The organism is Pseudomonas sp. StFLB209 (assembly GCF_000829415.1).
Taxonomy (GTDB): domain Bacteria; phylum Pseudomonadota; class Gammaproteobacteria; order Pseudomonadales; family Pseudomonadaceae; genus Aquipseudomonas.
In genome coordinates, this window is record NZ_AP014637.1 from 4,139,519 (window position 1) to 4,193,274 (window position 53,756).

The following is a 53,756-nucleotide window of genomic DNA, read 5'->3' on the forward strand; positions in this document are numbered from 1 at the left end:
GACGCTGCCTACCGTTCACCCCAAGGTTCTGCGTCCGGGCGATGCGGTGGCGCTGGTTTCGCCTTCAGGGCCTGTGGCCGCCGAGAAGATCGAGGCCGCCGCACGGGTACTCGAAAGCTGGGGGCTACGGCCCCGCATCTACCCCCATGCTTACGAGCGCCATTCGTTCTATGCCGGCACCGACGCGCAGCGCATCAGCGACCTCAATCACGCGCTTGGCGACCCGCACATTCGTGCAGTGATCTGCAATCGTGGCGGCTATGGCGTGCAACGAATTCTCAATGAGGTTGACCTTGAGGCGGTGCGCCGTGACCCCAAGTTGCTCAGTGGTTTCTCCGACATCACGGCAGTGCATGGGCTGCTCTGGGCGCAAGCGCGGCTGGCCAGTGTGCACGGGCCGGTGGCCAACCAGCTTGGTCACAATCCCCTGATGGCCAGCGGTCTGCGCCATGCGTTGATGAGCACCGAACCGGTTTTGCTGCAGGCTGATCCCAATGCAGGCACTGGCAGCGTACGCACCCGCGGTCGGGCGACCGGCACCTTGCTGGGCGGTAACCTGAGCATGCTCAGCACCTGTATCGGTACACCGTTCATGCCGGATATGGACGGTGCAATTCTGCTATTGGAAGATGTGGGTGAGGCCGCGTATCGGGTGGACCGGTTGTTGACTCATCTGGGTAATTGCGGTTTGCTGCAGCGGCTCAACGGCATTGCCTTGGGCGATTTCAGCGTGCCGGCGCATGCCGCGGGCAGCATTAGCCCCGCCGATGTGTTGCTCGAGCGTCTTGGCAGCCTGGGCATTGCTGTGCTGGGCGGTTTGCCGGTCGGCCACGGTGAGGTCAATCAGGCGGTGCCGCTGGGGACTCGGGCGGTGCTGGACGTCGAAGCCGGTACCTTGCTGGTCGAGTCTGCGAACGTGGCCTGACCTGCCCCCGCATAGGGCCGCAACGATCGTTGGCGGCCTTTGCTGATCCTGAAAGCGACCTTCGCATAGCTAATTGCCACCTCTGACCCATTCCCTGCTTGTGCGGCTGACCGCCCGGCGCGAATCTGCACGGATATCGCGGGCTTGCGTGGCATGACGAGCTTATATGGGGATGGGATGCTATGAGGTCGACCGGATTTACCCACTTGGGGATGGCCAAGAAGTTGGGGTTGGGCTTTGGCCTGGTGTTGCTGCTCACCGCCTTGGTGGCCGGTATCGGTGTCTGGTCGCTGCAGCGTATCACTCAGCATTTCGATGGCCTCAAACAGACCTCGGCGCTCAATACGGCGGTACTTGGCGTGCGTGTGCTGGAGCAGGATTACGCGCTGCGCAGCGATCCGAAGCTCATCGAGCAGTTGCATGCGCAGTTGCAGGCTCTTGATGAGCGTGCTGCGGCCCTCAAGATTCTCATGCCTGGCAATGCTGCGGTGGTGGAGCGCGTGCAACAAGCCCTGGTGGCCTATCGCAGTTCGTTCGATGCCTATGTAGATATCAACCAAAGCAAAGACCTGGCACTGGAAATGGCCAACTGGTCAGTCTCCAGTGTGTCCAACAGTCTGGAGTTATTGCAGTCAGGACTGACCGACGATGGCACCTGGACCCTGAAGGACTCTCAGGGCCAGGATGGCGCGCAATTTATCGAACAGGCCGGCAAGATCAGCCAGGTCGGGCGCCTGATGTTGCTCGCCATGGACGAGGCCAGGGTGCGCCTGGAAAAAAACCGCCGCACGGGAACAGGCGAAGAGGCCGCTACCGGCACGATCGAACAAGCGCAGCAGGCCAGTGCGCTGGCCGAGGAACTCAAGTCGGCGATCACCGATCCTGGCTACCAGGCAGTGATCAATGAGGTGGTCGGTCACATCGCCAATTTCAACGAAAAGCTCAAGGAGTACACCGAGCTGCTGGGCAAACAGGCTGGTGTGGCGACACAACTGGGCGAGAGTGCTCGTCAGGTGGTCGAGCTGGTGGGGCAAGCCTACGCTGCCGAAGACCAGTCAATGCAAGCTCAACTGCGCGCCGACACTCTGTTGATCATTGGCTCTTCCATTGCTGCATTGCTGGTAGGGCTGCTGGCTTCGTGGCTGATCACCCGGCTGATTGTCGCGCCACTGCGGCTGGTGATCGGTCAGGCGCAGCGCATCGCTGCCGGAGACCTCAGTGGCCGTGTTGAGGTGGACCGGCGTGATGAAATTGGCCAGTTGATGGCGGCCATGCAGCAGATGAGTAACGGCCTGAGCCAGATCGTCAGTGGCCTGCAGGCGGGCATCGAGAAGCTTGCCCACTCGGCCCATGAGCTGTCAGCAGTGACCGAGCAGACCAATCTGGAGGTCGGCAGTCAGAAGGAAGAAACCGAGCAGGTCGCCACGGCCATGAACCAGATGACCGCTACCGTGCATGATGTGGCGCGCAATGCCGAAGAGGCCGCGCTGGCCGCGCAGAGCGCTGATGAGAAAGTCAGCAGTGGCCAGGCTGTGGTGCGTCAGAGCATGCAGTGTATCGATGCGCTGTCACGCTCTTCGGCGTCTGCCTGTGAGGGGATCGAAAACCTCAGCGCGCAAGTGCAGAACATCGATCAGGTGCTGGGGGTGATCAAAAGTGTCGCTGAACAGACCAACCTGCTGGCGCTCAACGCCGCCATCGAGGCCGCGCGGGCCGGTGAACAGGGCCGGGGTTTTGCCGTGGTGGCAGATGAGGTGCGGGCGTTGGCACGGCGTACCCAGCAGTCCACCGAGGAAATCGAAAGCCTGGTGGCCAGCTTGCGTGGCGGTGCACGGGCTTCGGTGGAGCAGATCCAGAGCAGTGGTGAGCTGGTCAAGCGCGCGGTGGGTGAAGCGCAGCAGACCGAGCGTGCATTGAGCAGTATTGCCAGTGCGGTATCGACCATCCAGCAGATGAATCAGCAGATCGCCGCCGCCGCCGAACAGCAAAGCTCGGTGGCCGAGGAAATCAACCGCAGCGTCACCAGCATTCGCAGCAGCGCCGATCAATCGGCGCTGGCCATGCGCGGCAACGCCGCCTCAAGCGTAGAGTTGGCGGCGCTGGGCAATGAGCTCAAAGGCATGGTCGGGCATTTTCGTTTGTAGCGTCGGCGCTGTTGCGTTGCGGTAGCGTTTGCTCAGCCCTTGCGTACATTAAGAATCAGCAGGGTCAGGCCGCCGGCAACAATTCCCCAGAACGCCGAGCCGACCGAAAACAGGGTCAGGCCTGAAGCAGTGACCATAAAAGTGATCAAGGCCGCTTCGCGCTCGTTGGGCTCGCTCATGGCCACGGTCAGGCCGTTGATGATCGAGCCGAACAACGCCAGCGCAGCGATCGACAGCACCAGCTCTTTCGGGAAGGCCGCGAACAGCGCGGCCAGGGTCGCGCCATACAGGCCGGCAATGGCATAGAACACCCCGCACCAGATCGCAGCGGTATAGCGTTTGCTTTTGTCTTCGTGGGCATGCGGGCCGGTGCAAATGGCTGCGCTGATGGCCGCCAGGTTGATGCCGTGGCAGCCAAACGGTGCCGTCAGCAACGAGGCCAGGCCTGTGGTGGTGATCAGTGGCGAGGCGGGGGTGTGATAGCCATCGGCGCGCAGTACCGCAATCCCTGGCATATTCTGCGAGGCCATGGCGACCACGAATAGCGGAATGCCGATGCTGATGGTAGCGGCCAGCGAGAAGCTGGGTGTGGTCCACACGGGTACGGCCAGCTCCAGAACGAAGCCGCTGAAATTCAATAGCCCCAGCGCGGCGGCCAGCGCAATCCCCACCAGCAACGCTGCCAGTACGCTGTAGCGCGGCGAAACGCGTTTGACCAGCAGATAGGTAAAGAACATGCCCAGCACCAGGCCGGTGCGGTGTTGCGCGGCGACAAAAATATCACTGCCGATCTTGAACAGAATGCCGGCCAGCAGCGCAGCGGCCAGCGAGGCGGGCAAGCGCTTGACCAGCCGCTCGAAACTGCCGGTCAGGCCGCACAGGGTCACCATCACCGCGCAGGTGATAAAGGCGCCTATAGCTTCCGGGTAACTTACACCGCCCAGGCTGGTCACCAATAACGCCGCACCCGGTGTCGACCAGGCGACGGTAATCGGTGTTCGATAGCGCAACGACAGGCCGATGCTGCACACCGCCATGCCCATGAACAGCGCCCATAGCCATGAAGAAATCTGCCCGCCGGTCAGGCCCGCCGCCTGGCCGGCCTGAAACATCAGCACCAGTGAGCTGGTGCAGCCGGTCATCATCGCGATGAAGCCGGCGACTACCGAAGATAGCGAAGAGTCAGCCAATGGACGCAGAGGAGTCTGCAGGGCGGTCTCGGACATGCGGGAATTTCCTTAAAGCGCGCAGGTAACAGGGCGCACAGCCTAAACCCAAGCCCGGCAGCGTATTGCGATACAGCGACAGGCGTATTGGCCCGTACAGTTGGCCGCCTGTCGTCAGCCCAGCGGCCCGTCACCTGGATGCTGGGTCTTGCCCAGCGCCTGGTTGACGGTCAGCCAGCCTTCGACAGCCTCCAGGCCCACCTCGGCAAATACTCGCTGCAAGAGCCTGACCTGCTCGCGACGCAGGGCGGCCTCGAACTTCTGCCCCTCGGCACTGAGCCCCAGCAGACGCTTGCGTTTGTCCGTTTCGGGCGTGGTGGTGTGCACCATGTTCATGGCAATCAACTGACGCAAGGGCACATTCAGTGCCTGTTTGCTGACCCCGAGCACGGTCAGCAGCTCCTTGACGCTGAGTTCCGGGTAGCGAGCGATGAAGAACAGGATGCGCTGGTGAACGCGACTGAACCCGCGTTTGGCCAGCATTTCATCCGGTTTTGCGGTGAACGCCTGATAGCCGAAGAAAAAAGCTTCCATGGCCATTTGTTGATTGGTGCAGTTTTTAAGGTCAAGCATGTTGACGTATCTGCCAATAGCATCGTAAGTTTTGGTCAACAATTTTGACGTATTCCCTTCTACCCGGCTACAGGTGAAAGTGATGGCTTTTTCTGAAAGAGTTTCACGCCTCAAAGGTTCCTTGATTCGCGAGATCCTTGCCGCTGCCCAGCGTCCCGAGGTCATGTCGTTTGCCGGTGGTCTGCCTGCCGAGTCGATGCTGCCGGCCGTACAGTGGGCCGAGATGCCGGTAGGTCTGGGTCAATACGGCATGAGTGAGGGCGAGCCGGCGTTGCGCGAAGCGCTGGCGGCCGAAGCGCGGGCGTTGGGGCTTGACTGTCAGGCCAGCCAGGTACTGGTTGTCAGCGGCTCGCAGCAGACTCTGGATCTGGCCGCCAAGCTGTACATCGATCGAGGCACCGAGATTGTCGTTGAGGGCCCCACCTATCTGGCCGCCTTGCAGATCTTTCAGTTGTTCGGTGCTGCCTGCCTTAGCGTACCGGTAGAAGCCGAAGGGCCCGACCTGGCAGCGTTGCGCCAGAAGCTCGAACAGCATGCACCCGCGTTCGCCTACCTGATTCCGACGTTTCAGAATCCGTCCGGCGTGCGTTACAGCGAACAGCGTCGCGAGGCGGTAGCGGCGTTACTCGATGAGTTCGGTGTGACCCTGATCGAGGATGAACCCTATCGTGAACTGACCTTCGATGATGGCCGTGCCCGGCCCATCGTGGCGCGCTTGCGCAAGTCGAGCTGGATCTACACCGGTACTGTGTCCAAGACTCTGTTGCCCGGCCTGCGGGTCGGCTACCTGATTGCCAGTCCTGATCTGTTCCCGCACCTGCTGCGCTTGAAGCAGGCGGCCGATCTGCACACCAACCGCATTGGTCAGTGGCAGGCGCTGCAATGGATCGGCACCCAGCAATATCGCGATCATCTGGGTGTTTTGCGCGATTTTTACCGCGAGCGCCGTGATGCCTTTGACGCCGCCCTGCAGACCCATTTCACTGATCTGGCTGAGTGGAACACACCGCAAGGCGGGCTGTTCTTCTGGCTCACCCTGAAGCAGCCGCTGGACACTCGCACCTTGCTGGATGCGGCGTTGGCCCAGGATGTAGCTTTCATGCCGGGTGAGCCGTTTTTTGCCGACCCGCAGGCGAACCCTGGATACCTGCGATTGAATTTCAGCCATATTGACCCGTCACGTCTGGACGAGGGGCTACGGCGTCTGGCTGACGTGGTGCGTCAAGCTCTGGCCAAGGGGCTGGTCAAGTAAGTGTCGATCGTCTTCAAAAGTGCATTGATTTCATGGGGGAACGGCTGATGTACAAGATTCATGGCGATTACAACTCCGGCAATTGCTACAAACTCAAGCTGATGCTCAGCTTGCTGGGCCAGCCTTATCAGTGGGTGCCGGTGGATATCCTCAAGGGTGAAACACAGACTCCGGAGTTCCTGCACAAGAACCCCAACGGCAAGATTCCGGTACTGGAGTTCGAAGACGGCACCTGCCTGTGGGAGTCCAATGCGATTCTCAATTTCCTGGCCGATGGCAGCGCCTACCTGCCAAGCGATGCGCGTTTGCGCACCCAGGTGCTGCAATGGCAGTTTTTCGAGCAATACAGTCACGAGCCCAGTGTCGCGGTGGCGCGGTTTATCCAGTTTTATCTTGGCCTGCCTGCCGAGCGGGCTGAAGAGCATCGGCGCAAGCTCAAGGAAGGCTACCGTGCGCTCGCCGTGATGGAGCAACAACTGCAACGTACGCCGTTTCTGGTGGCTGAGCAGTTTTCTATTGCCGATATCACCCTCTACGCTTATACCCATGTCGCGCACCAGGGTGGTTTTGATCTGGCGCGGTATCCGGCCATTTCGAGCTGGCTCGAGCGGGTCCGGGCGCAACCTGGTTATGTCGGAATGCTGGACTGATCCGACGCTGGATCGCCTTGCCCGAGCGAGTGAAACCTAGACGCGCACGAATAGAAACTGCGTCGCTTTGCGTAAGATTTTTTACCTACTGATGAGGGGCTTTTCAGTAGGGCTTGCAGTGGCGCAGTTTCTGCAATACCCGCTCTCGCTCCGGAATCAATCGCAATGATTTTTCATGGCCCACTGCTGGCAAAGGTCGACAACACAATGGCTTTTTCCAGCAGGGGAGTAAGGGCTCATGCTCGACGTAATCCGGACCGCGGCGGTCATTGTTTTGCTGACGTTTGCTGTTCAGGCACGGGCCGACGACTGCGACGACAACCAGGCGGCGATGAATCGCTGTGCGGCGGTTGAGCTGGCAAGGCTTGACCGGCAACTGAACGAGACGTTCAAGAACCAGCTGGCCTGGTTGCAGGACGCCCGGAAAAAGCTCGAATTGCGCAGTGCACAGCGGCAGTGGATCGCCTTTCGTGATGCTGACTGTCTGTATCAGGTGGGCCAGTTGGCGGATGCCGGGACCCTTGGGCCGATGCTGCAAGCCCGTTGCCTGGCCGCGCATACCGAGGCAAGAGTCAGGCAGTTGCAGGCCTATACGGCCTGTCGCCAGCAGGGGTGCCCGCGTTGATTCAGTGCATTGAATGAAACACCGCGTCCGAGTTGATGTGCTCGGTGACATTGAGCCCGGCAGCCAGCAAATGCGCTTTGAGGTTGGCTGAGTTACTGACCACTGCCCAGGGTTGCTCGCTTGGCAGGTTTGGCTCGTCCAGGCTGCTCAGGGCCTCTAGCAGTTGTTCTGGGGTAATGTGCCAGGCCAGTATGCCGTCGTTTTTCCATCCTGCCTTATGAATGCCCAGCGCTTCGCATAGACGCTTTTTGCGCTCAGCGTCCTGTCGATCCTGCTGGCGGGAGCGCTCGATCAGCTCGACCGCTTGAGGGTCGGTGTACTTGCCCTCGCGCCAGATGATTTTACCGGTGCCCCATGCTTCGGGCGGGCAGTCCTTGCCGACAGGCGAGGGCAGAATGGTCGGGTTGATCTCCAGCGGATAGATGCGGCACACCAATGGGCGCTGTTCATAAATGGTACACAGGTTGTCGGCGCCCAGATTGGGGCAGCCGGCAACGATATCGGCTACCAGCAGGGTGATGACCTCTGCGTCCTGATCTCCAAAGCTGGCCGCAAACGCGCGCAAGGTCTGGTGCTGGTACTCTCCTGGCCTTCCTGACCACAGCGAGTCGCTGATGGTTTCGGTCATGAGTACCACATTGTCGCCGCGCGCTGCCCAGGCCTGCGCCTCATCGACCGTCAGTGGCACGTATTTGCCACGGCAGCATTTGCCACAGGCCGTGCAGTTGTACCTCAAGCCATCATCTGACATCGCAATCGATCTTCTGCCGGAGCGGTCGCTTTGGCTTGGGCATTAGATGAACACGCCGCGACCCGCTGATTTATCGAGGCAGGCAGCTTATCCGGCGGATTTGTATCCGTACCGTTAACATTTGTATCAAAATGAATACAACCGCCCCCGTGCCGTTCAGGACGGCCAGGGGGCTGTATTCAAGGCAGGAGGATTGAGCGCTTCAGACTGCGCCGAAGCGCTGATTGAGATAGTCGATGATGACTTTGGATTCGTACATCCAGGTCACTTTTTCGCCTTCCTGAATGCGCAGGCAGGGCACTTTGATCCGGCCACCTTCGTTGAGCAAAGCCTGGCGAGCGGTCTGGTCGTTCTTTGCGTCATGCAGTGCCACTGGCACATTGAGACGGTGCAGGGTGCGGCGGGTTTTTACGCAGAACGGGCAGGCATGGAACTGATACAGGCTCAGCTCTCGGGCGGCCTGCTCGACACTGGCCTGGGCCTGCGGGCTGCGCTTCTTGCGGGCCGGGCGGGTGATGAAGTCGCCGAAGACGATAAGTTGGCCAAGACCAACCCGCAGGGCTTTGATGATCACAGGCATACCTCTGAGTGTGGCGGAGCGGGCAGGGCACCAGGTGCCCTGCAGGGTTGGGGCTTACTTGATCAGGCTGAGAAACTCGCTGCGCGTGGCGGCGTTGTCGCGGAATTCACCGAGCATCACCGAGGTGATCATCGCCGAGTTCTGCTTCTCGACGCCGCGCATCATCATGCACATGTGCTTGGCTTCGATGACCACCGCAACGCCCAGGGCGCCGGTGACCTGCTGGATGGCTTCGGCAATCTGGCGGCTGAGGTTTTCCTGGATCTGCAGGCGGCGGGCATACATGTCGACAATGCGTGCGACCTTGGACAGGCCCAGTACCTTGCCGTTGGGGATATAGGCCACGTGAGCCTTGCCAATGAACGGCAGCAGGTGATGTTCGCACAGCGAATACAGCTCGATGTCCTTGACCATCACCATCTCGCTGGCATCGGAGCTGAACAGCGCATCGTTGGTGACTTCTTCGAGGGTCTGCTGATAGCCGCGGCACAGGTACTGCATGGCCTTGGCAGCGCGTTTTGGCGTATCGAGCAGGCCTTCGCGGGTGACGTCTTCACCCAGTTGACCCAAGATGTCGGTGTAATTCTGTTCCAGTGTCACGGGGCTGTGTTTCCGTATGGATAGCGATCAGGGCGCACATATTACCCGAGCCGGACGGTCAGGTGTATGGCCGCTGTGCAAATCGGTCAGGCACAATGTCCTCGTCTTACGTCCGTGTATCCGTTTGCTTACCATCGTGCGACTCGTTCGCTACCTACTTTTACCCCGCCATGCAGTCTCATGCGGCAGGTCATTCCTGACCCTGATTCGAGAGTATGAAACGCATGTTGAGTCGAGTAGTGAAAATTGCGATGGTCGTTGCCGTCTTGTCGGCCGTATCCGGTTGCTGGCCGTTCTGGGGGCCGGGGCCGGGTGGGCACGGGGGTGGCGGTGGTGGCCATCATCAGGGTGGGCCGGGCGGCCATGGCGGGCCGGGCGGCGGTGGGCCAGGTTTTGGCCCGCGCTGAGTCTGCCATGTGGGGGGCTGCGGCGCGACGTTACTCGTCGCGCCCTTCAAGCATGGTCCGCCGTAACATCACATAGACCGCGCCCGCTCCGCCATGCCGTGCCTGGCATGAGCAAAAGCCCAGCACCTGCGGGTGCTGACGCAGCCAGGTGTTGACGTGGCTTTTGATCATCGGCCGCTTGCCATCGAGGCGCACCGCCTTGCCGTGGGTGACACGCACGCAGCGGATTTCAAGCCTGGTGGCTTCGGCAAGAAACGCCCAGAGGGTTTCGCGAGCGACTTCCACGTTCATGCCATGCAGGTCCAGGCTGCCTTCGAAACTGATCTGGCCCAGTTTCAGCTTGCGCATCTGCCCTTCCTGAACCCCGTCACGGGCCCAGTGCAGAACGTCCTCCGGGCCTACATCAATAACGAACTGATCGGACAGGCCATCGACCTTGATCGACTCGTGGCTGGCGGTGGCCGACTCGCGCAAACGACTGAGCTGGCGGCGGTCAGCCTTTGCCTTGCCGGTGTCGGCATAAGCCTGCTCGATACGCTTGACGCCACGCATCTCGTTCTTGAACAGGGAAAAATCATCGTCTTGCATGCAGGGCCTCCCCTAAGCCATCCAGTTCAACGGGCCATGATGCGGGCTGTTTCATGGCAAACAGCCCGGGAAGCGTCAAATCAGGTCTTTGGTCAGTGCGAGGGTGGCGAAGTTGTCCGCCATGATCGCCATTTCGGTACGGTGCACGACATGCGCGCTGACCACGCCGTCTGGGGTCGGCAGGTCGCGGGTGGCACAGGCATCGTCGACCAGCGTGCAGCGATAGCCGTAGTCCTTGGTGGCACGTACGGTTGTACTGATGCTCGAATGGCTCATGAAACCGCACACGATCAGGTCCAGGCGGCCCAGGCTTTGCAGCAGATCATGCAGGCCGGTGCCATTGAAGGCATTGGGCAGGCGTTTTTCGACGACGTGTTCACCGGGCAGCGGCAGCAGTTCCGGGACCAGTTGGCCACGCTCGCCTTGCGGGTCGAACAGACCGCCCACAGTACCCAGATGGCGGATGTGCACGATCGGGCATTTGGCGGCACGTGCCTTTTCTACCAGCAGGCCGATGTTGGTCAGTGCCTCATGGACGCCGCTCAGCGCCAGCGGGCCGCTGAGGTACTCTTTCTGGGCATCGATGATAATCAGCGTGGCATTGCTCAGGCTGGCCTGGGCGTGAACCCGGCCGCTGAGTTGAAACATGGTCTTGGGAGAAGACATGGGGGCTCCTTCAAGTGGGGCTTGGGGACGCCTCTAAAAACTGCCCGCGTTGCCGGCCTTGCCAACACGTTTAGAGGTGCCCTTTTTGGCGCATTGTCCTCTCCCCGAGTCATTCTGTGAATCTTGACAATTGAGAACCGCGGTTTTAGCGGGCTGCAGGGCAGAAGATGGAGCAAAAGGTGATGGCTGTTTGCCTTGCTGGATGTTGCGCAATGGTAGACACTCCGTTGCTTTACGTCACTGCGGGTTTGCGAGTCCTGCTAGAATCGCCCGCCGTTTTCCTCCAAGGAGCTTGCCCATGATCACTTCCCGTTTGCGCACCATACGCGATCATATCCGCTGGGCCGTCAGCCGCTTTCACGAGGAAGACGTATTTTTCGGGCACGGCACCGACAATGCCTGGGACGAAGCACGGCAACTGGTGCTTGGTGCCCTGAGCCTGCCTTGGGAAATTGCCGACAGCTATCTGGATTGCCGCCTGGAAATCGACGAGATTTCCGAACTGCAGCGGCTTATTCGCCGCCGTATCGATGAGCGTGTGCCAACCCCTTATCTGTTGGGGGAGGCGTGGTTCTGCGGCATGTCGTTCATTGTCGATGACCGTGTGTTGATCCCGCGTTCTCCGATTGCCGAACTCATTGAGGACGGTTTTCAACCCTGGCTGGCCCAGGAGCCAGCGCGGATTCTGGACCTGTGCACCGGCTCGGGCTGTATCGGTATTGCCTGTGCCGACGTGTTCCAGGATGCAGAGGTGGTACTGGCCGATCTGTCCTATGCCGCACTGGAAGTGGCTAATCAGAATATCGAGCGCCATGGTGTGGATTCGCGGGTCTACACCGTGCAGGGCGATGGCTTCGATGGCCTGCCAGGGCAGCGCTTCGACCTGATCGTGTCCAATCCGCCGTATGTCGATGCCGAAGATTTCGCTGACATGCCGGATGAGTTCCAGCATGAGCCTGAACTGGCCCTGGCCTGCGGCAGCGATGGCTTGAACCTGGTGCGCCGCATGCTCGCCGAGGCGGCTGACCATTTGACCGAGAAAGGCTTGCTGATCGTTGAGGTAGGCAACAGCCAGGTGCATGTCCAGGCGCTGTATCCAGAGGTCGATTTCGCCTGGCTGGACTTCAAGCGCGGTGGTCACGGGGTGTTCATGCTCTCGGCCGAGCAGTGCCGCGAGCATCGCGCGCTGTTCGAGTCGCGTCTGTAAGACGCTACCGCCAAGGCCGGGCCAATTCCCGGCCTTGGCGGCTTAGCGATGCGTGGCGATCCAGATCAACAGCCCGGCCTGAAACACCGCAAAGGTCACCAGGCAGGCGATGGTAAAGCGCAAACCGGCATCATCGCGGCGGTACTTGTTGACCCGCTCTTCATGTTTGCGAATGGTCACATCCTGCTCTTGTAGCCGCTGCTCGGCTTTTTCAAGCATCTGCGCCGCATCGAGTATTTCAACGATCTGGACTTTTTCGTTGTTCCAGGTGCTGTGCAGGTTGCCGACCTGGACTTGCTTGACGCTGCCCTTCATGTGTTGCGCGTCAGCGTAGCCGACCTCGAAACCCTGGGTGCGCAGGAAGTGGTCGCGGCGCATCCGGGTGTCTTCATTCAAGCCGTCTTTGCTGGCCAGGTCAAAACTCTCGACCTTGTAGGTTGCCCAGCGCTTTTGCGCCCAATGGATGCCGGTTGCGATCAGAAAACGACCCAGGCCGCGGTTCCAGGGTTCGATCTGCAGGCCCGAGTCCGGCCCGAAGCGCACCACATGCTCAAGGTGGTCGACCCAGATATCCAGGTGGTTTTGTTCGCGCCGCACCCGTTGCCCCGGCAACTGGATATTCAGGCGCAACAGGCTCAATTCTTTGCTGTGCCGCTCAGCCTGCCCCATCTGGACGAAGCGCAGCGGGCGGCCGCCGGTCGCGCGATCGGTGGGCAAGGGCGCCAGGCGCAGCATCTGGAAATGTTCCGGGACGACATCGTCCCATGGCTTTGGCGGTGCGGCGTTTTCGCTTTCAGCGGTCTTTTCTACAGCGTCAATGGTATCGGTCATTCGTGGCGATCCTGTCCATGGCCTGTTGCGGCACACACTCTGCCAGTGCCTCGCTATCGGCTGGCAGCAGCAACACTTAAGCGCACAGCCTTCAAGGCTGCAGATTTTCGATGAACTGCAGGATCTGCCTGGTCAACTCGCTGGCCAGCGGCAAATCGGGGTTGCGATACGACTGCAGTTGTTGCTGCAGATCGTCAGGTACGATGCGCAGCACATGGTTCATGCCGTCGATCAACACCAGTTGCGCATCCGGCTTGGCTTGCTGCAGGCGTTGCGCGTCTTCGACCCCGACCTGAATATCGTTGCGTCCCTGCACGATCAGCGCCGGGACCTTGATCCGGGCGAAGGCCGCAGCCGGGTCTTGGCGTAACAGCGAGATCAGATACGGCTGGACGCTGGGCCTAAACACCACCATCAGTTCGGCCGGCACTTGCGCGTCGGTGCGGCCGGCCTTGAGGCTGTCGAGTAACTGTTGGCTGCGCTGCGCCAGCTCCGGTGGCAGTCGATCATTGAGTTGCTCGCGCAGGACCCGATCCACCGGCCGGCCCGTGCCGCCGATGGTAATCACCGCGCTGGCGCCGGCCGGTCCCGCGGCCAGCGAAGCCATGAGTGCGCCCTCGCTATGGCCGAGCAGTATCAGCGGGCCGAGCCGCGAATCGGCCTTGAGCAGTCGACTCCAGGCCACCACATCGGCGACGTAACGCTCAACGCTCAGATTGCGCTCATCAGGGGTGGCAGGCTTGCTGGCGGCCACACCGCGTTTATCGTAACGGACACTGGCAATGTTGTGTCTGGCCAGGGTGATTGCCAGTTGCTTGAGGCTGTCGTTACGTCCGCCTTCGGGGTTGTTGCCGTTACGATCGGTGGGGCCGGAGCCGGCAATCAATAGCACAACTGGCACCGGGCGGCTGGCGCGCGGCAGCATCAGGGTGCCATACAGCGTGCCGTTGCCGGTCTGCACACTGATCGGGCGCTGCATAACACTGGGTGTCGCGGCTTGGGCTGCGGTGCTGAGCAGCGCCACAGCCAGCAATAGCCATGCTGACAGGGCTTGAATCGTGGTTCGTTTCGGGTGCATCACAAAGCCATCATCAGGAAGGTAACGCTTGGACGCATGCGTTCGGCGAAGGTTCTAGTGTGTATACTGCGCACCTGCTTAAATCGAACTGGTTTTTCTCGGAGCCCCCGCATGTCCGGCAACACTTTCGGCAAGCTTTTCACTGTAACCACTGCCGGCGAAAGCCATGGCCCGGCGCTGGTCGCTATCGTCGATGGCTGCCCGCCTGGCGTTGAGTTGTCGCTCGATGATCTACAGCGCGACCTGGACCGGCGCAAGCCCGGCACCAGTCGGCACACCACCCAGCGCCAGGAAGACGACCAGGTCGAGATTCTCTCCGGCGTCTTCGAGGGCAAGACCACCGGTACCTCGATCGGTCTGCTGATTCGCAACACCGACCAGAAGTCCAAAGACTACTCGGCAATCAAGGACCTGTTCCGCCCGGCGCATGCTGACTACACCTATCACCACAAGTACGGGGTCCGCGATTACCGTGGCGGTGGCCGCAGCTCTGCGCGGGAAACCGCTATGCGCGTAGCGGCCGGTGCGATCGCCAAGAAGTACCTGGCCAGCCAGGGTATTACCGTACGCGGCTACATGAGCCAGTTGGGGCCGATCCCGATCGAGTTCAAAACCTGGGACAGCGTCGAGCAGAACGCCTTCTTCTCACCTGACCCGGACAAGGTTGCTGAGCTGGAAGCCTATATGGACCAGTTGCGCCGTGACCAGGACTCGGTCGGGGCGAAGATCACCGTGGTGGCCGAAGGTGTGATGCCGGGGCTTGGCGAGCCGATTTTCGACCGCCTGGACGCCGAACTGGCCCACGCGCTGATGAGCATCAACGCCGTCAAGGGCGTCGAAATCGGCGCCGGGTTCGCCTGTGTGGCTCAGCGTGGCAGCGAGCACCGCGACGAACTGACACCGGACGGATTCCTGTCCAACCAGGCGGGCGGCATTCTCGGCGGTATCTCTTCGGGCCAGCCCATCGTGGCTCATCTGGCGCTCAAACCGACCTCCAGTATCACCACGCCGGGCCGTTCCATTGACGTCGATGGCAATTCACTGGAGATGATCACCAAGGGCCGTCATGACCCCTGCGTCGGCATCCGTGCCACGCCGATTGCTGAAGCCATGATGGCCATCGTGCTGCTTGACCACCTGCTGCGCCATCGTGGGCAGAACGCCGATGTGCAAGTGACTACACCGGTGCTGGGCCAGCTGTGACGGAGCATGGCGGGCAGCTGCCTTATTGGCGGCTGTCCGGCTTTTACCTGTTCTATTTCGCCCTGCTGGGCTCTTCGGCGCCGTTTCTGGCCCTGTATTTCCATCATTTAGGCTTCTCCAGTGCGCGTATCGGTGAACTGGTCGCCATTCCGATGCTGATGCGTTGCATCGCGCCGAACCTGTGGGGTTGGTTGGGCGATTACAGTGGCCAGCGGCTGGCGATCGTGCGCTTCGGCGCGGTCTGCACGCTGCTGGCGTTCGCCTTGATTGTGTTTGATAAAAGCTATGCGTGGCTGGCGATGGTCATGGCTGTGCATGCCTTTTTCTGGCACGCGGTATTACCCCAGTTCGAAGTCATTACCCTGGCGCATTTGCACGACCAGCCCGGCCGCTACAGTCAGGTGCGGGTCTGGGGCTCGGTCGGCTTCCTGCTGGCAGTGGTGGCGGTGGGCTTTTTACTCGAACACTTCAGCCTTGACCTGTATCCGTACCTGTTGCTGGTGATCCTGGCCGGTATTGTCCTGGCCAGTTGGCAGGTTCCCAACGCCCGGCCTGTCGATGAACAGAGCAAGGTCGATGGCGACGGTTTTTTTCGTCAGTTGACCCGCCCGGGCGTCATTGCGTTTTACCTCAGTGTCGCCTTGATGCAGTTCAGCCATGGTCCGTACTACACCTTTTTGACCCTGCACCTTGAGTACCTGGGCTATGGACGCGGTGCAATCGGTTTGCTGTGGTCGCTGGGGGTGGTGGCTGAAGTGCTGATTTTCATGGTCATGAGCCGCATCCTGCAGCGTTTTTCCGTGCGTCAGGTATTGGTGGTCAGTTTCCTGCTTGCTGCACTACGCTGGATGATCCTCGGCCAATGGGCTGAATTGCCTGTCGTGCTGCTGTTTGCCCAACTGCTGCATGCCGCCACTTTTGGTAGTTTTCATGCCGCTGCCATTGATTTCGTACGCCGCAGTTTTGCCGGACGCCAGCAAGGCCAGGGTCAGGCGCTGTACGCCGCGCTGTCCGGAACCGGCGGGGCGCTGGGCGCGCTGTATGCCGGCTATAGCTGGAACAGCCTGGGGCCGGCCTGGACGTTCGCGATCGCCAGTCTGGCGGCGCTGCTGGCAAGCGCATTGATACTGTCTGGCAGGCGAGGGCGGGCGGTATGAGCCTTGCCGATCGGTTCTGCCGTTGTTTTTCGCAGGCGTCGTTGTGGCGCTGCATTTTCCGTTCAGGAGTTGCCTGATGAGCAGTCTGTTCGTCTATCACGTTTCCAGCCCCGAAGTCCCTTTGAAAGTGCTCAACCACCTGGAGGACATTGCACCGACGCTGGCCGAACAGGGCATCACCTTCGAGCGCTGGCCGGTCTCGGCTGCGGTGGCGGCGGGCGGTTCCAGCGAACAGGTGCTTGCCAGTTGCCAGGCGTCGCTTGAGCAACTTGCCCGGCAGCGCCAGGTCAGCGTGCAGCAGGTCATCAGCCTTGACCGGCCTGCAGAGGCGGGCGTTGGACTGCTGAGTGAGGAGCATCATCATGCGGGCGATGAAGTGCGCTGGTTCGTGGCCGGTCGCGGACTGCTTTATCTGCGCAAGGAAGAGTATGTCTACGCCGTGCTGTGTGAAAAGCACGACCTGATCAGCCTGCCCGCCGGGACGGCGCAGTGGTTCGATGTTGGTGAGCATCCTTATCTGGTGGCCATTCGTCTGTCTGCCAGCGCAGATGAGCTGCGTGCGGTTGTCAGCGGTGACGGGCTGGCCAGTCGCTTTCCACGCCTGGATGATTGATTACACAGCGGCCTCACTGGCGCGCTGTTGATGCTCATTATCTGTGTTGAGTGTCAGGTATATCCGTTCGGAAAGTAGGACGTTTTTCGTATAAAAGTCAGTAAATCCTGTTTGTTTTGCCTGAGGGTTTTAAACGGATTTATTCGTGTAAGTTGGTTCTGGATCACTCATCACCACGCGGGCTGCGGCGAGTTTCGCCATGGCTGCGACCGGCAAGGGCCAGGACAATCAAGACGACAATGGACTTACTGATACGACAGATGGTCAGCAGCATTTCCGAACGCGATGGTTTGTTGGCCATCGAAAACGCACTGCAGTGGCTCAGGCAAGAGTGCCGTTGCGAGCGGGCCATGTTCTACCAGTTCAAGGGCTCGCTGCTGCTGACGTTCGCGGCGTCCAATCTGGCGCCGGCCGAAGCCGACTTTTTCCGTGGCGAACGCCAGCTTGCAGAAGATCCGGTCATTCGTTGCTATCGCAACCAGTTGGGTTTTCTCGACTGGCGCGATGCGCTGCGCCAGTACCCGGCGTCTGCCGAGTACCTGCAGATGCTCCAGCGTTCGGGGCTGCTGCCGGCGCAGTCTTACGGGTATACCAGCCAGTGCAGCGCGACCTCCGGGGTGATTTCGGTCTGTACCCTGGGCGCTATGCAACGCAGCCTTAACAGTGACGACAAGTACCTGCTGAGCAGCCTGGTGCCGGTGCTGCACATGGTTGGGCGCGGAACCCGGATGCGTGGCCATAGTCTGACCGAGCGTGAGCTGGAAATTCTGCGCTGGGCACGAGAAGGCCGCACGACCGCAGAAATCGCCCTGATCCGCGAGGTCTCCGAGTCGACGGTGAAATATCACCTCAAGACCATCTACGGCAAGCTGGGAGTCGCCAACAGAGCGCAAGCGGTCGGCGAGGCGCTTTGCCGCGGCCTGATCTAGTTTTTGCCATGCAAAAAAACCGCGGCGTTGAGGCCGCGGTAAAAGCGAGGGTGTGGAAACGCAAAGCGAACAGCGCTGCACTCAGGCAGCAGGGTCCAATCAACGGCTGTGGTAGGTCGGCAGGTCGAAGCGATGCTGACTTTGCAGCATGGAGATGGCTGGCAGCTCACTGGCCTGGGCGGCCAGGTCACGACGGATGGCGCTGATTACCCATTCCAGCTGGACCGGGGTATGAAGCTGAGCATAGGACACACAACGGCGGGTCACTTTGCCTTCTTGATCGCGTAGGGTCAGCAGTACACCGCCATCAGGACGAGCCTGGGTGCTGACGTTGTAGTCGGAGAATACAGAAGCGAATTTTTCCTGGATGAAAGTCATGTCTGGCGGCTCCGTTGATCAGTATTAACAAACTTGACCAATGGATTGCAGTGTCTGTGCCAGTATTGAATTTAAATAAAGTGCTTATAAATCAACAGCTTATATTTTTCTGATTTTTCACTCTTCGTGCAAATTGCATGAATGGCCATCCTGGGCACTGCATTTTGCCAGTCGTAGTACCTTTGCAAGCGCGAATGGTTCCCTGCAAAACGTATTTTCTATCAGCGCCATAGAAGACACTGCTTTGACCCCAGGCGAACCCCCGGACAGACTGGCGGTCATTGTTTGCACAGTGTGTAAAGCCTGATTCTGCCAAGGAGTGATTCATGACCAATGCCCACCGCAACCCGCCGCAGTTGATGACCGACGATGAGGCTGCCGAGTTTGCCGAGCAGGTGTTCGATGTTGCTCGCCAAGGCAATGCCTACATGCTTGAGCGTCTGCTGGAAAAAGGCCTGCCGGTCAATCTGCGTAATCACAAAGGCGACACTTTGCTGATGTTGGCCTGTTACCACGGCCACCTGGCTGCCGTGCAGGTGCTGCTCAGGTTCAAGGCCGATCCGGAAATTCGTAATGACAACGGCCAGAGCCCGATTGCCGGGGCCGCCTTCAAGGGCGATCTGGCGGTTGTTCAGGCGCTGGTCGAGGCGGGGGCGCAAGTTGAAGGTGCCTCGGCCGACGGGCGTACCGCGTTGATGATGGCAGCGATGTTCAACCGCACCGCGATGGTTGATTACCTGATCGCCAACGGCGCTGACCCACAAGCCCGCGATGCCCGCGGTGTCACCCCGCTGGGGGCGGCCCAGGCCATGGGTGCGACAGACACCGCCGAGCAATTGGCTCGTATCTGAGCGCATTTGATAGAGGCGTGCCGGATTTCCCGCTATCCTGCGCGCCTCTTACGCTTGCCCAAGGATCTGCGCCAATGAACGCTGCACTCGTCGAACTCATCAGTAAAATCAGCTCCGGCTGCATGGGCGAGCAGGACATCCAGCGCATCGCCGATGAAGCGGCCCAGGCTTACGCCGATGCCGATGGCTTTCTGGCCGCCAATCCCGACATCAATTATGACGATACCTTTCCAATTGCGCTGGGAGAGTGGGTGGTGGTGGGCAGCCTGCCCGATACCGTGCTGTTCCAGGCCGATAACTACATGGACCTGTTCAGCCAGATCACTGCGTCCTTTGGTCCGGGCGTCGCTTTCAATATCAAGCCTAAACAACTGGCCAAAACCGAGCCACTGACGGCACTCAACCGTATTCAGGTGCAGTTGAGCAGCATGAACAAAGAGGCGGGTGGCTATGTACTGATGGACTTCAGCCAGCCACTGGACGATGAATTGCAGGCGGTGCTGGTGTATGGCTGTGACGAGCAGCGGGTGCTGGAACTGGCCGCCGAGCTGGGTATTCATGCCGCGCCCGCTCTGAAGGCGCTGCGCGGCGAGGCCTGATTCAGCCCAGTGCGGTATCGAGGAACATCATTACCGCAAAGCCGCCCATCAGGCCCAGTGTGGCAGAGGTCTGGTGGCCGTTGCGATGGGTTTCCGGAATCACTTCATGGGACACCACGAACAGCATCGCGCCAGCGGCCAGACCCAGGCTCAGCGGGTAGGCGATGGCGAAGCCGCTGGAGATGCCCAGGCCCACCACTGACCCCAGTGGTTCCATCAGACCGGAGCCGATCGCCACCAACATCGCCTTCAGCGCAGAAAGCCCGGTTGAGCGCAGCGCCAAGGCCACGGCCAGCCCCTCCGGAATGTCCTGAATGGCAATGGCGCTGGTCAGCGGCAAGCCGACATTCATGTCGCCGCCGGCAAAGCTCACGCCAATGGCCATGCCTTCGGGCAGGTTGTGCAGGGTAATTGCCAGAACGAACAGCCAGACCCGGTTGATGCGTTCTGCAGCCGGGCCTTGCCGGCCCACGCTCTCGTGCTCGTGCGGGGTAAACTTGTCCAGGCCCAGCATAAGCAGCACCCCGAGCCCCAGCCCGCAGACCACCGTGGTCGCTGCCAGAGGCCCGCTACCGGTGATTTCCCGGGCCGCTGCAAGGCCTGGCAGGATCAGCGAAAAAGAGCTGGCCGCCAGCATCATCCCGGCGGCAAAGCCGAGCATGATGTCTTGGGTGCGCTGGCTGATGTCGCGCAGTAACACCGCCGCGATAGCGCCCAATGCCGTGGCTGCGAAGCCGGCGCTGCCGCCGAGCAGGGCGTGCTCAAGGTTAATCTTGTTGGCGCCCTGAAAGGCGTTGTAAAGACTGGCGATGCCCAGGCCCAGGATCATCAGCAGGGCCAGGAAAAACCCCAGGCTCAGCAGCGGCGAAGACTGGAACTGAGCGATCCAGGTAGAGCGTAGCGAGCGCAATGGCGCAGATGTAGGCATGAAAACGGCACCTTAATAGGGAAGCAACGGCGGCTATCTGGATGTCCGAGCCTGCAGGTGGCAGGTTGGTTCAATGCAAACTTTTTCTCGCGCAGCGGTCTGCTGGCGTACAACCTGTACCAATAAATGCTTTGGAGCAATATCGGTGGGATCGACTTTCAACAGCCTGATCGGCTTGATTATTCTGGCCCTGGATATCTGGGCCATTCTGCAAGTACTTAAAAGTGGCAGCGAGGCGGGTATCAAGGTGTTGTGGATCCTGCTCATCGCACTGCTGCCAGTGCTGGGGTTGATCATCTGGGCCCTTGCCGGGCCGCGCGGCGACCTGCGTGTCTGAGCGATTATCAGGCCTGGCGCGGCTGGGTGTGGGCGGTCTGATCCGGCAGACCGCCTGTTTATCTTCACATTGTTCGTAACTGACTGTAAGCCCACACAATTTTCACATTGCGTGGCTCATGATGCGCGGCGATCATTGACCGCCGTCGCAGTGCGTCGGCAGCACACCATGGATGGGGCGGTGCGCACTTGAGCCTGATGAGCATTGCACCCCTCTGTGGTCTGTAACAATTCCAACCCTGAATCCTTCGGATCTCCCTTTATGGCCAAATCGGACGCCCAGAGTCGGCATGCCTTGTCCCGGCTGCCTGACCCAACGCTGAAACATCATCTGCTTTATACACTGCTTAGCGGGCTGACCCTGATGGTCATGTACACGCTGCTGCGCATTGCACTGCTGGTGTATAACCGCGAGATGATCGGCGATACGCCGATATCGACCTTCGTCGAGGCGTTGATCAATGGCATGCGCTTTGACTTGCGTCTGACCATCTATTTGCTGATTCCGCTGTTCTTCTCGGTGTTCAGCGTGCGGGCGATGCGTGCACGGGGCTTTTTCCGTTTCTGGCTGACCCTGGTCGGCAGTATCACGCTGTTCCTGGGCCTGATGGAAATGGACTTCTATCGCGAGTTCCACCAGCGCCTCAATGGTCTGGTGTTCCAGTACGTCAAAGAAGATCCGAAAACTGTACTGAGCATGCTCTGGTACGGCTTCCCTGTGGTTCGCTACCTGTTGGCCTGGGCGCTGGTCACCTGGCTGTTGAGCCTGGTATTCAAAGGTTTCGATCGTCTGGCCCGGCCTGCGCAGGGCGTGACTGCCAGCCGCGGTTTTTCTGGTGCCGTCGCCCCTTGGTACATGCGCGCCAGCGTGTTCGTGGTCATCCTGCTGGTGGCTGTGGTCGCCGCCCGTGGCACCTTGCGTCAAGGCCCGCCACTGCGCTGGGGCGATGCCTACACAACCGATTCGAACTTCGCCAACCAGTTGGGCCTTAATGGCACCCTGACCCTGATTGCAGCAGGCAAGAGCCGGTTCTCGGAGGACCGCGACAATATCTGGAAAGCCACCCTGCCACAGGATCAGGCCCAACAGACCGTGCGTGACATGCTGTTGACTGCCAACGACCAGTTGGTCGAGCCGGACATCGCTGCCGTGCGCCGTGACTTCAACCCGCCGGCGCAGAACACGCTGCCAATTCGCAACGTGGTGGTCATCCTGCTTGAGAGCTTCGCCGGTCACTCGGTGGGTGCCTTGGGCAGCCAGGCGAACATTACGCCGTACTTCGACAAGCTGGCCGAAGAGGGTCTGCTGTTCGATCACTTCTTCTCCAACGGCACGCATACCCATCAGGGCATGTTCGCGACCATGGCCTGTTTCCCGAACCTGCCGGGCTTCGAATACCTGATGCAAGAACCTGAAGGCAGCCACAAGTTGTCCGGCCTGCCGCAGTTGCTCAGTACCGGTCGCGATTACGACGACGTCTACGTCTATAACGGCGATTTCGCCTGGGACAACCAGTCGGGCTTTTTCAGCAATCAGGGCATGACCAACTTTGTCGGTCGCAATGACTTCGTCAACCCGGTGTTCTCCGATCCGACCTGGGGTGTGTCCGACCAGGACATGTTCGACCGTGGTGCTGAAGAGCTCAAAGCCCGTCAGGGCCAGGGCAAGCCGTTCTATGCCTTGCTGCAGAGTCTGTCCAACCATACGCCGTATGCCTTGCCCAAGGATTTGCCGGTCGAGCGGGTTACCGGCTACGGCTCGATGGACGAGCATCTGACGGCGATGCGTTACTCTGACTGGGCGCTGGGGCAGTTCTTCGAGAAGGCCAAGAAAGAGCCTTACTACAACGAGACCCTGTTCGTGGTGCTGGGCGACCATGGCTTTGGCAACAACCGCCAACTGACCGAAATGGACCTGGGCCGCTTCAACGTGCCGTTGTTGTTGATCGCACCGGGTATTCAGGACAAGTTCGGCAAGCGCAGCAGCATCGTCGGCACTCAAGTGGACGTGGTGCCGACCATCATGGGCCGTCTGGGTGGCAAGACCCGTCATCAATGCTGGGGGCGTGACCTGCTGAACCTGCCCGAGGGTGATCAGGGCTTTGGCGTGATCAAGCCGTCTGGCAGTGAGCAGGTGGTGGCCATTCTCAGTGGCAATCACATCCTGATCGAGCCGGTAGACATGCCTGCGAAGGTTCTCAAGTACACCTTGGGCACTACACCGTCGGCCGAAGTGATCGAAAATGCGGCGCAGACTGAAGAACTCAAGCAAAAACTTGAAAGCTTCCTGCAAACCGCGACCAAGAGCCTGCTGGACAACACCGCAGGCGTAGAGGCCAGCAAGAACTGAGCAGCATGAAAAAGGCCCCCTCCGGGGCCTTTTTTCTGCCGGTGTAAAAACCGCCGACATGCAGATTCCCGTTTGCTTGGGCGTCACCCAAGTGTCTGCCCGACCTTGCCGCCGTCTGGTAAAAAACACCCTGTATCAGGCTGAACAAACCGCCTCACGGACCGGTCAAGATCACGTAAGCCGATTGTCCGGCTGTTGCGGAGGTACTGATGAAACTGTGGGCCGTTTCGTATCTGGATAAGGATGGCGTGCAACAACGCCTGGAGATTGATTCGCAGCAGTGCCCTACACATGAGGAGGCTGCCCGTCTGCTGCGCCCGAAACTGTTCCCGGTAGCCGGTGAGCTCGATCTCAATGATCTGGAGGGGCGAGCGTCAGAGCCGACGGTGAAGACGCTCAGAGAGCAGAACAGCGTGCAGATCCTTTCGATTACAGAGCTTTCCTGAGCGACCATGCTCTGCCAACCGCTTGGCAGGTGCTCAGGCTAAGGCTACTCTGCAAACGGGGCCGCCAGAGGGCGTACGTAAAGTCGCTGAACAGCCACTTGAGTGCATCGTCTGACGGACTCTTCCCGGCGGGTGTCCGGCCCTTTGCAGGCCGACTTCACCCAGCTCCATGCTTGATCGCCAGGCTGGCGGCACGGCCGCACAGCCAGCGTTGAAACTCTATCTATCGTTGCATAGGAGGATGTTTCATGAGCACAGCCCACCCTGAAGACATCAGCACTCACGTGCTGCGTTGCATGAAAGAGGGCGGTTTTGATTTTGCCCGGATTCATCCCATTGAGTTCTACGCCATCTTTCCCGACGAAAAACGCGCTCGCCAGGCCGCGCAAAAATTTCGCGGCGAATCGCTGAACGCTCAGGTCAACGAGCGCGATGACGGTGCCTGGCATTTACAGGTCAGCAAAATGATGTACGCCACTTACCACGGGATCGGGGACTTTGAGCAAGACCTGCAGTCTGCGATTTCCCCGCTTGACGGGGAGGTTGAAGGCTGGGGAGTCAAACATGAACTCAGACGCTTGAACTGAACAGCAGATTCACCCTTGACGGCCCGGCGGGAACATTGCTCCCGCCGGGCCGTTTGCGTTGTAAAGAGCGGGATTGATGTGCAACAGGCAGGCAAAAAAAAGCCACTGAAAACAGTGGCCATAACGGGAATCGGGTTGACGGATGAGTGGTAGAAGGCGCTTGATGAGTGACGCCTTGCAGGTGGTGGCTTCCGTTGATGTGAGCGATTGTGGCGAACTAATGGCAAGGCTGGAAATCAACTCGTTCTATAGCGCCTATAGTTTTGATGCATGGTTTTGAGGCGTGGGCGATAAAAGTGGGCGCAATTTTGCACAAGGAGGGTGCGCGGTGGGCGTTGCGTAAAAATAACTTATTGAAAAATAAAGATTTATGCCGGTGGCACGAGGCTTGCGAAGGCCTTGGCGTCCTGGGTGACAAGGAGTTCGGCATGATCCGCAACTTTTACGATGAGATGTACGATGCTGGCGGGCAGGTTCGCCCGCATTACCGGGAGTTTGCCCGGTGGTTGGGAAATACGCCGCCTGAGCTGTTGGCTCAGCGGCGTCGCGAGGCCGATCTGCTGTTTCATCGTGCCGGAATTACCTTCACGCTCTATGGCGACGAGCAGGGCACCGAGAGGTTGATTCCTTTCGATACCATCCCGCGCAGCATTCCGGCCACTGAGTGGCGGATTGTCGAGCGCGGCTGTATTCAGCGAGTCAAAGCGCTGAACATGTTTCTGGCCGACCTGTATCACGAGCAACGGATCATCAAGGCCGGGATCGTGCCTGCCGAACAGGTACTTGCCAATGAGCAGTACCAGTTGGCAATGCAGGGGTTGAACCTGCACCGCGATCTGTATTCGCATATTTCCGGCGTGGACCTGGTGCGCGACAGTGACGGCACTTATTACGTGCTCGAAGACAACCTGCGCACCCCCAGCGGTGTGAGCTACATGCTCGAAGACCGCAAGATGATGATGCGCCTGTTTCCCGAGCTGTTTGCGGCGCAGCGCATCGCGCCGATCGATCATTACCCGAACCTGTTGCTCGATACCCTGAAAAGTGCCAGCCCGCTGGATAACCCCAGAGTCGTCGTGCTGACGCCGGGGCGCTTCAACAGCGCATTTTTCGAGCATGCGTTCCTGGCGCGGGAAATGGGCGTCGAGCTGGTAGAGGGGGCTGACCTGTTCGTGCGTGATGACCGGGTCTATATGCGCACCACTTCCGGTCCGCGGCCGGTCGACGTGATCTACCGACGTCTGGACGATGCATTTCTCGACCCGCTGGCGTTCAGGCCTGATTCGGTGCTGGGTGTTCCGGGCCTGCTGGCAGCCTACCGCAGCGGCAACGTGGTGCTGGCGAACGCGGTGGGTACCGGCGTTGCCGATGACAAGTCGGTTTACCCGTATGTGACCGACATGATCCGCTTCTATCTTGATGAAGAGCCGATCCTGATGAACGTGCCAACCTGGCAGTGCCGCAAGCCTGAGGAGTTGTCTCACGTGCTGGCCAATCTGAAAGATCTGGTGGTCAAGGAAACCCAAGGCTCCGGCGGCTACGGCATGCTGGTCGGCCCGGCGGCAACGGCAGCCGAGATCGAAGCCTTCCGGGCCCGCCTGATTGCCCGGCCACATGCGTATATCGCCCAACCCACCCTGTCCCTGTCGACCTGTCCGACTTTCGTCGAGAACGGCATCGCCCCGCGACACATTGATCTGCGCCCCTTTGTCTTGTCTGGCCGCGAAACTCGCGTAGTGCCCGGCGGGCTCACCCGTGTGGCCCTGCGTGAAGGCTCGCTGGTGGTGAACTCGTCTCAGGGCGGCGGAACCAAGGACACCTGGGTGGTCGAGGATTAAGGATGCCTGCCTATGTTGAGTAGAACTGCCTCTGATCTGTTCTGGATGTCACGTTACCTGGAGCGGGTTGAAAACCTCGCACGGATGCTTGATGTCAGTTACTCGTTGTCATTGATGCCCCAGGACGGGCGTGGTGACGGCCTGGATGAAATCGCCATGCCGCTGTTGATCACCGGCACCCTGGATGCCTATCGAGAGCGTCATGGCGAACGGCATGCCGAACGCATGCTGCACTTCTTTGCTCTGGATGCCAGCAACCCGGCCAGTATCTACAGTTGCCTGGGTGCCGCACGGGCCTGTGCCCACGCGGTACGCGGGCGAATTACCGCTGATATGTGGGAGAACATCAACTCCACCTGGCTGGAAATCCGCGACATCGCCCAGCAGGGCCTGAACCGCTATGGCATGAGCCGCTTTTGCGAGTGGGTCAGGGAGCGTGCCCATCTGTTTCGCGGTGCAACCTACGGCACCATCATGCGCAACGATGCCTTCAGCTTCATTCGCCTGGGGACATTCATCGAGCGTGCCGACAACACTCTGCGCATGCTCGATGCGCGCTACGAGATGCTCGAGCTGCGTGGTTCGCATGTGAAAGCGGCGGCTGACAGCTCTGCTGCCGGCTATTACCAATGGAGTGCGTTGCTGCGTGCCTTGTCGTGCTTCGAGGCCTACACCGAGCTCTATCGCGAGGCGCCTGGAGCCCGGCATGTGGCCGAGTTGCTGTTGTTGCGCGCCGATACGCCACGTTCATTGCTGGCGTGCCTGGAAGAACTCGATGAAGTGCTTAGCAGCCTGCCCGGCATCAACGGGCGGCCCGCCCAGCGCATGGCCGCCGAGCTGCATGCGCGGTTGCGTTTCACCGGCATTGATGAGGTTCTGGAAGCAGGGCTGCATGCATGGTTGAACGACTTCATCCCTCTGGTCGCCGATCTGGGCGATGCGATCCACACTTCCTATCTGGAGGCTGCATGAGACTCTCCATCAGTCATGAGACCAGTTATCACTATGAGGCTCAGGTACGAGCCAGCATCCAGTACCTGCGCCTGACCCCACACGACAGCGAGCGCCAGAAGATTCTCAGTTGGCAACTGAACCTGCCGCGCCCGGTGCGCCCTCAGGTCGACCCATACGGCAATATCCTGCACGTGCTGACCCTCGACGAGCCGCATCAGGCCATTGTGATCGGTGCTCGTGGTCAGGTAGAAATCGACCCGCGCTGCGAGGCCGAGCCTGACAGCCAGTCGCCGTTGCCGTTTCTGCGCTCGACCCGGCTGACCGAGGCTGACGAAGCACTGCGCTCGTTTGCCGCCAGCCAGTGTCAGCGTGGCACTGACCGTACTGCCCTGATCGGCTTGATGCATGCCTTGAACCAGCACATGGTCTATACGCCGGGCAGTACCGAAGTCGAAACCAGTGCGGCGCAAGCCTTCGCCGGCCGCAGCGGGGTCTGTCAGGACCACACCCATGCGTTTCTGGCCTGCGCGCGCAGCCTGGGCGTGCCGGCGCGCTATGTGTCGGGTTACCTGTGCACTGCAGACAGCGACCACCTGTCCAGCCATGCCTGGGCCGAGGCCTGGATTGATGACGGCTGGTACAGTTTTGACGTGACCAATCAACTGGCCATTCCTGAGCGGCATCTGAAGGTGGCGGTTGGGCTTGATTACCTGGATGCGTGCCCGGTGCGCGGTATGCGCCGTGGCGGCGGCTTCGAGCAGATGCATGCCCGAGTGCTGGTGTCGCCTGCAGCACCGATTGCCGCTGCGCAGACGCAAGTGCAGCACCAGTGAGGGCCGGGCGGGCTGTCTGAGCGCCCGCCATTTCACCATATGCGCGAGAAGCCTCGGGGTTTAGCCCGAGGTCGAGAGCGCGGACGCCGCAGGCGTCCTGGTTGGGAGTCTGCTGTTCTTCGATGTATTGGCGCAGGATTTCAATCGGCGCACCGCCGCAGCTAGAGGCGAAGCAGGATGGCGACCAGAGGACACCCCTTCGCTTGAGCCAAGGGTGGAAATCCCCGAACTGCTTACGCAGCAGTCTGGATGATACCCTCTTGAGTGAAGCCACCCGATTCGACAACGCCACCCATGGCTTGAAAGACCAAACCATAATTCATGCCATGAACCACACCAGGACCCTCAAGCTCCGAATCAAAGACAAGCACGCGAAAACGCTGCTTGCGATGGCGCGCGAGGTCAATCTGGTGTGGAACTACTGCAATGAAACGAGTCATCGCGCCATCCGGGAACGCCACCAGTGGCTCTCCGGTTTTGACCTGCAAAAGCTGACCAATGGATTAAGCAAATGCGACGGCGTGCAGATCGGCTCGCCAACCGTGCAGCAGGTTTGCGAGGACTACGCCAAGGTCCGTAAGCAGTTCAAGCGTTCCAGGCTCAATTGGCGGGTGTCCAGCAGGAGCAACCCCAAATACAGTCTGGGCTGGATTCCATTCAAGGCGCGTGCCTTGCAATACAAGAATGCTCAGATTCAGTTCGCCGGGTTCAGGTTTGGCCTGTGGGACAGCTACGGTTTAAGTCAGTATGCCCTGCGGGCCGGCAGTTTCAGTGAAGATGCCAGGGGGCGCTGGTATCTCAATATCTGCGTGCAGGTTCAGAGCAAGCTGTGCATCGGCACTGCCGCAGTTGGCATCGACCTGGGCCTTAAAGCGGCGGCGACAACGTCTGAGGGCCAAGTGCTGATAGGGCGCCAATATCGCACCCTGGAGCAGAAGCTGGGCATCGCTCAGCGTGCTGGCAAGAGGGCACGTGTTCGCGCCTTCCATGCCAGGATCAGGAACCGGCGCAAGGATGCGCAACACAAGTTCCCAACCGCCCTGGTTGAGCGCTGCGCCGCCATTTTCGTTGGCGATGTAGCCAGCGCAAGACTCGTAAAGACCCGAATGGCCAAATCCACGCTTGATGCAGGATGGGGCCAACTCAAGACAATGCTGGAGCAGAAGTGCCAACGGGCAGGCGTTGTTTTTGAGGTTGTAGCCGAGCGTTATACCACCCAGACGTGCTCGTGCTGTGGAAGCATTTCCACCAGCAGTCCGAAAGGCAGAGCCGGTTTGCGAATAAGAGAATGGACTTGCGTGTGCTGCGGTACAGCCCACGACCGTGATGTAAACGCGGCCCGGAACATTCTCGCGGCGGGGCATCGCCGTCTAGCTGTAGGAATCCCCGCTCTTTAGGGCGGGGAGGATGTCAATGACGACTACTCGGCGGGGTCGTCGGTGATGTCATAGAGCGCGTTGTGCAGCTCTTCGTAGTTACCGCCATTGATGACGCTCAGGTAACCGGCCTTGTTTAGCTGGTCCTGGGCTTTGTTGGCTTTCTGATCGCTGCTGGCGAAAATCACGAATACCGTATTGCGGTCGGTCAGTACCTGCTTCATCTGGTTGACCAGCCGCACCGGGTCGACCCGCACTGCGTTGAGGACAGTGCCTGCGTCATATTCGATCTGGCTGCGCACATCCACCGCCAGACGGCCTTCTTTCAACGCAGCCACGGCGACGGCCTGAGTGACTTCACCGGCCTGCGCGCCTGCGCAAGCAACCAGCGTTACCAGGGCTATCCACTGACGCATGAGCCTGTCTCCCTTGATCCTGATGGATAAAGAGTGGCACAGACTTGGGCCATTCGACAGCACGTGGTGTTATTTCAGCCGAACAGACGGGTCAGGTTCGGCACGATAAGTACCAGTAGGGTGCCGAACAGAATGAGCCCCGCTTGCCGCAGTTTCGTGTGTTTGAGCATGGCTGACTGCCTTTTGTTGTTATTCCTGAGCGACAACAGCCCACCGGATTTCTTGCGGGAAATCGGTTGGACTGGCAAAGGTAAAGCCATCTGGGCAGTTGGGTGTGGTCTCCGACCGACGTTCCCCGGCGCTGTATAAAGAATTATTGCGCCCTGCCTTTTCTACAGATTTAACCTTAGAGCCCGCGTTTCATAAGGCTTAGAACTATTTGGTCTTTATGTTTTTATTGAAAGATCTAAAAAATATCAAAAGCCGACCGCCATCTGGCCGATCCTCTGATTAGACACTTCGGTTTGCGCTTTACCGTTCGTCTGGCGGCCTTGAAGCTCAGGTTGGAGCAAAGCTGTTTACGGGGTGGGCCTGTCAGCGACAACCCTGTACCTGTCAGCGAACTGGCAGCGCGGCGTATACACCTTGATTTGCAAGGGGTATCAGGGCAGGCTTGGCGCGCCGATCTACTCAACTTCACCGCTTCAGGTCAATTCTTCATGCCGTTACGTATCTGCATCCTGGAAACCGATGTCCTGCGCCCGGAACTGGTCGATCAATATCAAAGCTATGGCCGCATGTTCGAGCGGCTGTTCGCCCGCCAACCGATCGAGGCCCGGTTCGTTATCCATAATGTGATGCAGGGCGATTACCCGGCCGAAGGCGAGCGCTTTGATGCCTACCTGGTGACCGGCAGCAAGGCCGATTCGTTTGGGAGCGATCCGTGGATCCAGACCCTCAAGGTCTATCTTCTGGGGCTGTACGAGCGAGGTGAAAAACTGCTGGGTGTCTGCTTCGGCCATCAACTGCTGGCCTTGCTGCTGGGCGGCCAGAGCGAGCGTGCTGCCCAGGGGTGGGGCGTCGGTATTCATCACTACCGGTTGGGCAATGAGGCGGCATGGATGACTCCGGCGCTTGAGAACCTGACACTGCTGATCAGCCACCAGGACCAGGTCACCCGCCTGCCGGAAAACGCGACAGTGATTGCCTCAAGCGAGTTCTGCCCGTTCGCGGCCTATCACATTAATGATCAGGTGCTGTGCTTCCAGGGCCACCCCGAGTTCATCCATGACTATTCCAGAGCGTTGATGGACATTCGTCAGGAGTCACTGGGCGCGGCCCTGTACGACCGCGCAGTGACCAGCCTGGTGGAGGATCACCACGGCAGTATCGTGGGTGAATGGATGATGCGCTTTGTGGCGCACAAGACCGTTTAGTCGCAATACTGTTCAATTAGGTACTGTATGCCCTCGGTGGGAGCAGCACCTAATTGACCAGCATTGTGTTGAGCTGATGATCTGCTACAGCCAGCCTGAGCGCTTGAAACTGGCAAACAGTGCGGTGCAGCCGCCGACGATCACCCCCAGCACAATGAAGTAGCCGTAGTGCCAGTTCAGTTCCGGCATGTTCTGGAAGTTCATTCCGTAGATGCCGGCAATCGCGGTAGGGAAGGCCAGGATCGCCGCCCAGGCGGCGAACTTTCTCTGGATCAGGCCCTGGCGTGATGACTCCAGCAGCAAGCCGATTTCAATGGTCTGGCTGGCCAGGTCACGCAGGTTGGCCAGGTCTTCCATCTGCCGTTTGACGTGAATCTCGACATCCCGAAAATAAGGACGCATGTTCTTGTCGATGAATGGAAAACTGAGCTTTTGCAGTTCTTCGCCGACCTCGACCATGGGCGCCAGGTAGCGCCACAAACGCAGCAAATCACGGCGCAGGCCGTGAATGCGCTGGATCTGCGCATCGTTCATCACGCCATTGAGCACGCTCTGTTCCAGTTCTTCGAGCTCGCAATGAATGGCTTCGGCGACCGGTTGATAGTTCTCGGTGACAAAGTCCAGTAGCGCGTAAAGCACGAAGTCCTCGCCGTGAGACAGCAGCAGCGGGCGCGCTTCGCAGCGTTGGCGCACCGCGCTGTAGGACTTCGAATGGCCATTGCGCGAGGTAATGACATAGCCCTTGCCGGCAAAGATGTGGGTTTCGATGAATACCAGCTTGCCGTCTTCCCTGACCGGCGCATAGGTGACGATGAACAAGGCATCGCCAAAGGTTTCCAGCTTTGGTCGGCTATGCACCTCAAGGGCGTCTTCGATGGCCAGCTCATGCAGGTTGAACTGCTTCTTGAGGCTGGCCAGCTCATGCGGGTCGGGCTTTTCCAGGCCAATCCAGACAAAGTGACCTGGCTTGGCGGCCCAGGTTGCACCTTCTTCCAGAGTAATATCGCTAACTTTTCTGCCTGCGCTGTAAACCGCTGCTGCAACTACTCGGCCCATATCGGTATCGCTTCTTCCGGATGCTGGTTCAGGTTGATCAGAGTATTGCAGCAGCCGCGAGTTCGGGCATCAGACAAGATGTTGGCGATCGAGCTCTATGGCTGCGTCGAGGGTTTCCAGCAGTGCGCGGCGGGCCTTGAGTTTGGTGTTGCGATGCGCGGTCATGTTGATTTTTTTCAACTGCCCGGCCACTTGGCGTGCGGTTTCAATCAAATCCTGGGGGGCGACCACCTGATCGAGAAAGCCGGCCTCACGTGCCGCTTGCGGGCCGAACATCTCGGCGTTGATCACCGAGCGGTGAAAGGCTGATTTGCGCAGCCGGTCGCGGGCCAGCTCGATGCCGACGTTATGCATGGTCATGCCGATCTGCACTTCATTCAGGCCGATCTGGAACGGGCCCTCGACACCGATCCGGTAGTCGGCCGACAGCAGCAGGAAGGCGCCTTTGGCCACGGCATGGCCAGGGCAGGCCACCACGATGGGGAAGGGGTGGGCCAGCATCCGCCGGGCCAGAGTCGAGCCCTGGGCGACCAGCGCGATCGCCGCTTCCGGGCCTGAGGTCATCACCTTGAGGTCGTAGCCGCCGGAAAGAATGCCCGGCTGGCCGGTGACGATCACCACTGCGCGATCCTGCACGGCCTGGTCCAGCGCGGCATTGAACGCATCAATGAGCAGCGGCGAGATCGCATTGACCTTGCCATTGTTCAGGGTCAGGGTGGCAATGCCTTCTTCGAGCTGGTACGAGATCAGGTCACTCATGGCGCAATTCCTTATTGGCGTATTCGGCAGACGTTACCCATGCAAAGGGTGCAGGTAAAGAACTGACTAACCGGTCATCAAAAGCCCGATTGGACACGCCACCGCTGCTGGCTGCTGCACCCGGTCTGGGTATGGATCAGGACTGGATGTCGTTGAACGAGCAGTACTCATCCCATTCCATGCCGAGCGCTTCGGCAACCTGGCGGTGGGCTTCCAGGCGCATTTGCTGGCGTTGCTGCTCAGACTCGGCAATCAGCTCGATGGCCAGCTCCCAGGCCTCGATCCCTTGTTCATCAGCCGCATCTTCAAAGGCCCACTGCACCTGTTGCTGTTGCTCTTTGGCGCTGAGCTGGCTGATTTCATCCTTGAGCGTCGGGTGGGTGGCCAGGTATTTGGCCAAGGCGGCTTCTTGCCACTCGTTCATGTTCATCATGCGGCTCCTCGGGTGCGTGGCATCACGGTTGATGCCCAAGGGCGCCATTATCGTTGGCGCATGCTGCCTGGCAAGCCTTGCGGTATCGCTTCGTTGCTGCCCATCGCGCGGCGCAGCGCTTCATCGAACGACGACTGGCCGGCACTGGGGTCGAAGCACTCGCTGTAAAATTGCTTGCCGGCGCATTTGGAGGCGACGGTGGGCGCGGGAAGCCGGTTCTCCTGCAGCTTCTTGTAGTTCTCGCCCTCAATCACTTTGGCGTTGGTCTTGCCGCTGATCTGCAGGTTCTTGATTGCCCGCAGATGAACTTCATGGACATGCTCACGAGGCGTGTCCGGGGTCATCAGCGGCGGGCCGGGGCGCTGCACGGTGGTTTCACCGCGATTGAGCGGGCAGGGCGTGGCGGCGTAGCCGATTTTGCCTTCCGGTGAAACACACTTGAATATTTCGCCCTGCGCGTAGTCGCACAGAACAATAGCCAGCGCGAATGCGATCAATGATGAACGGCGTTTCATCTGCTCCTCCCTGAGTGGCGCAAGGCTACCATTGCCGCGCTTCAGGGAACAGTCCCTGGCACCGTTCGTCTGCCGGGCTGCACCATTGTCAACGGCTTGGTTCCCACAGCTATGAACCCATTCATTCCTGTCGCGGAGGCTGCACATGCCGACCCATAAAAATGACCCGCTACCCACCGGCAAGCCGGATTTCGACCCCGATTCACCGGATCTGGAAGACCCGCAGATCGACCCGCCAGAACCTGCCAAGTCACCTGACGACAAGCCACCGGCAGGCGATTACCCGCCCTATAACGAGAATAAGTAATCGGCGCTATGGATTGGCCTGCAGATACTCCAGCAGGTCTTCCATGCGTTGCTCATTGCCCATCCACCAGAGCTTCATGCGGGTGCCTGGCACCATGCCGTCGGGATCCTTGACCAGTGTTGCGATGTTCTCGCGGGTCCAGACAATTCCGGAGTTGTGCATGGCGTCCGTGTATTTGTAGTCGGCCGTAGCCCCGGCGTTACGGCCGATCACCCCGTTAAGCTGGGGGCCGAAGGCGGCTCGTGCATGCGGGCCGATCTTGTGGCAGCCGGCACACAGTTTGGTAAATACCGCCTTGCCGGCCTCGGCATCCCCCGCGCCATAGGCACTGCCGGCCGCCAACAGCGCCAAAAGCAGTAATACGGTGTTCTTCATGGGGCCTCGTCAGCACGATTTTCAAGGCCGGGATGCTAACCCACACCGATGGTGAGGAAAACCGGGTCTGTGGTCATGAGCGTGGACAACCTATGTCAGCCGGGTTGTCACCCCAGCCAAAGCCTGCTTGAAGGACGGCAGGCCCTCGCTGGTTTAGATCTGGTTTTCAAACGGTTTGCCAGCCCTGCTGAGCCGTCCAGCGCCACAGGCGCGGTTCGCCGTGGCGGTCCTTGCGCTGCGCTTTGCAAACCATCGCCTGCTGATCGTCATGCCAGAGCAGTTCAGGGAAGGTCATTGAGACCAGCAGGCCGCTGGCAACCTGATCGACGCTGATCTCGGCCTGCGGGCTGTGCAGCGGCTCAAGCGGGTTGTCCAGCGTGCGCAGGCTGTGCGGCAAGTGCAACTGCCAATCGAACACCGGGCCACCCGGCGGCGCGGGGGACGGAAATGGCTGCTCATGGGCCTGGCGCAAAATGTCCCACTGGTTCTGCGCAATCCACAGATCGGCAACCTGAACCATCTTGTGCGGCTGCGAGTGGGCGATCAAATCGTCGATCATCGCGCTCCAGGTCTTGTTGGAAACCAGCGGGCTTTCCCGGCCGGTGATTGTCAAGTTGCCGACCAGATCGATCTCCCAGAAACGGCTGTCGACATCGCAGACATGCAGCAGGTGTTGCTTGCGGTCGTAGATCATCAACGGCCAGTGGCTGCGCGAAGGTGCTGGGGTCACGAAATAGCGTCCGTTTGGAGAGAAGCCGCTCGACGCACCGCCGCCGTAAATGACGCTGCCATCAGGCAATAGGTAATCGCACACGGCAGGCCCGCCCATGACAAACTCGCTGCAAGACAGCACCCGCACTGCCTCGCCTTCGGGGCTAAGCGGCGCCTGACCGCTCCAGGCGTTGGGTCCCGGAATGTCCAGGGGCGTGCATTCGGTAATCCGCGGCTTGCTGTGCGGCTCGGGAATATTGAGCCTGGCGAGCTTCTGCCAGCCCTTATGCACCACCACAAGCATGATGAAGCACAGGATGCACACCAGCGCCCCGGTAAAGCCGGACGACACCAGGCTACCCAGCAGATAACTGACGCCGAAACAGCTGCCCAGCATCCACATGAAGGTACTGTCTACTTCACCGCGAATGCGGTTCTCTAGCCACTCGGCAAGGTGCGCCAGGACCCAATAGGCGATGATCAGGGCCGGCGGCAGATAGAGCGGGATGACAAAGGGAATGACCAGCAGCGCCAGGTTGAGCAACAGCTTTACAAGCACGATGAAGAAGTTGTCTTTGTCTTGATAGGGAATGCCAGACATCGTGCCAGCTCAGGTTTTTTCAGAAGGCCATGATCATAACCGTGACGCGGGCAGGGCGACGACGCTGTTGGGTGGATTTCGGGACGGGGTTCGCAGCCTTTGCCAATCAGGCCTTTTGCGGATGGGGTAACCCACGCCAGGCCGTGGTTTTGCACACGGCCTGCGTGAGCTGCACGCGCTCAGAGATCTTTCTTGGCCTCTTTGTCGACCTGCTTGTCGGCCTTGTGTCGTTCATCATCGGCGTGCCGCGCACCTTTATCGACTTCATCAGCATCGTGCTTGACGCCCTTATCGAGCTCTTTGGCGTCATGCTCGACCCCTTTGTCCAGCTCGCGGTTGTCATGGCGAACGCCCTTTTCCAGTGGCGTCTCGGCAAACGCCTGTGCCGACAGGGTGGCGGCCAGAACCAGAGCGCCTGCCAGGGCCAGAATCGGTTTACGCATGGTATTACTCCTGAATTCGACGACCAGTCCGTCATGGACTGCTGAATTTCAAGCTAGCTCAGGGGGCGGGTAATGGCAGGCCGTTGGTCGGCAGTTCGAGGCCCGAAGCGCATCGCTTAATCGGCAAGGCAGAAAAACACGTATCGTTTTAATGAAAAACACAATAAATGTAGACACAGGTATTTCATTTCGTGGTCAAATCCTGCGTATGAACGAAACCATCGGAAAACGCATCAAGCGTCTCAGAACGGCCGCAAAGATGTCGCAGGCTCAGCTTGCGCAAGCCTGCGGCTGGAAATCGCAATCACGGGTGGGCAACTATGAGGCTGACTCGCGCGAGCCCTCGTTTGCCGATATCGAGGCCATTGCCACGGCCCTGCAAATCGACAAATCGCAGCTGTTGCTGGATATGCGCGCGCTGCAGCCGGGTGGGGGCCTGACCAACCTGCCAGCGCCTGCCAAGACTTCTGCCGCTGATCTGGTGACCCAGATGCTGGTCAGGCACGGCAAGAACCTCGACGAGCAAGCGCGCAAGAAGATCGCTGACGCAGTGCGCGACACTGCAGATGAAGTGAGTGCCGGCAATGTGATCCAGGCTGATTTTTCCGGGTTGAAGGCCACGCCGGACGAAATCGTGATTCGTCAGTACGACATACGCGGCTCGATGGGGCACGGCCAAATACCGCCAGATTACAAAGAGGTCATCCGCAACCTGATCATCAGCGAAGATGTGTTGCGTGAAAAGGGCGTGACCTACACCTCCAGGCACTCTCTGGCGATGATCACTGGCTGGGGCCAGAGCATGGAAGGCACGATCAACGACAAAGACCCGGTCATTGTGGATCGTGGCGTCAATGAGTTCATCGGCGACGGCGTGTACGTGATCACCTGGCACGACATGCTGTACATCAAACGCCTGCAGGTGTTCGATGCTGAGCGGTTCTGGCTGATCTCGGACAACGAGAAGCACAAGGACCAGCAAGCCCGTATCGAAGACGTGACCATTCACGCCAAAGTGCTGCTGGTCTGGAATGCCAAAAAGGTCTGAGGCCAATACAGTTCGGTTAAGCGCCGCATACCCGATGGGAGTGGCCGGTCGGCGCTCCGGTTGCGGACGAAGAAGCCAGCACATTCGCAGCAATTGCTCTGACTTTGCCGGCCTCTTCGCTACCAAGGTAGCTCCCACAGAGGTATACAGTGCCTAAACGAACAGTATTGGATCTATGGCTGATTTAGCCTGAACGTTTGCGGGTGCCGGTCAGTCCGGTACCTGTCGCCACAGCCGGAGCGCTCTTGCCCGGCTGCTCTCGCCAATCTGTCGTGCTGGCCGCAAAGCCCCCCCTCGTTGGTTCAGAAAGGCGCTGCTTCGACGGTCTCGACCTCTGCCTGCTCCACTATCCGATCCTCATCGGTCGGCTTGACCCATTCCAGCAGCACGCCCCCGTCATCCTGAAAGGTCATATTGATCCCGTCGGTTTCCGCCAAAAGCTCCATGACCGCCTCCCATGCCTGATCCGTGTCTGTGTCCAGCCGGTGGATCAGCGCGGCACAGCGTTCCTGGGCTCTGGGTGAATTGATCATCTCTGCGATACGCAACCCCAGCCGTTCTACCTCGCTCATTACCCGTGCTTCAGGCGTGTTCTGCTTGGTCATAGCGATCTTCCTTTTCTGTATATATATCCAGTTGTTGCGAGAGGATATAACACGTTGCGTGGCTTGATAACCCTTCGCGATAGGAAATTTCAGCAACGCCCGCAAGAAATAAAAAACACATTAGGTGTTTGACTAATAAATCACGATAGGTGATATTGGTGTCCGTCGCAGCAAGCAACGCACGGCGACAGACAGGCTGGAGGTTCTCCGGCCAGTAGTCGGCAGCGAATTACCGAGTCAACCCCGCAAGGCGAAAGCATCAAGCGGAACGGACCTGGAGCAACAGTTTTTTGAAACGGATTTCTGGCCCCTGAACAAGTGAGGCCGGATGCAGAGTCAGCTTGTATGTCGCCTTTCGTCACTAGCGATAGCGTGGTGGGCATGGCAGATAAAGGAAGATTATGCAGATGCTTAAAGATTGCAGATGCGGTAAGTGCAACAGACTTCTCGCCCGTGTGGGCGGTTTTACCGAACTCCAGATCAAATGTTCCCGCTGTGGAACGTTGAATCATGTGAAGGCCACGAGCCTCGAGAAAGCGCCTTTGAGCGAGCAAAGCGCGGCCAGTCCGTGCGATTTGAATTCCGCTCAACATCAATCATCGAGGTGAACCATGAAACTACACAACAAACTCCTGCTGGCTATGGCGCTGGTGTCTTCACTTACGTCTGTCAGTGCTGTGGCTGCGACCCAGACGTGGAACCTGGCTCGTGATATGTACCTGATGGATAACGGCATCCCGGCGGGCTCGCCCTGGTCTTTCATGCGCAACACGACGGCAACGAGTGCTTCGGCCAACTACACAGCGTTTCCGTTGTTCTATGCCCAATGCCCTGGCGGCCCGTCACTTTGCTGGCGTGCTGCAGCTACAGGAGCGGGGTCTATTGCTATCCCCAAGCAAACCTTTACTGGTGGCGGTGGCGGCTACAGCCTGAAGCAGGGTGACGTTTACGCTCACCCTGGCCCTGCCTTTCAAACCATCTTCCGCTGGGCCAGTCCCGTCGAAGGTGTTGTCAACGTGCTTGGGCGGGTGAACGATCTGGATCGCTCTTGCGGTGACGGGATCAGATGGTCGCTGAATCTGGGCGACACCGTGATCAAGTCCGGCAGTCTGGCAAATGGTGGTAGTGCGCAGATCAAGGCAGACGACGTGGCTGTTACCAAAGAGTCGTCGCTCTATCTGGTCATCGACAAGAAAGGGAATTACAGCTGTGACTCCACGAGTGTTGATCTGCTGATTGCAAACTAACGCTGCTGCTTCGCTGACTCTCGACAGCTTCTGATAAGCCCGCCACCGAGCGGGCTTTTTTCTGGGAAAAACTCAAATGGCACGAATTGACGCAATACAGGCCGGCGGCATTAACGTCCTGGCGTTCCTCGACATGCTCGCCTGGTCGGAGGGTACTTCCACCATCAAGGCCTCTGACGATGGCTACAACGTGCTGGTCGGCGGCACGCTGTTCAGCGACTACAGCGCGCACCCTGGGATGCTGGTCGACCTGCCGCGCTACCGGATCAAATCCAGCGCAGCCGGCCGTTACCAGTTTTTGGCACGCACCTGGAACGCCATTGTGCGCAACTACGGCTTCAAGGGCCGGTTTATTCCCGAGGCTCAGGATCTGGCCGCGATCAAGCTGCTGATCGAGTGCGGCGCGATGCCGTGCATCAAGGCCGGTGACATCAAGACGGCTATCGCCAGGGCCGCGCCGATCTGGGCCAGTTTGCCCGGCGCCGGTTATGGCCAGCGAGAGCACAAGCTTGCCAGCCTGCTGCAGATTTACGCTGCCGAGCGGGCTCGGGAAGACGCATCGGAGGCGGATCTGTTGGCCATGTATTCTGCTTGCGGCGGGGTGCTGATATGACGCGCCTGGTCCTGATTGCGGGCCTGCTGCTGCTTCAGGGCTGCGCCGTTCAGGCCATGCGCTACGCAACCGGTGCCTATTGCGCGGCTCCGGAGCCGGCGCGCCTGGCAAACCGTATTCTGGTCAATGCCTCAATTGCGCCCGATCGCATTGAGGTCACTTGCGGCGGCGCGCCATGACCGGCCGCTTCCCTGATCCTTTGGTACTGCAGGCCTACGCCAGAGGCGAGTGGGTGCTGATGCACGACTTCCGCTACCAGTCGGCTGACGGCGAGACCTACACAGCGCCGAAATACTTCATCACCGATCTGGCGTCCACACCCTGGATTGTCAGGCCATTGCTGACCGGAATTGAAGATCGTGCATGCGGTGTGATCCATGATCTTCTTTATTGCGTAAATCAGTTGTCCCGAGCTGTATGCGATGCACTGTTTTACGAAATGCTGCTCGTGGCCGGTGCCGATCAGCGTCGGGCGGGCCTGATGCACTGGGGATTGAGGGTCGGCGGGGGGGCGCGCTATAGCGCTTGCGCAGGCGGGATGAAAGTTGAGGATCTGGCGTTTGAGCTGATGAGCGAGGCTGAGAGGATGGCGTGGCGGGCGAGGCTCAAACCGAAAGACATGAGAGCCCCAAGTTGATACTGGCGAAATGGAGTTAAAAAATTATCGCGCTGTCAGACTAATGCTATAGCGTGCGCTCGGGTGGTGTCGGATAATTTTTGTTCCTGACAGCCCTCCGTATTATTCCGCCCCCTCGCAGCGTTGAAGCTCGGATAACATGGAGATTTTGTATGGATACTTCCCTTGTAGGCATGAATGCCTACGGGACGAACGGCGTGCATCTTGGGCAAATGTGTAGTGATAGATGCATACGCAAGGATGGTGTTGTGATATTCAGGATCATTGATTTTAAGGTCTATTCGATGCATTCCCAGTGCCTGGGACGTTACGCAAACGGAGTTGGAACGCATTGGGGAGGGGGTGTGATTTTCTCGCTTTTGGAGGGTGACGATCTGAACAGCAATGCCGGTTGGTCATAAAATCAGCTCATTCTCCGAAAAAAAGATGGCAACCAGCTATCTATCAGATAATTTGATGCCCAATTGGATCGCAAGGTGAGCGGCATGAACGGCATCGGCAGGCGATTGAAATATGAGCGCATCAGGCTTGGCTTTACTCAGGCCCAATTCGGGTCCGTCGGTGGTGTGGCAACTAACGCACAAGCGCACTACGAAAGCGGTGTGAGAGTACCTCGAGCAGATTATTTTGCGGGTGTCGCGGCAGCGGGCGCGGATGTCATGTATGTGTTATCAGGCGGTCGCTCCAGACCCTGCGGGGTAGCTCTGCCTGAGCATGAGCGCTTTTTCATTGAAAGCTATAGATCGCTGCCTGGTAGTGGGAAGCATCTGATTCACCAGCTGCTTGAGATGCTTTGTGATGAGCGCTTCGTTCGGTGCTTGATGTGTCATGTTCAGCACGTTGGCTCTTGTGGGTATGACACTCAAAATGCAATGTCGCCTGACTGATGGTTTTTTGAGGGGATTTGGTTCGGCAGAACGCCGGAGATCGCCATGAATGGCCGGAGGCGGCCTGTTGCGGCCTGAGAGTTGTTCTTTTTGCCCTAAATTTGCCCTAAAGCTATAGGGCGCAAAAGAAAAAGCCCCGATTTTATCTAGTAAAATCAGGGCTTTAACTTACATCGAATATGGCGGTGAAAGAGGGATTCGAACCCTCGATACGATTTCTCGTATACACACTTTCCAGGCGTGCTCCTTAAACCACTCGGACATCTCACCGTATCTCGTTTCGGACGTTGCGTCCGTCGAGGTGCGCTAATGTAGTCGAACGTTTTTCCTTATGCAAATGTTTTTTTCAGATTTTTCATGTGCTTAAGCAAAAAAGCCGTCCTGGTGGGGTTATGGGTTCTGCAGGAATACCACGTAACCCTTGAACCAGGGACTGTCTTGTAAAAAATCCGGCTCTTGCCATTCGCCACCCTGGATCAGGCCGACCTTGAACGGCAGGCCCAGGCGGCTCAGGCGCGGCAGGTAAGCGCCGTAGTCGGGGATGCTGTGGCGGCCCTGGTAGGTCTGGACCACGACTTCGTCGATCACGCCGTTGAGTTGGCCAATCACGCTGGTGTCGGCGTTGCTGCTCCAGTCCATCAGGCCGGTGATGCTCAGGCGGTAGTCGGCCGGCAGGCGCTGGCGCAGGTCGCGCAGGAAGGTCACGTATTCGTCGAGGTGGCGGGTGCGGGCGTCGAAGTCGATCTGGACGCCGACCACCGGGTTGCCGGCCCTGCGCCAGCGCTCGACCTGAGCGAGCAACTGGCGATATACGGTGTCGGGCCAGCGCAGGGTGTGGGCGCGGTAGACGATCCACAGCTGTTTTTGCGGCAAGCGGGCCACGCCCGGCCCTTGAGCGATGAAGTGCACCTGCGGGTCGCGGCGTGACTGGCTGATCTGGCCTTGCAGCACGTAGAGCGTATTGGCGTGTTGCAGCACCGGCTGCTGGTCGACGCCGGCCCATAGCCAGAACTGGTCGTAGTGGCTGGCGTCTACCGCCGCATGGCCGGGCTCAGTCGCCAGTAGGCAACTGAGCAGCAGCCAGGGCCAGGTTTGCATCATGGCTTTACCAGTAATACTGCAGGGTTTTGCCCCACTGAGTGCTGGCGTAGCTGCCTTTGAGCTGGCGGAACCAGGCTTTGCGGGTGGCCGGCTCGACTTCCTGGCCGCCACAGCTGTTGTAACCCGAAGGTGCATAGCAGTTGATGGCGCGAAACAGCGCATAGGCTTTGTCGTCACGGCCTGCCTTGGGGTTGTCGATCACCTGGCGATAGCCGTCGAGCCGCGAGAACACCTCGCCGGCAAAGCCCGGTGCGCTGCCTCCTAGGGTGTCGGCATCGCGGCGCTGATCCAGCGGCATGCTGTCGAGGCGGTTGCGCAAGATGAACTCGCCCAGGCAATTGAGCGCCTGAGGGTCTTTGCTATCAGCCTGCAAGGCGGCAGCGGTCTGAGCGATGCTCGGGCAGCTGTAGCCAGACTCGGCCTTGTCGCCTTGCCACTGGAAAAGTTCCAATGATGGACCTTGCTGGTAGACGTAGCCCAGGCCGTAGCCCAATTGCTCTTTGGGCAGCGGTTCAGGCAAGCGTTTGAGGTCTTGTGCGAAGTCGGCATAGCGACCGCGCAGCAGGTCTTTGTAGAGCAGCACGAACAGCGCCAGGTTGCGTTCGCTGGTGTCCAGCCCGTTCAGGGTCTGCTCGCGCAGCAGTTGCGCATCGGCCACATGGCTGAGCAGGATGTTACGCACTTGCCGGGATTGGATCGGCGAGTCGGCGGCAAACACGCCGGACAGTTGCTCGTCGTGCTCGTAGCTCATCGACAGGGCCAGCTCCAGTTGCTCGCGTTGCAGCGGCGCCTTGGCCATCGGCAGGATGGCGAGCCACGTCTGTTGTGCACCCTTGAAGTCCTGGCGAGCTTGCAAGGCCAGGCCGCGCAGCATTTGCTGGCTGAAGCTCAGATAACTCAGGGTGTCGCCTGCGGCAGGTGGCTGCGGCAAGTGCTCCAGTGCCTTCGCTGGATTGTCTTGCACATAAAATGCGTGGGCGGCCAGCAGGTAGTCATAGATGGCCGGATCGTTGGCAAATACCGGCTGCTGGGCCTGCAGATCTTCCAGCGACAGGCCGGGACGGGCCTGTTCGCGCATGCTCATCAGGTCAATGACCGCCAGCAGCAGAGGTTCTTGCAGCGTATGGGCACGGTTGATGAGTAACTTGATATCGATCTCGTTGATCAAACCATCCAGGCTGGCGTTGCGCTGTGCGTCGCTGGCTTGGGTCAACTGCCAGACATATTCGTCAGCCAGCTTGTCGTCGTTACCGGCCAGCCAGTGTACGCGGCGCAGCAAGCCGCGCGCTGATGCCGCGTAATCACCTTGCGGCCATTGGGCCAGGTATTGCTGGAACGCCTGGTCAGCGCGACCCAGCAAGGCCAGGTCCAGGCGATCAGGGTCGATTTCACCGTACTCAGTGAAGCCCGTTTCTTGCACCTGGTTGAGCAGGGTGCGAGCACTCATGTAGGCAGCGGTCTGGTTCAGCCATGGCTGGCGGCTGTCGGCCAGGCGGGCGAATCCGCTGGCGGCTGCATCAAAACGACCACTGTAGAAGTCCGCTGCTGCACCCAGGTAGAGAGCAAATGCCTGTGCCTCACTGGATGCCAGGTTGCCCGGTAGCAGGCTCGTTTGCTGGTCCGGATCCCAACTGCAGGCACCGAGCATTTGCAGACGGCTGTCGGCCAGTGCCTTGCGCTCGTTGTCTGTCAGTTCGGGGCTGTTCAGCACGGCGCTAATGAAGGCCGTGGCGCTGGCCTGATCGTTACTGCGGCAACGGCTGCCTTCACCTTGCAGAAACTCCTGCCCGGCGGTTGTTGCCGGTCGGCTCAGGCCCAGTCGTTGCAGTGGTGCAGCCAAGGGGTCGACAGCCTGGCTGGTTGGTTGTGCGTCGGCAGGCGTCGCTTCTGGCCTGAGCCGGTAAACCGGGAATGGCACCTGACCGTAGCCTTGTTCCAGGTCGAGGGCTTGCAACGGCTGCGGGCTTGGCGGCAGCACGCCTTTGTCGGCCAGCAACAGGCGCAGGTTGATCTGGCTATCGTTGCCAGGGCTGAGAAAGGTCAGGTTGCTGCACGGCTCCAGATTGTCCTTGATCAACGACCAGCGCGGGTAGCAGGAGTCGTCGCTGCTGGCCTGGGCTTGAAGGGAAAACGCGCAGCCGACAGTCACTGTCAGGGCAATCAACAACCGCATGTGCATGAAGAGTCCTTGAATCATGGCTAGAACACAGGCGCAGATCATAGCCCGCCTTGTCCGTCATGTCCGTCATGCACGGCGGTGTGTTGAAAATTCCCACAGGGTTCACAGCATTCTGCTGAGGGTGTCGTCCTTGCGGATGAAGTGATGCCAGAGCGCGGCGGCAATGTGCAGGCCGACCAGGTAGTAAAACAGCGAGGCGAACAGCTTGTGCAGGTCTTCAAAATACTCGGCGGTACGTCCCGAGGTCGGCAGCGGCCAAGGGATGGCCAGCCCGGTGAACAGGATCGGCAGTTCGCCTTTTTCTACCAGTACGGTGAGCATGCCCAATATCGGCTGCACGAACAGGAACCCGTACATCAGGTAATGCGTCACTCGGGAGGCCACGCGTAATCTGTTGTGCAGGGGCGGGGTAATGGCTGGCGGCGCATGACGGCGTCGTTCGGCCAGGCGAAAGAACGCTAGGCCCAGCAACAGGATGCCGGTCAGGTAATGCCCTTGCACCACCATCATGCGGTATTCGGAAAAGCGGCTGAACTCACTGCGGCACAGAATCAGGCCATAAGCCAGGACAACCAGCAGTGCCATGAGCCAATGGAGCCAGCGGGCCTTTGCGGTATAGCGTGCGATTGACGAAGCGGCCACGGCTCGGTTCCTGTCGTCGTCTTGAATGAAATCAGCTTAGCCGGTTTTGCTGCGTTTCCAGCGAGTGGAAAAATCTGTCACCGGTGGCTCTCAGCCCCCTGTGCAAGCAACCCGCGTGCCGTTTCAGGTTTCAGTGTTCAGTAAAAAACCAAGCGCCCCGCCAGGTGCGTGGGCCGCGCCATCACAGGCTTTGCCCGCACCTATGAGCGGGTAAGTGCTGTGCGCGGCATAACGCTCATTTATCGCTGACCAGCGTTGCATTCTGCGCGTTGGTCGATAAACGACGGAACCGGCTCGTTTGGCAAGCTTCATATGCAGTGATTGCCCTCAAGGAGTAAACGTTCTTGACCCGAGCCCATACGCCCGTCGGCCAATTGCAGCCGGTATCGGCCAACCTCTCACTGAATGTACTGACCATGAATATGCATATGGGCTTTGGCTTTTTGAATCGGCGCTTCATCCTTCCCGAACTGCGTGAGGCCGTGCGCAGCGTGTCGGCCGATGTAGTGTTTCTGCAGGAAGTGCACGGTGAGCACCAGCGCCATGCCAGCCGGGTCAAGGACTGGCCGAGCATCTCGCAGTACGAGTTCCTGGCCGACAGTATGTGGAGCAGCTACGCCTATGGCCGTAATGCGGTTTACCCGCATGGCGATCACGGTAACGCACTGCTTTCCAAATACCCGATCCTGCGCCACGAGAATCTCGACGTGTCCATTCATGGCACTGAAGAGCGCGGTCTGCTGCATTGTGTGCTTGATGTTGCACACCATGGCCAGATGCATGCGATCTGCGTGCATCTGGGCCTGCGTGAGAAGCACCGTGAGGCGCAGATCCGGCTGCTCGCGCAGCTGGTCAAGGGCCTGCCGGACGGTGAGCCGGTCATTGTGGCCGGCGACTTCAACGACTGGCGCCTGCGTGCCGATGCGCTGCTGGCCGGCACCGGGTTGCGCGAAGTGTTCGTCCAGCACACAGGGGCGCCGGCGCGCAGTTTCCCGGCGCGCTGGCCGCTGCTGCGGCTGGACCGGATCTATGTCGCCAACGCCACGACCCGGCGGCCGCAGGTGTTGAGCCATCGGCCCTGGTCTCATCTGTCCGATCATGCACCGCTGGCGGTGGAGGTGAGCTTATGAAACAAGGGCAATGGCGTGACGGTAACTCGGTTGAGTTGCTGATCAATGGCGAGGATTTCTTTACCGCCGTATTCCAGGCCATCCGCTCGGCACGCCGTCAGGTGCTGGTCGAGACCTTCATCATTTTTGAAGACCGGATTGGCGAAGGCTTGCAGCAGGCGCTGATCGAAGCGGCGGGTAATGGCGCACAGGTGGTGGTCACCGTGGATGACTACGGCACCTGTGATCTGAGTTCAGCGTTCGTCAAGCAAATGATCGATGCGGGTATTCATATCCAGTTGTTCGACCCGCAACCGCGTTTGCTGGGCATGCGCACCAATCTGTTTCGCCGTCTGCATCGCAAGGTGGTGGTGATCGATGGTGAGCTCGGCTTTATTGGCGGGATCAACTACAGCGTCGATCACATGACTGAAACCGGGCTGACTGCCAAGCAGGATTATGCGGTGCGGGTCCGTGGGCCGATCATTGCCGATATCCACCGCAGCGCCTTGGGCATGCTCAGCGCGGCGGTGCGTGAGCGGTTGGCGCCGGTGCCGCTGCGCCTCGAGCAGGCCGGCCATGCCCGGATGTTGTTGGCTGAACGGGACAACCGTCAGCACACCACCGACATTGAAGAGCAATATTTGCAGGCGATCAGGGCCGCCAATTCGCGGATCACCCTGGCCAATGCCTACTTCTTTCCCAGCTATCGGTTCTTGCGCGAGTTACGTAACGCCGCGCGACGCGGGGTCAAGGTCACCCTGATTCTGCAAGGCAAGCCGGACATGCCGTTCGTACGGGTCTGCTCAAGGCTGACCTACACCTACCTGTTGCGCGACGGGGTGGTGATCCACGAATACAAGCAGCGCGCGCTGCATGGCAAGGTGGCGCTGATCGACCATGAGTGGTCGACTGTGGGCTCCAGTAACCTCGACCCGCTGAGCCTGGCGTTGAATCTGGAAGCCAATTTGTTCATCCGTGATGCGCCACTCAATCAGCAGTTGCAGGAGCATCTGCTTGGGCTGGCGGCTGCCCACAGCGTGCCGATCACCCTCAAAGGGGCGGCGCGTGGCCAGTGGTGGAGGGCGCCGATGATTTTTCTGTGCTTCCACTTCCTGCGCCACTTTCCGGCCATCGCCGGGCTGTTTCCGGTGCACGGCATGCGCCTCAAGCCCCTGCGTGCGGCGGACGTGATGCCCGAGGCGCGGGTTGTTGAAGAGCGACAACAGGCGGCCCATGAGCTGTCCAATTCGGAGAAATCGTCATGAGCCAGGCTGGCGCTGCTGCATCCGAAACCCAATCAAGCAAATGGCTGTGGGCCAAACGCTTGCTCAATGTGTTTTTCATCGTACTGATCCCGGTGTTGCTGTTTCTGCTGGTCAAGAACCTTGATTGGCAGGAGGTCATGCAGGCTTTGCGCTCCTACAAGGCCAGTACCTTGTTCATCGCCGTGCTGGTGGCGGCCTGCAGCTACCTGGTCTACTGCGGCTTTGACATCCTGGCGCGCTTTTACACCCGGCATCGGCTGAGCATTGCCCAGGTCGTGCCGGTCACCTTCGTGTGCTACGCGTTCAACCTCAACCTCAGTTCCTGGGTAGGCGGCATTGCCTTGCGCTATCGGTTGTACTCGCGGCTGGGGCTGGATGTGCCGACCATCACCCGCGTTCTCAGCCTGAGCCTGATTACCAACTGGCTGGGCTATATGCTGCTGGCAGGTCTGGTATTCGCCTTGGGCTTTCTTGAGTTGCCGCCGGAGTGGGCGATTGGCAGCACGAGCTTGCAGCTGATAGGCGTGGCGCTGCTGATCCTGTGCGCGGCTTATCTGGCGGCTTGCCGGTTTTCCAAGCGCCGGTGCTGGACCATTCGCGGCCAGGAGATTGTCTTGCCGACCCTGAGTCAGGCGCTGATCCAGGCCAGCCTGGGTGCCTTGAACTGGTCGCTGATGGCGCTGGTGATTTACACCCTGCTGCCGGACAAAGCGTTTTACCCGGCAATTCTGGGTGTGTTGCTGATCAGCAGCATTGCCGGGGTAATTACCCACATCCCGGCCGGGCTCGGTGTGCTGGAAACCGTATTCATGACCCTGTTGGCGCACCAGTTTTCCAAAGGTACCTTGCTGGCGGCGCTGATCGGCTACCGGGCAATTTACTTTTTGCTGCCGCTGCTGTTGGCGGTGGTGGTGTACCTGGTGCTGGAAAAGCGCGCCAAGCGCCTGGGTCAGAAAAATCGCCAGGCGCTGGATGCTCAGTAGCGCGGTTCAGTGAGCGACTCTGGCAAACATCTTCACAGCGTCCACCGCGTGATTGGTGCCCTCGCTGATTCGCACGATGACCGAGCCGGCCTGGTCGGCGAGGTCAACGCCCTTGATCGCGTTGTTGCGGGTATTGTCCATGCTGTCGATGGCCTGGCGCGTTTCGTTCTGGATCATCCCGATCATCTCGGAAATCTCCGCCGTCGAGCGGCTGGTGCGCCCGGCCAATTGCCGGACTTCGTCGGCCACCACAGCAAAGCCACGGCCCTGATCACCCGCCCGTGCCGCTTCGATAGCGGCATTGAGCGCCAGCAGGTTGGTCTGCTCGGCAATGCTGCGAATGGTATTGACGATGGCCGTGATCTGCTCGGAGCGTGCGCCCAGTTGGGTGATGATCTTCGACGAATCTTCGATGCTCGATGAGATCTGGCGCATTTCCTGGGCGGCCTGCTGAATCACTTCGGTGCCGTGTTCGGTGACTTTGCGGGTCTCGACCGAGATGTGATACGCCTGGGCGGCACTGCTTGCATCACGTTCGTGCTGCTCAATACGCGGGGTGATATCGGCGGCGAACTTGATCACCTTCCACAGCTTGCCGCTGGCGTCGTAGATGGGATTATAGGTCGCCTCCAGCCAGACGGGCTGGCCGCTACGGCTGACACGCTTGAACTGGCCGCTGAACGATTCTCCCTTGTTCAGGCGTCGCCAGAAATCGGCGTATTCGTTGCTGTTGCTCTGCTCCGGCGGGCATAGCATGCGGTGGTTCTTGCCGATCAGATCGGTTTCGCTATAGCCCATGGTGCGTGTCAGATTGTCATTGACGGCCAGAATCCGGCCCTCAAGGTCGAACTCGATCACGGCCATGGCGTGGTCGATGGCTTCGAGCTTACGGCGCGCCTCGTTGTCGGCCTCGATTCGTACCGTGACATCGGTGGCGTATTTGATCACCTTGGTCACTTTGCCATTAGCATCGCGCACCGGGTTGTAACTGGCCTCAAGCCAGACGATGTGGCCGTCGCGGGCGACACGGCGGAAGGTCGAAGAAACGAACTCGCCGTTACGCAGGCGTGACCAAAGCCGATCGTACTCGCTGCTGCGGCCATCTTCAGGCGTGCAGAACATCCGGTGCTGTTTGCCAAGGATATCTTCGCGGCGATAGCCCATGGCGCTCAGGAAGTTGTCATTGGCATCGAGCACGACACCGTTCAGATCGAACTCGATACTGGCCATCGAGCGGTTGATCGCCTTTAGCAGGCTGGCCTGCTGCTCGACGAGCTGTTGCAGGGCAATAATTTCTTTAGTGTTTGATTTGAAGAACATAGCGGCAAGCTCACGAAGCGGCAGGCTCGGGTCCGGTCCATGATGATGCGAACAGGTTCGCATGCTTGTCCGTGTGCATTGAGCGCACTATAGATGGCACTTTGCTGCTTTGTACAATGCAATTTGTCTGAAGTTAAAAGATGTTAAGAGAGTTGCTCAAATCCCCCGGTCACTGTGAAAAATAGTGCGTTGTAGTGATGTGTATGAGGGAACGATAACTCATCCAGCCTGTCACTTTGCATCCGGGTGTGGTGAGCTTGAAAAGGGCAGGGGTATTACCGGTGCCAGCAAATGCCAGATGCATTTTATGGTCTTGCAGCTTGCCGGCCGGGCACTCTGGTCGAGTCGCGGCGAACTCCAGCCTTTTTGCACATTTTTTGCGCAATTGTTCGGCATAGATGGGTCAAACGGGTTGCCGACTGAGCATGGCAGCCGTAGACTGCCGCCCCTCTTGAGTGGAGTGCAGGGCGGTGCCTTTAAAAGCCATGGCGTCGACACGCCACGCCAAGGCCTCTCCAGACCGGCTAAATGCACGTTTTTATTAGAGAATTCAATGACAAAGGACCAGTTGCTGGCCATGCCGGCCGATGACTACATGAATGCTGAACAGCACGGTTTTTTCACCGAGCTGCTGCAATCGATGAAGGTTGAAATCCACGAGCGTATCGAAAAGAGCCGTGTTGCCATCGAAAGCCTGGACACCCCGGCAGATCCTGCCGACGCTGCTTCTGTTGAAGAAGAGCGTCACTGGCTGGTGAACTCCATCGACCGTGACCAGCGCATGCTGCCGCAACTGGAAATGGCCCTGACCCGTATCGCTGATGATTCTTTCGGCTGGTGCGATGACAGCGGCGAGCCCATTGGCCTCAAGCGTCTGTTGATCAGCCCGACCACCCGTTACTGCATCGAAGCGCAGGAACGTCACGAGTCCATTGACAAGCACCAGCGTCAGTACTGATCGCTCAGTGCTGAGGGGGACCTGACCGGGAGGCAAGCAACTGCCTCCCGGTTTTGTTGTGCCTGCCGTTTATCGTTTTTTACTGCGTTGTATTGATTCGGGCCGGATGTACCACTAACGAACCATGGCAAATAGCCTGTTCGTGGCGTTTAATGTTTTTCAATAAGAAAAACGACAGGTGGAGGGATCATGACCGACAACGTAGCCTATGCAGGGAAGCTGGCAGAGCCCGGCGCGCAGGCCCCCGTTTCACACGTATTCGCGCCCTTGTGGCTGGCGCTGACACAAAGCCTTGGCATTGTCGTGCTACTGGTCGTCACCGGCTTGAATCTATTGCCCGTGTGGCTCGCAGCACCGTTGGCTGTTGCGCTGATCTGGCTGCCCCGGTTGCGCAAGCGCCAACCGGCATCGGCCCCTGAGGCCGCAAGCGCCAGTGATATCACCCGCCTGACCCGCGACCTGTCATTCACCACCAGCCATAACGCGTTGTCCGCCGCCAGTGTGTCGTTTTCGGTGCGGCAACTCGCCGGCCGGATTCAATCGCAGCTCAAGGCCGCCGAGCAGGTGGTAGGCAGTGCCGAGGTGATGATCGCCACCGAGCAGCAGGCTGCGCAATTGAGCCAGCAGGCCCTGAGCGCAGCCAGTGAAGCGCGGCAGAGTAGTGAGGCCGGGCGTACGGTGCTGGTTGAGTCTATCGAGTGCATGCGCCGCCTGAGTCAGGGCGCGGTGGACAGCCGCCAGGTCATCCAGGCGCTGAGCCAGCGCAGTGAAGAGATCCAGCGGGTCGCTCAGGTCATCCAGTCGATTGCCAGCCAGACCAACCTGCTGGCACTCAATGCCGCCATTGAGGCGGCGCGGGCCGGCGAGCACGGCCGAGGTTTTGCGGTGGTCGCGGATGAAGTGCGCGGTCTGGCGGGGCGTACGGCGACGGCGACCGAGGAGGTCGGGCAGATGGTTGCCGATATCCAGCAGCGGACCACCCAGGTGGTCGCGCAGATCCAGCAGTTATCCGTCGATCTCGACACAGGCGTACGTCAGGTCGAGGACACTGGCCAGCATCTGGAACGCATCGCCAGCCTGGCTGCCGACGTTGAAATTCAGGTCAGCGAGATTGCTCAGGGGACGCAGATCAATCAGGAGCAATTGGGCAGCCTGTTTGGCGCCATCGAACACATGCGCGCCGACCTGTCGGTCAGTGACCAGCAGACCCGCCAGCTGGCCGACTCTGCCGTGCAGATGGAAGGGCAGGCAGAGAGCATCAGCCAACGCCTGGCCGAGGTCGGGCTGGATGATTACCACCAGCGTATCTATGATCTGGCCCGCGAAGGCGCTGTGCAGATCGCTGCCCGCTTCGAGGCTGACATCGCCAAGGGCGCGGTGAGCCTGGATGATCTGTTCGACCGCAGTTACCAGCCTATCGCCAAGACCAGCCCGCCGCGCTTTCATACCCGCTTTGACGGCTACACCGACAAGGTGCTGCCGGATATTCAGGAGCCCTTGCTCAAGCGCCATGAGGGGCTGGTGTTTGCCATTGCCTGCACCCAGCAGGGTTATGTGCCGACCCATAACGCGGCTTTCAATCAGCCATTGTCCGGCGACCCGGCAGTGGACACCGCGCGCAATCGTAGCAAGCGCAAGTTCGATGACCGCACCGGAATTCGTTGTGGTAGCCATCAGCAGGCGGTGCTGTTGCAGACCTACACCCGTGATACCGGTGAGCTTATGCATGATCTGTCGGTGCCGATCATGGTCAAGGGGCGGCACTGGGGTGGATTGCGTCTGGGGTATCGGCCCGAGCAGGCATAACAGCATTTTTGAAACCGACTTGCTGGCAGCCTGGCCTGTGTTTTTTAAAGGCGCCCCCCATAGGGGGGCTGGTCAGCCAAGGTTGTTGTAATTGATAACAGCTAAAGAATTATTGGGCGTGGGGTGTGTAGGAATTGGTTTAATTGTGTAGGAATATTCTGAAATATCTATGACTGCTTGACTGTCGTGTCACGTTGAGCAAGCTGTTTGTATGCGCAGAAAAAAGGCGCCAATAAATAGTTTGCAGTCGACGCATCTAAGGATGGATACACGATGAATACTACAGCACATGTAAATGTACACCCTGATACTGCGCAAGTTACCCGGTTCCCTGTGACCGTGCGGGTCGGGCTGTTTTTCGATGGCACCGGTAATAACCGGGTCAATAGCGGTATCGCCGCCCACTGCCGCGAACAGATGCAGGCCGGCCAGCAGGAGCATACCCGCGAGTGCGCCGGGCGCCACGCCGGGTCACACGGTAGTTACACTAACGACTACAGTAATATCACTCGTTTGTTCGAGCTTTATCGTAAACAGGCCGTTGCCCGGCGTGAAACGGATGGCTGGAAAGTTTACTGGCCGGTGTATATCGGCGGGGTCGGCACCACCTCAGGCGGGCGCGATTCGCGTTGGCCTGGGCAAAGTCTGGGGCGCGGCAGCACCGGGGTGCTGGCCAAGGTCGACAAGGCGGTCAGTCGGCTGGCCGAGTGCCTGGCGCTTTTTGCGCTGGATAATCCGGGGTGTGTAATTGATGTTCTGGAACTGGACATCTTCGGCTTCAGCCGCGGCGCCGCATCGGCCCGCCATTTGGTCAACGAGATTCTCAAGCAGGAGCGCGGAGCGCTAGGCCGTCTGCTGGCCGATACGACACTGGCCTGGA

Annotated in this window: 59 protein-coding genes, 1 tRNA gene and 2 pseudogenes (2 of these 62 running past the window's edge); 36 read left to right on the forward strand and 26 right to left on the reverse strand. The window is 59.4% G+C overall.

Features of this window, described 5'->3' with window-relative positions; translation table 11 throughout:
* The 3 genes and pseudogenes from PSCI_RS18550 to PSCI_RS30240 form a co-directional block, all read left to right on the forward strand.
* Window positions 1-925, forward strand: partial view of a S66 peptidase family protein gene (locus tag PSCI_RS18550; protein ID WP_045494548.1) — the 3' portion only. Its footprint begins 11 nt before the window's first position; 925 of the gene's 936 nt are visible here — the last part of the coding sequence; its start codon lies beyond the left edge, outside the window; its stop codon occupies window positions 923-925.
* A 1,058-nt stretch (window positions 926-1,983) separates the two neighbouring features.
* Window positions 1,984-2,211 (forward strand): annotated as a pseudogene (locus PSCI_RS30235) (HAMP domain-containing protein); the annotation flags it as partial.
* Window positions 2,206-3,069, forward strand: a complete 864-nt coding sequence (locus PSCI_RS30240; RefSeq protein ID WP_442965475.1) for a methyl-accepting chemotaxis protein — start codon at window positions 2,206-2,208, stop codon at window positions 3,067-3,069. The pseudogene PSCI_RS30235 and the gene PSCI_RS30240, both read left to right, overlap by 6 nt.
* A 32-nt stretch (window positions 3,070-3,101) precedes the next feature.
* On the opposite strand, the gene PSCI_RS18560 is transcribed toward PSCI_RS30240, so the two are convergent.
* Window positions 3,102-4,295 carry a benzoate/H(+) symporter BenE family transporter gene (locus tag PSCI_RS18560; protein WP_045489896.1) on the reverse strand — a complete coding sequence of 398 codons (1,194 nt, stop codon included), beginning with the start codon at window positions 4,293-4,295 and terminating at the stop codon, window positions 3,102-3,104.
* Between the two features lie 114 nt (window positions 4,296-4,409).
* Window positions 4,410-4,868, reverse strand: a complete 459-nt coding sequence (locus tag PSCI_RS18565; protein WP_045494551.1) for a MarR family winged helix-turn-helix transcriptional regulator — start codon at window positions 4,866-4,868, stop codon at window positions 4,410-4,412.
* 82 nt (window positions 4,869-4,950) lie between these two features.
* On the opposite strand from PSCI_RS18565, the gene PSCI_RS18570 reads away from it, so the two are divergent.
* The 3 genes from PSCI_RS18570 to PSCI_RS18580 all read left to right on the forward strand — a co-directional run bounded on the left by PSCI_RS18570 (window position 4,951) and on the right by PSCI_RS18580 (window position 7,395).
* Window positions 4,951-6,120 (forward strand): aminotransferase-like domain-containing protein, encoded by a 1,170-nt coding sequence (locus PSCI_RS18570; RefSeq protein WP_045489898.1) that lies wholly within the window; start codon window positions 4,951-4,953, stop codon window positions 6,118-6,120.
* 47 nt (window positions 6,121-6,167) lie between these two features.
* A complete protein-coding gene (locus PSCI_RS18575; protein ID WP_045494553.1) occupies window positions 6,168-6,770 on the forward strand; it encodes a glutathione S-transferase family protein in 603 nt (200 codons plus the stop codon).
* Window positions 6,771-7,008: 238 nt separating this feature from the next.
* Window positions 7,009-7,395, forward strand: a complete 387-nt coding sequence (locus tag PSCI_RS18580) for a lysozyme inhibitor LprI family protein (RefSeq protein ID WP_045489900.1) — start codon at window positions 7,009-7,011, stop codon at window positions 7,393-7,395.
* A gap of 1 nt (window position 7,396) precedes the next feature.
* Here PSCI_RS18580 and PSCI_RS18585 read toward each other — a convergent pair whose 3' ends face one another.
* From PSCI_RS18585 to PSCI_RS18605, 5 genes are all read right to left on the reverse strand, one after another.
* Entirely contained in the window at window positions 7,397-8,146 is a 750-nt protein-coding gene (locus PSCI_RS18585) for a YkgJ family cysteine cluster protein (RefSeq protein ID WP_052483429.1), read from the reverse strand.
* A 202-nt stretch (window positions 8,147-8,348) separates the two neighbouring features.
* The gene (locus PSCI_RS18590; protein ID WP_045494558.1) at window positions 8,349-8,720 is read right to left on the reverse strand and encodes a glutathione S-transferase N-terminal domain-containing protein; all 372 of its coding nucleotides are present in this window, start codon (window positions 8,718-8,720) and stop codon (window positions 8,349-8,351) included.
* A gap of 60 nt (window positions 8,721-8,780) precedes the next feature.
* Window positions 8,781-9,326, reverse strand: a complete 546-nt coding sequence (folE, locus tag PSCI_RS18595; RefSeq protein WP_045489902.1) for a GTP cyclohydrolase I FolE — start codon at window positions 9,324-9,326, stop codon at window positions 8,781-8,783.
* 437 nt (window positions 9,327-9,763) lie between these two features.
* Window positions 9,764-10,321 carry a Smr/MutS family protein gene (locus tag PSCI_RS18600; protein ID WP_045489904.1) on the reverse strand — a complete coding sequence of 186 codons (558 nt, stop codon included), beginning with the start codon at window positions 10,319-10,321 and terminating at the stop codon, window positions 9,764-9,766.
* A 75-nt stretch (window positions 10,322-10,396) separates the two neighbouring features.
* Window positions 10,397-10,987, reverse strand: coding sequence for a cysteine hydrolase family protein (locus PSCI_RS18605; RefSeq protein ID WP_045489906.1), 591 nt, complete (start codon window positions 10,985-10,987; stop codon window positions 10,397-10,399).
* Window positions 10,988-11,285: 298 nt separating this feature from the next.
* On the opposite strand from PSCI_RS18605, the gene prmB reads away from it, so the two are divergent.
* A complete protein-coding gene (gene prmB / locus PSCI_RS18610) occupies window positions 11,286-12,194 on the forward strand; it encodes a 50S ribosomal protein L3 N(5)-glutamine methyltransferase (protein ID WP_045489908.1) in 909 nt (302 codons plus the stop codon).
* A 42-nt stretch (window positions 12,195-12,236) separates the two neighbouring features.
* Here prmB and PSCI_RS18615 read toward each other — a convergent pair whose 3' ends face one another.
* Complete coding sequence (locus PSCI_RS18615; RefSeq protein WP_045489910.1) at window positions 12,237-13,025, reverse strand: hypothetical protein; 789 nt, start codon at window positions 13,023-13,025, stop codon at window positions 12,237-12,239.
* 91 nt (window positions 13,026-13,116) lie between these two features.
* Window positions 13,117-14,103 carry an alpha/beta hydrolase gene (locus PSCI_RS18620; RefSeq protein WP_045489912.1) on the reverse strand — a complete coding sequence of 329 codons (987 nt, stop codon included), beginning with the start codon at window positions 14,101-14,103 and terminating at the stop codon, window positions 13,117-13,119.
* 111 nt (window positions 14,104-14,214) lie between these two features.
* Here PSCI_RS18620 and aroC point away from each other — a divergent pair, with 111 nt between their 5' ends.
* The 4 genes from aroC (at window position 14,215) to PSCI_RS18640 (ending at window position 18,005) form a co-directional block, all read left to right on the forward strand.
* Window positions 14,215-15,306: a chorismate synthase gene (gene aroC / locus PSCI_RS18625; protein WP_045489914.1), complete on the forward strand. Its 1,092-nt coding sequence runs from the start codon at window positions 14,215-14,217 to the stop codon at window positions 15,304-15,306.
* Window positions 15,303-16,463 (forward strand): MFS transporter, encoded by a 1,161-nt coding sequence (locus tag PSCI_RS18630; protein WP_045489916.1) that lies wholly within the window; start codon window positions 15,303-15,305, stop codon window positions 16,461-16,463. Before aroC ends, PSCI_RS18630 begins: the two co-directional genes overlap by 4 nt.
* Before the next feature lie 76 nt (window positions 16,464-16,539).
* The gene (locus PSCI_RS18635) at window positions 16,540-17,076 is read left to right on the forward strand and encodes an acireductone dioxygenase (protein ID WP_045489918.1); all 537 of its coding nucleotides are present in this window, start codon (window positions 16,540-16,542) and stop codon (window positions 17,074-17,076) included.
* Window positions 17,077-17,315: 239 nt separating this feature from the next.
* Entirely contained in the window at window positions 17,316-18,005 is a 690-nt protein-coding gene (locus tag PSCI_RS18640; protein ID WP_045489919.1) for a helix-turn-helix transcriptional regulator, read from the forward strand.
* Between the two features lie 99 nt (window positions 18,006-18,104).
* Here the strand turns inward: PSCI_RS18640 and PSCI_RS18645 are convergent, their stop codons facing one another.
* Window positions 18,105-18,383, reverse strand: a complete 279-nt coding sequence (locus PSCI_RS18645) for a DUF3509 domain-containing protein (RefSeq protein ID WP_045489921.1) — start codon at window positions 18,381-18,383, stop codon at window positions 18,105-18,107.
* A gap of 326 nt (window positions 18,384-18,709) precedes the next feature.
* Between PSCI_RS18645 and PSCI_RS18650 the strand changes: the two genes are divergently transcribed.
* Entirely contained in the window at window positions 18,710-19,234 is a 525-nt protein-coding gene (locus PSCI_RS18650; protein ID WP_045489922.1) for an ankyrin repeat domain-containing protein, read from the forward strand.
* A 74-nt stretch (window positions 19,235-19,308) separates the two neighbouring features.
* Window positions 19,309-19,833 (forward strand): hypothetical protein, encoded by a 525-nt coding sequence (locus tag PSCI_RS18655; protein ID WP_045489924.1) that lies wholly within the window; start codon window positions 19,309-19,311, stop codon window positions 19,831-19,833.
* A gap of 1 nt (window position 19,834) precedes the next feature.
* Here the strand turns inward: PSCI_RS18655 and PSCI_RS18660 are convergent, their stop codons facing one another.
* Window positions 19,835-20,761 (reverse strand): ZIP family metal transporter, encoded by a 927-nt coding sequence (locus PSCI_RS18660; RefSeq protein ID WP_045489926.1) that lies wholly within the window; start codon window positions 20,759-20,761, stop codon window positions 19,835-19,837.
* A gap of 145 nt (window positions 20,762-20,906) precedes the next feature.
* On the opposite strand from PSCI_RS18660, the gene PSCI_RS18665 reads away from it, so the two are divergent.
* The 7 genes from PSCI_RS18665 to PSCI_RS18695 all read left to right on the forward strand — a co-directional run bounded on the left by PSCI_RS18665 (window position 20,907) and on the right by PSCI_RS18695 (window position 28,105).
* Window positions 20,907-21,098: a PLDc N-terminal domain-containing protein gene (locus tag PSCI_RS18665; RefSeq protein ID WP_045489929.1), complete on the forward strand. Its 192-nt coding sequence runs from the start codon at window positions 20,907-20,909 to the stop codon at window positions 21,096-21,098.
* 261 nt (window positions 21,099-21,359) lie between these two features.
* The gene (locus PSCI_RS18670; protein WP_045489930.1) at window positions 21,360-23,447 is read left to right on the forward strand and encodes an LTA synthase family protein; all 2,088 of its coding nucleotides are present in this window, start codon (window positions 21,360-21,362) and stop codon (window positions 23,445-23,447) included.
* A gap of 209 nt (window positions 23,448-23,656) precedes the next feature.
* Window positions 23,657-23,893, forward strand: coding sequence for a hypothetical protein (locus tag PSCI_RS18675; protein WP_045489932.1), 237 nt, complete (start codon window positions 23,657-23,659; stop codon window positions 23,891-23,893).
* A gap of 248 nt (window positions 23,894-24,141) precedes the next feature.
* Window positions 24,142-24,480 carry a ribonuclease E inhibitor RraB gene (locus tag PSCI_RS18680; protein ID WP_045489934.1) on the forward strand — a complete coding sequence of 113 codons (339 nt, stop codon included), beginning with the start codon at window positions 24,142-24,144 and terminating at the stop codon, window positions 24,478-24,480.
* A 428-nt stretch (window positions 24,481-24,908) separates the two neighbouring features.
* Window positions 24,909-26,318 (forward strand): circularly permuted type 2 ATP-grasp protein, encoded by a 1,410-nt coding sequence (locus PSCI_RS18685; protein ID WP_045489936.1) that lies wholly within the window; start codon window positions 24,909-24,911, stop codon window positions 26,316-26,318.
* Between the two features lie 12 nt (window positions 26,319-26,330).
* The gene (locus PSCI_RS18690; protein WP_045489938.1) at window positions 26,331-27,290 is read left to right on the forward strand and encodes an alpha-E domain-containing protein; all 960 of its coding nucleotides are present in this window, start codon (window positions 26,331-26,333) and stop codon (window positions 27,288-27,290) included.
* Window positions 27,287-28,105, forward strand: coding sequence for a transglutaminase family protein (locus PSCI_RS18695; protein ID WP_045489940.1), 819 nt, complete (start codon window positions 27,287-27,289; stop codon window positions 28,103-28,105). Before PSCI_RS18690 ends, PSCI_RS18695 begins: the two co-directional genes overlap by 4 nt.
* 100 nt (window positions 28,106-28,205) lie before the next feature.
* Here the strand turns inward: PSCI_RS18695 and PSCI_RS28705 are convergent.
* Window positions 28,206-28,409: pseudogene (locus PSCI_RS28705) on the reverse strand (IS200/IS605 family transposase); the annotation flags it as partial.
* A gap of 22 nt (window positions 28,410-28,431) precedes the next feature.
* Here PSCI_RS28705 and PSCI_RS18700 point away from each other — a divergent pair.
* Entirely contained in the window at window positions 28,432-29,502 is a 1,071-nt protein-coding gene (locus tag PSCI_RS18700) for an RNA-guided endonuclease InsQ/TnpB family protein (protein WP_084710250.1), read from the forward strand.
* A 23-nt stretch (window positions 29,503-29,525) separates the two neighbouring features.
* Here PSCI_RS18700 and PSCI_RS18705 read toward each other — a convergent pair whose 3' ends face one another.
* Window positions 29,526-29,897, reverse strand: coding sequence for a rhodanese-like domain-containing protein (locus tag PSCI_RS18705; RefSeq protein WP_045489942.1), 372 nt, complete (start codon window positions 29,895-29,897; stop codon window positions 29,526-29,528).
* A gap of 659 nt (window positions 29,898-30,556) precedes the next feature.
* Between PSCI_RS18705 and PSCI_RS18710 the strand changes: the two genes are divergently transcribed.
* Entirely contained in the window at window positions 30,557-31,273 is a 717-nt protein-coding gene (locus PSCI_RS18710; protein ID WP_045494564.1) for an amidotransferase, read from the forward strand.
* An 84-nt stretch (window positions 31,274-31,357) separates the two neighbouring features.
* Here the strand turns inward: PSCI_RS18710 and PSCI_RS18715 are convergent, their stop codons facing one another.
* The 4 genes from PSCI_RS18715 to PSCI_RS18730 all read right to left on the reverse strand — a co-directional run bounded on the left by PSCI_RS18715 (window position 31,358) and on the right by PSCI_RS18730 (window position 34,036).
* Window positions 31,358-32,329, reverse strand: coding sequence for a magnesium and cobalt transport protein CorA (locus tag PSCI_RS18715; RefSeq protein WP_045489945.1), 972 nt, complete (start codon window positions 32,327-32,329; stop codon window positions 31,358-31,360).
* A 69-nt stretch (window positions 32,330-32,398) separates the two neighbouring features.
* Complete coding sequence (locus PSCI_RS18720) at window positions 32,399-33,088, reverse strand: crotonase/enoyl-CoA hydratase family protein (protein WP_045489947.1); 690 nt, start codon at window positions 33,086-33,088, stop codon at window positions 32,399-32,401.
* Between the two features lie 136 nt (window positions 33,089-33,224).
* Window positions 33,225-33,518, reverse strand: a complete 294-nt coding sequence (locus tag PSCI_RS18725; RefSeq protein ID WP_045489949.1) for a DUF6388 family protein — start codon at window positions 33,516-33,518, stop codon at window positions 33,225-33,227.
* A 50-nt stretch (window positions 33,519-33,568) separates the two neighbouring features.
* Window positions 33,569-34,036: a DUF4124 domain-containing protein gene (locus PSCI_RS18730; protein ID WP_045489951.1), complete on the reverse strand. Its 468-nt coding sequence runs from the start codon at window positions 34,034-34,036 to the stop codon at window positions 33,569-33,571.
* A gap of 145 nt (window positions 34,037-34,181) precedes the next feature.
* Here PSCI_RS18730 and PSCI_RS29540 point away from each other — a divergent pair, with 145 nt between their 5' ends.
* Entirely contained in the window at window positions 34,182-34,343 is a 162-nt protein-coding gene (locus tag PSCI_RS29540; protein WP_173426690.1) for a DUF6021 family protein, read from the forward strand.
* Between the two features lie 6 nt (window positions 34,344-34,349).
* On the opposite strand, the gene PSCI_RS18735 is transcribed toward PSCI_RS29540, so the two are convergent.
* The 3 genes from PSCI_RS18735 to PSCI_RS18745 form a co-directional block, all read right to left on the reverse strand.
* Complete coding sequence (locus tag PSCI_RS18735) at window positions 34,350-34,718, reverse strand: c-type cytochrome (RefSeq protein ID WP_045489953.1); 369 nt, start codon at window positions 34,716-34,718, stop codon at window positions 34,350-34,352.
* Window positions 34,719-34,884: 166 nt separating this feature from the next.
* A complete protein-coding gene (locus PSCI_RS28250) occupies window positions 34,885-36,030 on the reverse strand; it encodes a hypothetical protein (protein WP_052483431.1) in 1,146 nt (381 codons plus the stop codon).
* A gap of 179 nt (window positions 36,031-36,209) precedes the next feature.
* Window positions 36,210-36,473 (reverse strand): hypothetical protein, encoded by a 264-nt coding sequence (locus tag PSCI_RS18745; protein WP_045489955.1) that lies wholly within the window; start codon window positions 36,471-36,473, stop codon window positions 36,210-36,212.
* A gap of 208 nt (window positions 36,474-36,681) precedes the next feature.
* On the opposite strand from PSCI_RS18745, the gene PSCI_RS18750 reads away from it, so the two are divergent.
* A complete protein-coding gene (locus tag PSCI_RS18750; RefSeq protein WP_045489958.1) occupies window positions 36,682-37,521 on the forward strand; it encodes an XRE family transcriptional regulator in 840 nt (279 codons plus the stop codon).
* 302 nt (window positions 37,522-37,823) lie between these two features.
* Here the strand turns inward: PSCI_RS18750 and PSCI_RS18755 are convergent, their stop codons facing one another.
* On the reverse strand, window positions 37,824-38,126 hold the full coding sequence (locus PSCI_RS18755) for a DUF1654 domain-containing protein (protein WP_045489960.1): 303 nt from the start codon (window positions 38,124-38,126) through the stop codon (window positions 37,824-37,826).
* A 401-nt stretch (window positions 38,127-38,527) separates the two neighbouring features.
* On the opposite strand from PSCI_RS18755, the gene PSCI_RS28715 reads away from it, so the two are divergent.
* The 6 genes from PSCI_RS28715 to PSCI_RS29155 all read left to right on the forward strand — a co-directional run bounded on the left by PSCI_RS28715 (window position 38,528) and on the right by PSCI_RS29155 (window position 41,510).
* Window positions 38,528-38,734, forward strand: a complete 207-nt coding sequence (locus PSCI_RS28715) for a Com family DNA-binding transcriptional regulator (RefSeq protein WP_144403277.1) — start codon at window positions 38,528-38,530, stop codon at window positions 38,732-38,734.
* Window positions 38,735-38,737: 3 nt separating this feature from the next.
* Window positions 38,738-39,373: a hypothetical protein gene (locus tag PSCI_RS18760; RefSeq protein ID WP_045489962.1), complete on the forward strand. Its 636-nt coding sequence runs from the start codon at window positions 38,738-38,740 to the stop codon at window positions 39,371-39,373.
* A 76-nt stretch (window positions 39,374-39,449) separates the two neighbouring features.
* On the forward strand, window positions 39,450-39,986 hold the full coding sequence (locus PSCI_RS18765; RefSeq protein WP_045489964.1) for a glycoside hydrolase family 24 protein: 537 nt from the start codon (window positions 39,450-39,452) through the stop codon (window positions 39,984-39,986).
* Window positions 39,983-40,165 carry a hypothetical protein gene (locus tag PSCI_RS18770; protein WP_045489966.1) on the forward strand — a complete coding sequence of 61 codons (183 nt, stop codon included), beginning with the start codon at window positions 39,983-39,985 and terminating at the stop codon, window positions 40,163-40,165. Before PSCI_RS18765 ends, PSCI_RS18770 begins: the two co-directional genes overlap by 4 nt.
* Window positions 40,162-40,623 (forward strand): DUF1353 domain-containing protein, encoded by a 462-nt coding sequence (locus PSCI_RS18775; protein ID WP_045489967.1) that lies wholly within the window; start codon window positions 40,162-40,164, stop codon window positions 40,621-40,623. The genes PSCI_RS18770 and PSCI_RS18775 overlap by 4 nt, the downstream gene beginning before the upstream one ends.
* 485 nt (window positions 40,624-41,108) lie before the next feature.
* Window positions 41,109-41,510, forward strand: a complete 402-nt coding sequence (locus PSCI_RS29155; RefSeq protein ID WP_144403278.1) for a helix-turn-helix domain-containing protein — start codon at window positions 41,109-41,111, stop codon at window positions 41,508-41,510.
* Window positions 41,511-41,690: 180 nt separating this feature from the next.
* Here PSCI_RS29155 and PSCI_RS18785 read toward each other — a convergent pair.
* The 4 genes from PSCI_RS18785 to PSCI_RS18800 all read right to left on the reverse strand — a co-directional run bounded on the left by PSCI_RS18785 (window position 41,691) and on the right by PSCI_RS18800 (window position 45,432).
* A tRNA-Ser gene (locus tag PSCI_RS18785) sits at window positions 41,691-41,780 on the reverse strand.
* A 120-nt stretch (window positions 41,781-41,900) separates the two neighbouring features.
* A complete protein-coding gene (locus PSCI_RS18790; RefSeq protein ID WP_045494570.1) occupies window positions 41,901-42,608 on the reverse strand; it encodes a DUF3142 domain-containing protein in 708 nt (235 codons plus the stop codon).
* 7 nt (window positions 42,609-42,615) lie between these two features.
* Entirely contained in the window at window positions 42,616-44,790 is a 2,175-nt protein-coding gene (locus tag PSCI_RS18795; RefSeq protein WP_045489971.1) for an outer membrane assembly lipoprotein YfiO, read from the reverse strand.
* A gap of 102 nt (window positions 44,791-44,892) precedes the next feature.
* Window positions 44,893-45,432, reverse strand: a complete 540-nt coding sequence (locus PSCI_RS18800) for a cytochrome b (RefSeq protein ID WP_052483433.1) — start codon at window positions 45,430-45,432, stop codon at window positions 44,893-44,895.
* 344 nt (window positions 45,433-45,776) lie between these two features.
* Between PSCI_RS18800 and PSCI_RS18805 the strand changes: the two genes are divergently transcribed.
* Genes PSCI_RS18805 through PSCI_RS18815 form a run of 3 tightly spaced genes read left to right on the forward strand, consistent with a single transcriptional unit; the run spans window position 45,777 to window position 48,792 of the window.
* Window positions 45,777-46,562, forward strand: coding sequence for an endonuclease/exonuclease/phosphatase family protein (locus PSCI_RS18805; protein ID WP_045489973.1), 786 nt, complete (start codon window positions 45,777-45,779; stop codon window positions 46,560-46,562).
* Window positions 46,559-47,809 carry a cardiolipin synthase ClsB gene (gene clsB / locus PSCI_RS18810; RefSeq protein WP_045489976.1) on the forward strand — a complete coding sequence of 417 codons (1,251 nt, stop codon included), beginning with the start codon at window positions 46,559-46,561 and terminating at the stop codon, window positions 47,807-47,809. The genes PSCI_RS18805 and clsB overlap by 4 nt, the downstream gene beginning before the upstream one ends.
* Window positions 47,806-48,792, forward strand: a complete 987-nt coding sequence (locus tag PSCI_RS18815) for a lysylphosphatidylglycerol synthase domain-containing protein (RefSeq protein WP_045489978.1) — start codon at window positions 47,806-47,808, stop codon at window positions 48,790-48,792. Before clsB ends, PSCI_RS18815 begins: the two co-directional genes overlap by 4 nt.
* Before the next feature lie 6 nt (window positions 48,793-48,798).
* On the opposite strand, the gene PSCI_RS18820 is transcribed toward PSCI_RS18815, so the two are convergent.
* Complete coding sequence (locus PSCI_RS18820) at window positions 48,799-50,112, reverse strand: methyl-accepting chemotaxis protein (protein WP_045489980.1); 1,314 nt, start codon at window positions 50,110-50,112, stop codon at window positions 48,799-48,801.
* Window positions 50,113-50,665: 553 nt separating this feature from the next.
* On the opposite strand from PSCI_RS18820, the gene PSCI_RS18825 reads away from it, so the two are divergent.
* The 3 genes from PSCI_RS18825 to PSCI_RS18835 all read left to right on the forward strand — a co-directional run.
* Entirely contained in the window at window positions 50,666-51,070 is a 405-nt protein-coding gene (locus PSCI_RS18825; protein WP_045489981.1) for a TraR/DksA family transcriptional regulator, read from the forward strand.
* A gap of 585 nt (window positions 51,071-51,655) precedes the next feature.
* Window positions 51,656-52,876 (forward strand): methyl-accepting chemotaxis protein, encoded by a 1,221-nt coding sequence (locus PSCI_RS18830; RefSeq protein ID WP_442965476.1) that lies wholly within the window; start codon window positions 51,656-51,658, stop codon window positions 52,874-52,876.
* A 273-nt stretch (window positions 52,877-53,149) separates the two neighbouring features.
* Window positions 53,150-53,756: the beginning of a T6SS phospholipase effector Tle1-like catalytic domain-containing protein gene (locus PSCI_RS18835; protein ID WP_045489985.1), read on the forward strand. The gene runs 875 nt beyond the window's last position; 607 of the gene's 1,482 nt are visible here — the first part of the coding sequence; its start codon is at window positions 53,150-53,152; the stop codon falls past the right edge of the window.

Bases quoted from the DNA above. Each gene is read 5' to 3' on its own strand.
- PSCI_RS28715 (WP_144403277.1), top strand. From the start codon at position 38,528: ATGCAGATGCTTAAAGATTGCAGATGCGGTAAGTGCAACAGACTTCTC.
- PSCI_RS18750 (WP_045489958.1), top strand. From the start codon at position 36,682: ATGAACGAAACCATCGGAAAACGCATCAAGCGTCTCAGAACGGCCGCA.
- PSCI_RS18770 (WP_045489966.1), top strand. From the start codon at position 39,983: ATGACGCGCCTGGTCCTGATTGCGGGCCTGCTGCTGCTTCAGGGCTGC.
- PSCI_RS18690 (WP_045489938.1), top strand. From the start codon at position 26,331: ATGTTGAGTAGAACTGCCTCTGATCTGTTCTGGATGTCACGTTACCTG.
- PSCI_RS29540 (WP_173426690.1), top strand. From the start codon at position 34,182: ATGCCGACCCATAAAAATGACCCGCTACCCACCGGCAAGCCGGATTTC.
- PSCI_RS18795 (WP_045489971.1), bottom strand. From the start codon at position 44,790: ATGCACATGCGGTTGTTGATTGCCCTGACAGTGACTGTCGGCTGCGCG.
- PSCI_RS18775 (WP_045489967.1), top strand. From the start codon at position 40,162: ATGACCGGCCGCTTCCCTGATCCTTTGGTACTGCAGGCCTACGCCAGA.
- PSCI_RS28250 (WP_052483431.1), bottom strand. From the start codon at position 36,030: ATGTCTGGCATTCCCTATCAAGACAAAGACAACTTCTTCATCGTGCTT.
- PSCI_RS18605 (WP_045489906.1), bottom strand. From the start codon at position 10,987: ATGTCTTCTCCCAAGACCATGTTTCAACTCAGCGGCCGGGTTCACGCC.
- PSCI_RS18600 (WP_045489904.1), bottom strand. From the start codon at position 10,321: ATGCAAGACGATGATTTTTCCCTGTTCAAGAACGAGATGCGTGGCGTC.
- aroC (WP_045489914.1), top strand. From the start codon at position 14,215: ATGTCCGGCAACACTTTCGGCAAGCTTTTCACTGTAACCACTGCCGGC.
- PSCI_RS18655 (WP_045489924.1), top strand. From the start codon at position 19,309: ATGAACGCTGCACTCGTCGAACTCATCAGTAAAATCAGCTCCGGCTGC.
- PSCI_RS18570 (WP_045489898.1), top strand. From the start codon at position 4,951: ATGGCTTTTTCTGAAAGAGTTTCACGCCTCAAAGGTTCCTTGATTCGC.
- PSCI_RS18640 (WP_045489919.1), top strand. From the start codon at position 17,316: ATGGACTTACTGATACGACAGATGGTCAGCAGCATTTCCGAACGCGAT.
- PSCI_RS18820 (WP_045489980.1), bottom strand. From the start codon at position 50,112: ATGTTCTTCAAATCAAACACTAAAGAAATTATTGCCCTGCAACAGCTC.
- PSCI_RS18710 (WP_045494564.1), top strand. From the start codon at position 30,557: ATGCCGTTACGTATCTGCATCCTGGAAACCGATGTCCTGCGCCCGGAA.
- PSCI_RS18585 (WP_052483429.1), bottom strand. From the start codon at position 8,146: ATGTCAGATGATGGCTTGAGGTACAACTGCACGGCCTGTGGCAAATGC.
- PSCI_RS18650 (WP_045489922.1), top strand. From the start codon at position 18,710: ATGACCAATGCCCACCGCAACCCGCCGCAGTTGATGACCGACGATGAG.
- PSCI_RS18675 (WP_045489932.1), top strand. From the start codon at position 23,657: ATGAAACTGTGGGCCGTTTCGTATCTGGATAAGGATGGCGTGCAACAA.
- PSCI_RS30240 (WP_442965475.1), top strand. From the start codon at position 2,206: ATGAGTAACGGCCTGAGCCAGATCGTCAGTGGCCTGCAGGCGGGCATC.
- PSCI_RS18730 (WP_045489951.1), bottom strand. From the start codon at position 34,036: ATGAAACGCCGTTCATCATTGATCGCATTCGCGCTGGCTATTGTTCTG.
- PSCI_RS18755 (WP_045489960.1), bottom strand. From the start codon at position 38,126: ATGACCAAGCAGAACACGCCTGAAGCACGGGTAATGAGCGAGGTAGAA.
- PSCI_RS18575 (WP_045494553.1), top strand. From the start codon at position 6,168: ATGTACAAGATTCATGGCGATTACAACTCCGGCAATTGCTACAAACTC.
- PSCI_RS18615 (WP_045489910.1), bottom strand. From the start codon at position 13,025: ATGACCGATACCATTGACGCTGTAGAAAAGACCGCTGAAAGCGAAAAC.
- PSCI_RS18685 (WP_045489936.1), top strand. From the start codon at position 24,909: ATGATCCGCAACTTTTACGATGAGATGTACGATGCTGGCGGGCAGGTT.
- PSCI_RS18720 (WP_045489947.1), bottom strand. From the start codon at position 33,088: ATGAGTGACCTGATCTCGTACCAGCTCGAAGAAGGCATTGCCACCCTG.
- PSCI_RS18705 (WP_045489942.1), bottom strand. From the start codon at position 29,897: ATGCGTCAGTGGATAGCCCTGGTAACGCTGGTTGCTTGCGCAGGCGCG.
- PSCI_RS18825 (WP_045489981.1), top strand. From the start codon at position 50,666: ATGACAAAGGACCAGTTGCTGGCCATGCCGGCCGATGACTACATGAAT.
- PSCI_RS18830 (WP_442965476.1), top strand. From the start codon at position 51,656: ATGATCGCCACCGAGCAGCAGGCTGCGCAATTGAGCCAGCAGGCCCTG.
- PSCI_RS18670 (WP_045489930.1), top strand. From the start codon at position 21,360: ATGGCCAAATCGGACGCCCAGAGTCGGCATGCCTTGTCCCGGCTGCCT.
- prmB (WP_045489908.1), top strand. From the start codon at position 11,286: ATGATCACTTCCCGTTTGCGCACCATACGCGATCATATCCGCTGGGCC.
- PSCI_RS18620 (WP_045489912.1), bottom strand. From the start codon at position 14,103: ATGCACCCGAAACGAACCACGATTCAAGCCCTGTCAGCATGGCTATTG.
- PSCI_RS18765 (WP_045489964.1), top strand. From the start codon at position 39,450: ATGGCACGAATTGACGCAATACAGGCCGGCGGCATTAACGTCCTGGCG.
- PSCI_RS18715 (WP_045489945.1), bottom strand. From the start codon at position 32,329: ATGGGCCGAGTAGTTGCAGCAGCGGTTTACAGCGCAGGCAGAAAAGTT.
- PSCI_RS18700 (WP_084710250.1), top strand. From the start codon at position 28,432: ATGAACCACACCAGGACCCTCAAGCTCCGAATCAAAGACAAGCACGCG.
- PSCI_RS18760 (WP_045489962.1), top strand. From the start codon at position 38,738: ATGAAACTACACAACAAACTCCTGCTGGCTATGGCGCTGGTGTCTTCA.
- PSCI_RS18580 (WP_045489900.1), top strand. From the start codon at position 7,009: ATGCTCGACGTAATCCGGACCGCGGCGGTCATTGTTTTGCTGACGTTT.
- PSCI_RS18565 (WP_045494551.1), bottom strand. From the start codon at position 4,868: ATGCTTGACCTTAAAAACTGCACCAATCAACAAATGGCCATGGAAGCT.
- PSCI_RS18635 (WP_045489918.1), top strand. From the start codon at position 16,540: ATGAGCAGTCTGTTCGTCTATCACGTTTCCAGCCCCGAAGTCCCTTTG.
- PSCI_RS18645 (WP_045489921.1), bottom strand. From the start codon at position 18,383: ATGACTTTCATCCAGGAAAAATTCGCTTCTGTATTCTCCGACTACAAC.
- PSCI_RS18725 (WP_045489949.1), bottom strand. From the start codon at position 33,518: ATGAACATGAACGAGTGGCAAGAAGCCGCCTTGGCCAAATACCTGGCC.
- PSCI_RS18790 (WP_045494570.1), bottom strand. From the start codon at position 42,608: ATGCAAACCTGGCCCTGGCTGCTGCTCAGTTGCCTACTGGCGACTGAG.
- PSCI_RS18815 (WP_045489978.1), top strand. From the start codon at position 47,806: ATGAGCCAGGCTGGCGCTGCTGCATCCGAAACCCAATCAAGCAAATGG.
- PSCI_RS29155 (WP_144403278.1), top strand. From the start codon at position 41,109: ATGAACGGCATCGGCAGGCGATTGAAATATGAGCGCATCAGGCTTGGC.
- PSCI_RS18745 (WP_045489955.1), bottom strand. From the start codon at position 36,473: ATGCGTAAACCGATTCTGGCCCTGGCAGGCGCTCTGGTTCTGGCCGCC.
- PSCI_RS18695 (WP_045489940.1), top strand. From the start codon at position 27,287: ATGAGACTCTCCATCAGTCATGAGACCAGTTATCACTATGAGGCTCAG.
- PSCI_RS18680 (WP_045489934.1), top strand. From the start codon at position 24,142: ATGAGCACAGCCCACCCTGAAGACATCAGCACTCACGTGCTGCGTTGC.
- clsB (WP_045489976.1), top strand. From the start codon at position 46,559: ATGAAACAAGGGCAATGGCGTGACGGTAACTCGGTTGAGTTGCTGATC.
- PSCI_RS18735 (WP_045489953.1), bottom strand. From the start codon at position 34,718: ATGAAGAACACCGTATTACTGCTTTTGGCGCTGTTGGCGGCCGGCAGT.
- PSCI_RS18660 (WP_045489926.1), bottom strand. From the start codon at position 20,761: ATGCCTACATCTGCGCCATTGCGCTCGCTACGCTCTACCTGGATCGCT.
- PSCI_RS18560 (WP_045489896.1), bottom strand. From the start codon at position 4,295: ATGTCCGAGACCGCCCTGCAGACTCCTCTGCGTCCATTGGCTGACTCT.